Source organism: Staphylococcus sp. MSU001 (assembly GCF_052976705.1).
Genome location: NZ_JBRIKK010000004.1, coordinates 1 through 57,671, shown reverse-complemented (window position 1 = coordinate 57,671; position 57,671 = coordinate 1). Strand labels below are relative to the sequence as shown.

Here is a 57,671-nt window from a genome sequence, read left to right as displayed (position 1 = left end):
TAACATATCTTATCTCCTAATAACTTAAATTAAAAGCGCCCGTACATACACTCATGTACAGGCGCTTAATTCATGTGCTAAAGTATACTATGTTTTATTTTAAATTAATTAATGGTCACGTCATTGATTATCTTTTCATAAAACAAATTAATTTTTGAAGTATGGCTTTTTATAACTTACGCAACACATTAAGTTAAATAAGCATTTTTTAAAATACCATAAACACCTGTTTCATGTTCAGGTATATCTCTATTACTTCGTTTAAACGTCACTTCTTTATCCTCATTGATATGATAGATTAACATATCATTTTCCGTAATTTTTTCATAATCTTCTGCCGGTACTTCAACAATATTATGTTGTGTAATAAATTGATTAAACCAACGTGGGGTATGATTTTCATCAAATAATATATGATTTCTAATTGGACCATTTAAATTGTTTCGTGCTTGCTCATCATTAAAAGATACTGGCATCATATCTACATTATTCAAGCCAAATTCAGGTACCAATTCATTAAATGCTAAACTGTTAAAGATAAACGATTGTGTCATCAAAATACATTTATTATAGCGTAATAAATCAGAATAAATTCTATCATTACTAGATAAAAGATTACCTTTAAATACTTCGAACCCCGCTTCGTGGGCTTTTTCTGATGTGTTTTCAAATAAGTTGAACATCATGACGGGTATACCATGATCCCTTAGATTAATGCCGAGATGGAATGAAAATTCACTTTCTCCGACGATGATTACGCCAGGTGGCTCTGTACTTGCTACACCGAACAGTTTACTTAAAGGTGTAAAACCAAATCCATAAATGACTACAGTGATAAATACAAGACCAAAGGTTACTGGTGTAATATATTGAGCCATAGGAATTTTATCGTCCATAAATAAACTTGAGAAGAATTGTGCCACTGTTAAAACCACAATACCTCTAGGCGCCATTAGTGCTACTACTGCACGTTCCTTTTTAGTTATTTCAGTACCTAATGTTGAAAGAAGCACTGAAATTGGTCTTACTAATACAATCATAACCAAACTAAAGAGTATGAGCTGCCAAGATAACACATTGAGCAACACATCTTTAGTTAAAGAGGACGTAATTAAAATAAATACAGTACTCACAAGTATAGAAGATGCATTATCTATAAAGTGGTCTGATTCTTTAAAGATGAGATCATGACGTTTTTTACGCGCCATCATTAAGCCGAAAATTGTTACAGCTAGTAAGCCTGATTCTGATAATATCTCATCGCAGATACTAAATGTTAAAAGAATAAATACAAACTGAATGGGTGGCATTAAACTTTGAGGAATTTTATCTTGACCTATAAGCCAATTAAATAGAAAGGCTGCACCAAAACCTATTAAAATTGCAGCTAAGAGTTTCAAGATAAAGAGAATAATAACAACAAAGCCTATCCCTTCCTCAAAAATCTGGAATACATAAAATGCTGTGAGTGCAATAATAGGTCCAATAGGATCCAATATAATACTTTCCCATCTTAATACTGAATCGACATTTCTTTTTACTTTCGCTTGCTTTAATAAAGGTTGAATCACAGTTGGACCAGTGATTAAAAATAGACCCCCAATCACAAACGAAATGGATAAAGGGAAACTCATTGTTATATGTAAAGCAATCGCTCCTAAAATCCACGCAATCCCTGCACCTATAGTTATAATTCTTATAACAGCTTTAGAAATGCCTTTTAATTCTCTAAAATCTAGATTACTACTACCTTCAAATAAAATAATTGCTACAGCAAGAGATACAATTGAACTAAATGCCTCAGGTCCAAGTGCCTCTTTTGGATTTGCTAATCCAAAAATAGGTCCTACGAGTAAACCTACGATGGCCATGACAACAATCGACGGCCATTTTATTCTACTCGCTAACCATTGACTAAAAATGCCTAGTGCTAAGAACAATACAATCGTTAGCATCACGGGCAATTCCAATGACATATTAAACACCTTCTTTATTTCCAATTCGATTTATATACTTAATATTGACCTATACTACCAAAAATGATTTGCAATTGCATTATGATTTGCTTAAAGATAATGTAAACATTTAAATGAAATATATGGATTTAGGTTAGATGGTACTTGACTATACGCACTTATCTGCCATCTTATTTAATCATACCACACTTAAACGTACACCCTATTTATACAATAGTACATATGTGGCGAACTTTACTGTTTATTTTTTCGGTAAAATCATCTAAAATAGATTAATGTAATTTTTAAAATTTTTGTAAGAAAAATTAATCTAACTTGGATAGCACCTGAAGGGATTTGTTTATTAAATGAGCAATGTTAAAGAATCCATCATTGTTGCCTTCGCCTTTGTAGGCGTTGTAGTTGGAGCAGGATTTGCGACAGGTCAGGAAATTTTTCAATTCTTCACTAGTCATGGTATTTACAGTATTAGCGGTATTTTTATTACTGGACTTATCATAACTCTTGGAGGAATATTCGTATTAAATACTGGCTTTCGTCTTAGATCTCAAAACCACTCCGAATCTATTCGCTATTATCTACATCCAACAATAGCTAAATTATTTGATATTATACTTACAGTATTTTTATTTTCTCTAGCAATTATTATGACAGCCGGCGGTGCATCTACCATAAATGAAAGTTTTGGCTTACCTTTTTGGTTAAGTTCTTTCATTTTAGTGATACTTATTTTGTTAACATTATTTCTAAAGTTCGATCGTCTCATCGCTGTTTTAGGAGGGGTAACACCATTTCTTGTGGCAGTCGTAGTAATGATTGCAGTATATTACTTTATTACCGGTGATTTAAACTTTAATAACGCCAGTCAATATTCAAATCAAAATAAGTCGATTTCTCCTGGCTGGTGGTTTGACGCAATTAATTATGCTAGCTTACAAATTGCTGCTGCATTTAGCTTTTTAACTGTAATGGGCGGTAAGCTACGATATCAATCGTCCACAATTTATGGTGGACTTATCGGTGGTATTATTGTGACTTTACTATTACTTTTAATTAATTTTGGTCTTGTTACAGAATTTAATCAAATTAAAGAGGTAGCATTACCATCATTGCTACTTGCTAAGCAGATTTCTCCATCCATTGGTATTATCATGTCTGTCATTATGGTTTTAGTCATATACAATACAGTAGTAGGTTTAATGTACGCCTTTGCATCGCGCTTTAGTCGACCGTTTACGAAACGCTATTATATTCTTATAGTTATGATGGTGATAATAACATTTGCTTGTACTTTTGTGGGATTCATTTCTCTCATTGGTAAAGTATTCCCTATCATGGGACTTTTTGGTTTTATCTTATTAATTCCTGTGATATACAAAGGAATTTTACGAAAATAATAATCTTAGCCTAGGACAAATTGTCTTAGGCTTTTATATTGTCAATAAGGTAAAGAGTTAAACACATACTAACAACTTTTAATTCTATTAACACTTCCTGTGTAAATTAACGAATCTATTTAAACACTATTCACCTTCTTAATGGTTGCTCATTTTCTTGAAGTTCAGGAGAATTTTAATATAAAATAATGCAATTTAAATTTAAAACTGATTTTTCAGGGAATACTTCTAATGGAGGTGTTTAACATGACAAATCAATTATTTATTAACAATGAATTTATAGAAAGTCAGTCTAAAGAGACAATGGATGTCATTAATCCAGCTACTGGCGAGGCATTTGATACTATCACTCTTGCAACTGAAGAGGAAGTAAACGACGCAATTGAAAAATCGCAACAAGCACAACTTGAATGGGAGCGCGTACCTCAACCTACACGTGCAGAACATGTTAAATTACTTATACCTTTATTAGAAAAAAATCGCGATGAAATAGCTCAATTATACGTAAAAGAACAAGGTAAAACTTTATCGCAAGCTTATGGAGAAATTGACAAATCAATCTCATTTATCGATTATATGACAAGTCTGAGTATGTCAGATAAAGGACGTGTTCTACAAAATAGTATTGCAAATGAAACGATTCAAATTATCAACAAACCTATCGGAGTTACTGCTGGTATTGTGCCATGGAACGCACCGATACTTGTCCTTATGCGAAAAGTCATTCCAGCTATTGTAACTGGTTGTTCAGTAGTGATTAAACCTAGTGAAGAGACAACGTTACTCACTCTTCGATTAGCTGAATTATTCAGAGCATCAACTATACCAGCAGGTTTGATTCAAATTGTTCCTGGCACTGGAGAAACAGTAGGTACACAATTAGCTTCGCATAAAGACATTCAACTTATTTCTTTAACTGGAAGTATGAGAGCTGGTAAATCTGTTTACGAAAATGCTGCTCAAACTGTAAAGAAAGTAAATTTAGAATTAGGTGGAAATGCTCCAGTCATTGTCACATCAAATGCCGATTTAGATAAAGCAGTTGACTATATTGTGACAGCCCGTATAAATAATGCAGGTCAAGTTTGTACGTGCCCTGAACGTATCTTTGTGCATGAAGATGTTCACGATGACTTTTTAAATAAAGTAACTTCCAAAATGAAAAGCTTAAGTGTTGGAAATCCATTTGATGAAAACACCGATTATGGCGCAATTATTAACCAAAAACAACTTGATAGTATTCATGACAAGGTCCAAGATGCTATTAAAAATGGTGCAACATTGATGACTGGTGGACATCAATTAAAACGCCATGGTTTCTTCTACGCACCAACGGTATTAGATAACGTTAGAAAAGACGATAGCGTCTTTAAAGATGAAATTTTTGGTCCTGTTCTTGCGATAACAACATACCGTAATTTTGAACAAGTGATTGAAGACGCTAATGATACAAACGCTGGCTTATCTTCTTATATCTTCTCTGAAAATTTAACAGAAGTAATGACAGCAACCGAACGTCTAAAATTTGGTGAAGTATATGCAAATTGTGAGGCTGAAGAAGTCGTTAATGGCTATCACGCAGGTTGGCGTGAATCAGGCTTAGGTGGCGCTGACGGTATTCACGGTTTTGAAGAATACTATAATACCACAGTAAGTTATATCAGATACTAATATAATCATTATCATATAACTAACGGGATGGGTTTAACGTTTTATTTAGAACGTTAAACCCACCCCGTTTTTAATTATTGAGTGCGCGATTTAATACGTGAATGTTCTTTTTCATTAATGATTGGTATGAAATTGAATCATCATTTTGCTCCTCTTTAGTCAATACAGCTAAATTATGAAAACTTAATGGTTTCGTATCTGTTTCTTTCTTAATAACATCTGTAATTTTGGAGGTAATATTTTGTTCATATAAAACATAAGGCGCGTGTGAATGCTGTATATCTTTAACGATATTCAAAATCTCTTTTTGACTAGGTTCTTCATCATTCATACCTTTAACACCTTGTTGTTTAAAACCATAACGATGCGCTAAATATCCTAGCGAATCGTGTGATATCACAACTTGATCTCTTTTAGAATGCTTCGTTATTGATTGTAGCTGTTGATCAATATGCACAATATCTTTATTTACTATTTTATAATTTTTATTGTAATAAGCTTGATGTTTAGGGTCTTTCTCTATTAATTTCTCTTTAATCATGAAAGCGAATTTTTGATTTAGAACAGGATCTAACCAAACATGAGGATCTTGATTCGATTCTTCATGATGTGAATGATGCTCATGATCTTCATCATGGTCTTTAGAGTGAATAAAATCACTTTGTTTGAGTCCTTCGGCAAGCGCTAATTTCATGCTATTATTGGTCATCGAATTCGTAATCTTTGCAGCGACAGGATCTAATTGATGACTTGAATAGACAAACAGGTCACTTTTGGCAATATCAATCATATCTTTTTGTGTTGGTTCATATGAGTGTAAATCAGCACCAGCAGGATAGATTGATTGCGCGTCAACATATTTTCCACCAATCTGTTGTGTCAAACTTTGAAATGCGTATACAGTCGTGTATACTTTCATTTTATTCTTGTCATTAATACTTTCGCGTTTACGATGATCAAAGCTACTGCATCCGCTTAACATTAAAATGATGATTGACACTATAATTAATTTCTTCAATATAAGTGCTCCCTACTATGACCAATTTATACGCTTATCACTATATCCGTTACATTATAAAAAAGCAATAGTTATCAATATAAATGTAAACTGTAAACCAATTATGTTTGAAAACGTCAAAGCGTGATAAATATAACTATATACTATTTTAAAGGAGTGAACGTCGATGGCTGCAGAAATTAAACAAGGCGATCATAAATTCTATGTAGGTGATGACGAAAATAACCCAAAAGCTGTTATTACATTTAAAGAGGTTGATAACAATGAGATAGACATAGATCATACTGGAGTTTCTGATGAACTCGGTGGACAAGGTCTAGGTAAAAAATTAGTTAATCGTGTTGTTGAACATGCACGAGAAAACAATCTAAAAATTATCGCTTCTTGTCCATTCGCAAAAAACGTATTAGAAAAAGATGATCATGCACAAGATGTTTATTTAGGATAGTTTATGTGAATGTACTCATATCAATTTGAGATATACGTCGTTCGCTTATTTCACCGAAAATTTATAGCAGTTGACTAAATATGCAATACGTTTATCAAATGGGCACACATATAGTTAACTATGTAAGGGTAGGACTAATTTCAAAATAATTTAGTTCTACTCTTTTATTTAGATTTTATATTAGTTCAATATATTAGCTATTTTAGTATCTTTTAAGTATATTAATTATACTTATTTTAAAATTGAAAGGAACACGAAACGATGACAAATTTTCATTCTATAGATGCTACACAAGTAACAAACGTCACTTTAAATGTTAAAGATTTAAATAAATTAACTGATTTCTATTCTAATGTATTAGGTTTTTCTATTGAAAAACAAACGAATCAACAGACCGTATTCAACATCGGAAATCTTGGTTATACTTTAACTTTAAATGAACTCAACAGTGGTCGACAACCGGAATTTAGAGAAGCAGGTTTATTCCATGTTGCTTATCTTTTACCGACTCGTAGCGATTTAGCAGACTTCCTTTATCATGCTAACAATCACAACATCGCAATGGGTGGCGGAGATCACCTTGTCAGTGAAGCGCTATATTTCGCTGATCCTGAAGGTAATGGTATTGAAGTCTATCATGATCGTCCTTCAGAAGACTGGGTATGGCGAGACGGTTTTGTCAAAATGGATACATTGGAAGTTGGTGTCAATGATTTAATGGCTCAACGCTCAAACGAAGGTTGGCAAGGTTGGCCGGAAGAAGGAAAAATCGGCCATTTACATCTCAAAACCCACAATTTAGAATCAGCTTATGAATTTTATGTTGAAAAGCTAGGGTTCGAACATATATCTAATTTCCCACAAGCACTATTTATGTCTACTCAAAAGTATCATCATCATATAGCTACAAATACTTGGCAGTCAAATAAGATTAGAACTCAAAATGAACAAACTTATGGTTTATGTCACTTTGACATATATCAACCTAATGCAAATAGTAGTCATGTTACTTCACCTGAAGGCTTTGACATTACAATTCATGGTAACAAAACAAAATAACGATGATAACTTACCGTAGTTGATACACACCTTATTTTGAATAAGTTATCCAAGTTACCGACAACTTGCTTTGCCCTGGGAATTTTTCGGTGAAATTCTCTTTGTTGGAGCCTCGAACCTCAACTTTTCTAATCCATTGAATTCCAACATATACTTCGTCTTTATGGGGTTTGTTGAAAGTGTTTGATATAAGGTAGATGTAATTTCTAGTGTTTTGTCTATATATTAAGAAAACCTGAGACAAGATTGATGTGTACTATACCTCACAATGTTAGAATTTAGTCTAACTTTACGTTGCACTCAATGTCTCAGGTTTTTATAATTTTATTTATTTTTCATTAATTTTACTTCGCTTAATGCTTGCTGACGTATTCTTTCTTCATCTTCTCTAACCCAGTTTGGAATTAAAAAAGCATCAATAATAGCCCAAATTAATGTAGGAATTCCAAAAGTAAACCAAACAGTTAATAATGTTAAGACTAATAATCCAACTCCACTTCCTACTTTACCATGATAAAATCTATGTGCTCCAAATCCTCCTAAAAAGAACCAAAGTACATAAGATACAGCAGTAGATTTTCCACGATTCGTTACTTGTTGTTCAATATAACTCTTTTCTTCTAAATTCATAAAATCCCTCACAACATTTTCATATTTAAAATTATTGTACCATACAAAATATAAAAACAAATATTAATTTATTATTTTTCACCAGATAAATAAATTTTTGTGTAATACTCAAAAATATTTTCTGCTTTTAATTGAAGTAAAATTTCAACAAAAAACAGGATGCACGCATACGCATGCATCCTGTAAAGTGCCTCTTTTTATTAATATAAACCTTTAGTTTGGTTGCTTGTATCAATAAAGATATTTTTAACTTGTTGATAGTTTTTGATAGCATCTTTATATACTTCGCGCCCAATACCTGATTTTTTATATCCTCCGAATGGCGCACCTGCAGGAATTTGATTATAAGTGTTAATCCAAATACGACCTGTTCTCATAGCTTTAGCTACATTTAATGCACGATTTAAATTTGTAGTAAAGATACCTCCAGCTAAACCATACTCAGAATCATTTGCAATTTCGATAGCTTCTTGCTCATCATCGAATTTTTCAACTACTACAACTGGACCAAAGATTTCTTCTTGAGCAAGTTGATGTTTATTATCGTTAATCTCAATAATTGTAGGCTCAAAGAAGTAACCTTTGTCTAAGCCGTTGTCTGTGATTCGATGACCACCAGTTAAGATGTTAGCTTTGTCATCTTCTTCAGCAATTTTTATATAACTTTCAATTTTATCTAATTGTTCTGGTCCAGTTTGCGCACTCATTTTAGTATCTTCATCAAATGGATCGCCAACTTTAATATTTTCAAATACTTCTTTCAATTTTGGCAATAATTCATCGTAAATAGATGATTGTACTAATAATCTTGAACCTGCACTACATACTTCACCTTGGTTAAATAATATACCAAGTTGAACACCTTCAATCACTTGCTCTAAATTAGCGTCATCAAAGATAATATTAGCACTTTTACCACCTAATTCTAATGTTGTAGGAACGATACGTTCAGCACCTGCTTGTGCTACACCGTAACCCACGTCAGTAGAACCTGTAAATGATAATTTGTCTACACCTTCATGATGGAAAATAGCGTCTCCTGATTCAGACCCTTTACCAGTTAAGACATTAACTACTCCTTTAGGAAGAACTTCTTGGAAAATTTTAGCAAGTTCAATTAATGATAAAGGCGTAGATGATGATGGTTGAATTACTACTGTATTACCTGCTGCTAAAGCTGGTCCTAATTTCCATGATGCTAATAAAATTGGGAAGTTCCATGCTACTACTGCACCAACAACTCCAACAGGTTCATTAACAACTAAACTCATTGTATTTTGATCAATTTCATTAACTGAACCTTCGTCAGTTGTTAAAACGCTAGCAAAATACTTAAATTGATTGGCTGCTTGTGGTACATCAATTGTTGATGTTTCACGATAGGGTTTACCATTTTGCAGTGATTCAACTGTCGCTAAATGTTCAGTTTTCTCATGAATACGTCGACTAATTTCTAATAGATAATCTGCACGTTCTTCTTTAGAAATCTTACTCCAACTATCAAATGCATCATGAGCTGCCTGAACAGCTTTATCCACATCTTTTTTACCAGAGCGTGCAACTTTAGCTAAATCTTCACCATTAGCTGGATTAGAAACAGTTAATGTTTCCCCACTATCACTAGCTTGGAATTCATTGTTAATAAACAAGCCGTAACTTTCATCTATATAATTTCTTACGTTAATATTTGTCATTAAAACCCATCCTTTTTTAGTGATATTTGAAGTAATCGCTTATCCCTAATAAAATGTAAGCGTTTACTCAATGTAACACTTATTTTAACCTCTTTTGTAAATAATGCAAAATTATCTGTTTGCATCATCAATAAAAGTGACTATGTTTGTGTTGTACCCGCTTCGAGTTTTATTATTCAACGTATAAAAATTTTATTATATTCAACAAAAAAATCTGAGGCTTCAAGTAGAAATCTCAGGTTGTTTATATATTAATTATTGATAACTCACTCAATTTTAAATTCATATAATCGTACTTGATTAAAGTTCTCACTATCAGGAGTAAACTATAGTATTTAACATAAACCTATGCTATACCTTGTGGTTTCATAAAATTTCTTTATTCAATCCAACTAATGATGTCGTCTTCATTTTGTCTAACTTTGCCATGTTTAGGCTCTTGTGCTCTGTAACCAAAGCCTACCATAACTGAAATACCAAATTGTTCTGTATCTAAAACACCCTCATCAGAAAGAATTTCAGTCACTTTGTCTAAATCAAATCCTTCAATTGGACATGAGTCGATACCTAGTAATGCAGCACTTGTCATCATGTTTGCTAACGCAATATATGTTTGTTTACTCGCCCAATCATACAATGTTCGTTCATTATCGGCGATATGGAAACTTTCTTGGAAATCATCAAATTTATTTTCAACAGCTGGAATTGTACTTTCTTCATATTTTTTAACACCACGAAGTAAATGTTGCACGTATTCTGTATGAGCCGTCACATTCTTACGGGCAAAAATTAATACAAAGTGACTTGCTGTATCAAGTTGCTTTTGTGCTCCCCAACTATAGGCTTTCAATTTTTCTCTCAATTCTTTATTTTGAACCACTACAAAGTGCCAAGGTTCTAAACCTAGTGAACTTGGAGATAATCTACCTGTTTCTAAAATCGTATTAAAATCTTCATCACTAATTTTTTTCGCAGGGTCAAATTCTTTTGTCGCATGTCTAAAATGGAATGCATCAACAATCGTTTGATTCATTTGATTCACAATCATACCTTCCTCTCTTTACTTCTGTTGATACAAATTATATACGACTTCAAAGTGTAACTAAAGTAATTGATTTCTAATCTCTTCAGCTCACTTATATAGTTAGTATAATTTAGAAATTTAAAAGACCTATGAAATAACTTGTTTAGTGAATTAAATCACATATAATAAAAAAATCATAAGTACTGACTTGTGAATGTTTTTACTATTCATTAATTCTAAATTTTAGAAATGAGGTAATTTTAATGACAAAAATTATGTTTTTCGGTACAAGAGCATATGAAAAGGACATGGCATTACGTTGGGGAAAGGAAAATAATATCGATGTTACTACATCAACAGAACTTTTAAGTGTAGATACAGTCGATCAATTAAAAGATTATGACGGTGTGACAACAATGCAGTTCGGTAAATTAGAACCTGAAGTTTACCCTAAATTAGAGTCTTATGGTATTAAACAAATTGCACAACGTACGGCTGGATTTGATATGTATGACTTAGAACTTGCAAAAAAACATGGAATTATTATCTCGAATATACCTAGTTATTCACCTGAAACAATTGCTGAATATTCGGTATCTATCGCTCTGCAGCTCGTACGAAAATTCCCAACAATTGAAAAACGTGTGCAAGCACATAATTTCACGTGGGCGTCCCCTATTATGTCTCGTCCAGTAAAAAACATGACCGTAGCAATCATCGGTACAGGACGTATTGGTGCTGCAACAGGTAAAATCTATGCTGGTTTTGGTGCGAAAGTAGTTGGTTATGATGCATACCCTAATCATTCTTTATCTTTCTTAGAATATAAAGAAACAATAGAGGATGCAATTAAAGATGCTGATATTATCTCTTTACATGTACCCGCTAATAAAGATAGTTTTCATTTATTTGATAACAATATGTTTAAAAAAGTTAAAAAAGGTGCCGTTTTAGTTAATGCTGCAAGAGGAGCTGTGATTAACACGCCTGATTTAATTGAAGCAGTAAATAATGGTACATTATCAGGTGCTGCCATTGACACATATGAAAATGAAGCTAATTATTTCACCTTTGATTGGTCAAATCAAACGATTGATGACCCAATATTATTAGACCTAATTAGAAATGAAAATATTTTAGTTACACCTCATATTGCCTTTTTCTCTGATGAAGCAGTACAAAATTTAGTCGAGGGTGGTTTGAATGCTGCATTATCAGTAATTAATACTGGCACATGTGATACGCGATTAAACTAATACGAATAAATTCAGTAATCACTGTAATCAAGATATTATTTATCATTATTTCGATTTACTTACCCTATATCATTACATTATCACTTGGTATTAATGTGAATAAAATAAAAAACATTTTACTTTTCTAATAAAAAAATGGTTAAGCGTCTGTACATGTTAATGTTTCAGACATTTAACCATTTTATTATTTATTAGAATAACCGAGAACAACATTTTCGATTGTTGATAGTACGCCTTGTTCATCATTGGAAGGTGCCACATGACTCGCTATATTAAATAATGATTGATCTTCACTATTAGCCATGACATAACTATGTTCGGCGAGTTCCAACATATCTTTATCGTTATTTGCATCTCCAAATGCCATTAAATGTGAAGCAGACATTTGCCATTCTTTTAATAATCTAGACAAAGCTTGACCCTTAGTCATATTTGGCATAATAACATCTATACTATCTCTTCCACTTGATACTAGTTTAATATCATCTTTAAACTTAAGAGCTAATTTCTCATCTAAGTCTGGATGAGTTTGACGATTAATATTGAAAGCAATTTTTACATAATCATCGTCAGGTAATGTTTGTAAGGAGTCAATCTCTATGAGTTGGTGATAATATGTACGTGCATCTTGCTTAAATGCTTCGCTTGTCTCTTTTAAAATATATGCACTTTTTACGCCACAAATAATCAAATTGTTTATCTTTTGATTCAAATTTAAATAATTTACAACTTTTTGAAAAATATACTGATCAAAACTTCGATAATTATAAAGTTGATTCCCTTTATAGATGACTGCTCCATTTTCAGATATAAAGAACATTTCCCTATCTCCAAAAATTGATTTTAGCTTTGCAAATTGATTCCCACTCGCAGCTATAAATTTGATATTTTTATCTATTAATTCTTTAAAAATAGTTTCAAAACGATTTCTATCAAACTGTTTATTTGAGTCAAGAAATGTTCCATCCATATCTACCGCAATGGCTTTAATCATCGTTAAGCCCCCTATCTATAGATTAAAATTCATAATCATTATATAGCTGTTGGATTTGGGATTGAAGCAATATCAAATATAGTGAAAACATATTCATATATTGAAATTGTTTTCAACATAAAAAATAATTACCTTTGTCATTCACACTATCGCTTAATATATAAGATAAATCTCTTATTTTCATTTATATAACTTGAATCGACATATTAAAAAGAGCCAAGGACAATCACTTTGTCCTTAACTCTCTAATCAATAAGTTATTAAAATTCATTTTAACAAAGCTTCTTCTCGAAGCAGAACATAATTCATACAGTTTATTACGTATCTTTCACTTATAAGAATATTAGTTAATTTGTGTAGCTATGAATATTTTCCTTGTTTCCCAAACACCCGTTTCTTCATTATAGTCATCACAAGTAATTAATGTTAATTGATTTTTCTTATTAGGATGTTCGTCTAATACCTTAACCTCTGTAGGTTTAACATCACGTATTTTAGTTATTTTATACTTTCTAGTTTGATTTCCAGTTTTAAAATACACTTTACTACCGATTTTTGCTGATTTTAAATTTGTAAATTGATAGTGCGGACGATCAGTAAACGTATGACCAGCAATTGAAATGTTCTGTTGATTAAGAGATTCGTCACCTTCTGCAAAACTTACACCTCTATTGAGTTGTTCTGGCGTTGCTGGACCAGGGTATACAGGTTCTTTTATTTGCGCATCTGGAACTTCTATATAACCAGCCATTTTAGATTTATCGGAAGGTATCTTTGGCGTCGATTTAGATGTCTTTGTCTGTTCTTTTTCCTTTTTATCATAATTTTCAATTTTATGATCGTTATCTTTTTCATGAAGATAATTATCGATATATGGCTTTGAGAATAAATAAATAGCTAAAATGATTAACAATACGCCTATTAAGGTGATTAATCTATTCATCCACTGCTTCATTTATGTTACTCCTTTATATTTATTTCGCAAATTATATAATTTTAGTTTAGTATAGCATTAAATTAAAAATTCAACATTACATGATGTGATATCTGAACTAGATGAGAATGCCTGAAGATGATGCATTGTCTATTGAATAAAAATAATAATTTTAAAGATTTGAGGGATTGAGATGATTAGATTTGCACGACTAGAGGATCTTCAAGATATTTTGACAATTTATAATGATGCTATCCTTAATACAACAGCTGTTTATACGTATAAGCCACAACAATTAGATGAACGTCTTCAATGGTATCAATCTAAAGCAAAAATAAACGAACCTATATGGGTTTATGAAAAAGAAGGGAAAGTGGTTGGTTTTGCCACTTATGGTTCCTTTAGACAATGGCCGGCCTATTTATATACTATTGAACATTCAATATATGTTCATCAACAGTACAGAGGACTAGGTATCGCTTCTCAATTATTAGAGAATTTAATTCATTACGCTAAAGAACAAGGTTATCGCACCATTGTTGCCGGGATTGATGCATCGAACATGGACAGTATCGCATTACATAAGAAGTTTGACTTCTCACATGCAGGTACAATTAAAAATGTAGGTTATAAGTTTAATCGATGGCTCGATTTATCATTTTATCAATATGATTTATCCGATTCATAAGAAAGTGTGGAGTTATTATTAAATAAGTTAATCCAAAAAGATACGCTTTATTTTTTATTTCTTCAGTCTTCTTTTTTATCTTCAATAACAAAACGAATGTAATAGAATATAAAAACAATTATCATGCTCAATGATAATGATTTAAATAGCAAGTTGGGCCATGTTCCCTCGATGGTCCATAAATAAGTTATCGTCGTGTTAATGATGAATGCGATGAAGATCAAAAATAATCTCAGCATTTCATCAACCCCTTTTTAGCTATTTTATGTTGTTGTCAGAAAATTTGCAATATATAAAACGCCTATAATCATATGATTAAAGGCGTTCTTAATATAAGAACTTTATCTTTTATAATTTTTTCTTTATTTTTAACATCTTTTACTACTAAAAATGCTCAAGCTTTATAATTTATAAAGCCTGAGCATTTAAATATTAATTATTTATTTTTAACCATGTTGTCTGCTTCGCCGAATATTTTACGTTTGATTTCTTCGCCAGTAGGTGTACCTGCTAAACCACCTAAACCTGTTTCTCTTAATGATGCAGGTAAATTACGACCCACTCTATCCATAGCACCTATGACTTCATCTACTGGAATTTGACTTTCAACTCCAGCTAGTGCAAGGTCTGCAGATATTAATGCATTTCCTGAACCAATAGCATTACGCATTACACATGGAATTTCAACTAAACCAGCAACTGGATCGCAAACTAAGCCTAATAAGTTACTAATTGCCAATGCCATGGCATGTCCTGATTGTTCAGGTGACCCGTTAAAAATTGATACTGCAGCAGCTGCAGCCATTGCAGATGCCGAACCCACTTCGGCTTGACAACCACCAGTTGCACCGGCAACGCTCGCATTGTTTGCAACTACTCGCCCGAATAAAGCTGATGTGAATAGAAAATCTATCATTTGATCTTCAGTGATATTATGAGTTTTTTCTAATTTCAATATTACGCCGGGAATCGTTCCCGAGGAACCAGCTGTCGGAGTAGCACAAATAATACCCATTGCTGCATTAACTTCGTTCGTTGCAACTGCACCTTTGACTGCATCAATCATTTCATGACCTGATAATGCATGATTATTCTCGTTGTAATCTCGAAGTTTAGCAGCGTCATGTCCTGTATAACCTGTCACACTTTCTACACCGTCGCCAGTCGTACCTTTTTCAACCGCCTCACGCATAACGTTTAAGTTTTGTCTCATTAAATCACGCACTTCTTCGCGAGATTTACCTTCTCTTTCCATTTCATCATTAATCATCATATCAGCAAAACTGATGTTATTTTCAACTGAATAATCTATTGTCTCTCTAATTGAATCAAACATGTTAATCCCCCTCTATTTGATATAGGAAACGTTTAAATCACTATGTTTATCTTTAATAATATTTAATGCTGATTCTGAGATTGCTTTATTTAAAGGAAATACAACTAAACCTTCATTATCATTTGTTTTTATTAATTCTTCACCTAGGTCTAAGTTCATATCTGATAAATCATTAATAAGATGATTTATTTTAGCTTTATTCATATTTCCATCTATAACTAACATTGGAAGCCCATGATTCAGTTCCACATCTAAACCATTTACATTGATACCTTTTAGTTTGATTGTACCGCCACCAATAGAAATACCTATCACTTCTATATAACGTCCGTCTTTCGTATTTGCTTTGATATAAGCACAGTTAGGATGTTGACCAATACTTTCTCCTTCATCTTCAATAATATCAATTGTAATATTTTCATCTTTTGCTATGTCTAAGGATGATTTAATTCTACTATCGAAAGTGCTGTAGCCCATAGCACCTCCGACAATAGCAACGTCTGTACCATGCCCTTGATGCGTTTTAGCAAAAGATTCATAATAACGAATTTCTATATGCTTAGGCATATCTCCTAACACAGCTCTCGCTGAATTACCAATTTTTACTGCACCTGCTGTATGAGAACTTGAAGGTCCCATCATTACTGGTCCAATAATATCGAAAGCACTTTGATAATCATAGCTTTTAGCCATCATTAAACACTCTCCTTAACTTGGTTTTTTCTACGTGGTAACTTGAATCCGACATTCATCAAGTTAAATTTATTAATAATAGCACTAATAACGTACGCTAATATCACACTTGCAATTGCTACTGCGATAATTGTAATTGTAGATCTTACAGCATCGTTAAAGCCATAAAGTACAATAGCACCTGCTATAGGTGTTGCCATACCTTTAATATCAATAACTAGTCCACTGTATGTGACAATACAAGCATTTACAACACCAATAATGGCATTCGCACCAAACAGTTGTAGCGGATATTTGGCAATTAAGTCAATTTGAGTTAACGGCTCTACAAATACCGCGAAGGCATTACCTTTATTACCAATTTTTAATTTGCTAAATAAGATTCCATTAACAAAAGATGCTCCTGTACATGTTAACGCACCAATTGCCATTGGAATACCAGTTAAACCTAATAAGCTTGTAAGTACCATTGAGCTTAATGGCGTCATACCAGTTACAGGAATAACAAGTCCTAAAATGACTGCTAATGCATATGGGTTGTTATCACCTACTGAAGTGATTGCACTACCAATTTGTTTAAGTACTGCAATAACCCCTGGAGAAATTAAGTTTGCAAGACCAAATGTAACTGCTGGAGCCAATAAAATAACAACAATTAAATCTAGTCCCTCTGGAACTTTTTTCTCAACAAACTTGATTCCAAATGCAACAACATACGCTGCGATAAACGCAGGTAATAATTTTGAGTCATGTAATATTAAACCTACAATGACTGCAAATACTGGAGACACTTCTAACTTTAGACAAGTTAATATACCAACAGCTATACCACTTAAACTCCCTGCTAAATCACCAATTTCTTGGAAAAATTTAACATGGAATACGCCACCAATTGCGTAACTTAAGAACGCCTGTGGTAAAAACGTGGCACAAGCAGCCCCTGATAAAGCTTGTAAACCTTGTTTACCATATGGCGCAAAATTTAAGAAAAGCGTCATGATAATAAGAACGAGTACTAAAGTCCCTACTCCTAAAATAATATCCATTTCCCCAAAACCTTCTTTCTTTATTTTTAGGCCATAGTTATCGTACACCCTAAAGAAAGCGATTTCAACAATTTATTGAACACAATTAAGTCTATATTGTGAATTAATTCACAAAACCGTTTTAATAGTCTTTCTAAAACATTTATATACACGAATTTTATATTTTAAGATGGTTTCAAATTACTTTTTTTAGTTAATTGGTTTTATTTATCTACTTTAAATACTGTAAAAGTAAAATGTTAATCACAATAATTCAATATTTTGTCAATGCATAACTAAGATGACTCCATGTATTCTAACGCTAAAAGTCATATTTGTAAAAAATTAGTCACAATTAAAAAAGGAGCGGAACTGAATTCATCTAAGAATTTTATGTCCCGCTCTATCGCTCTTATTGACTGAGTTTATAAAAAACTTAATGAACCAAAAATTTCATTTCAATCAATGATTGCGAAAAGATTGAGAATCTACACGTAATTTTATGGTATAGATTCTAAGCAATATGAATGTTTATGTTAAATAATGTGTTTTAATGACTTAATATCAAATAAATGAAACGAATTTTATCATACTTTAACCTTCTTATAACTTACCTTTCGTACCTTTTATGGTGGTGCTCGACATCTCACTATCAAATGTTTTAAGTGTCCATTTAATCTTTTGTATGGCATTGCGAGTAAAAATAATATTGACTCAATGAATATTCTTGTCTCGCGAGATGTTCAGGTAATTGAAATATAAGTAAAAAAAGCTTTTGTATATGGAAAATAAGATCATTCAAAGACGGTATCATGAAGGTATTTGAGATTTCGAGATATTGGAAATCTCTATGCCATGCGTGGATGCTATATTGTAATGGATATAAATGGTCTTGCTGTTCGTGATAGTTTAAATCGACCTTTATGATATAGTTTGGTAGTTTTATTTCGAAAGAATTATTCTTTAGAGAAACAGGAACTTGGCATTTGGTAATTTCGTTGATTAATTTTTGTAATAGACAAATTAAAATATCATTGTCTTTGTCAGAGCTTTGAGGTGGTGTAATTTCTTTACGAATAGAATGCTGATCTAAGGGGAATTTGAGTTTTAAACAATGTAATTGAGGCCGTAACTTTAGACTTTTCATTCTAGAATAAGCACTCAAAATTAAATGTATTTGCTGACGTGAATAAAAATGCAGGAAACTTAATTGTTCATTATTAATTGGGGTCGGAATTTCATCCTTTAAATGAATATAACAATTGTCTACGCGATTCTTAGGCTTCATAATTTTACTTCCTCGCAATGTTTTTCGAAGTTGATGAATCGGTGGAATAGATATTTGATGCTCTTCAATTATCATTAATAAGTTATAATAATCTATTTCATTCAAGTAGGCAAACGTTCTTGGCGTAACATATTGTAACTTTTCATATAATTCTTGTTTTGAAATAAACATAGTATCATCCTCTCGATGCTTATATAGTCTTGAGTGCTCAAATCTTAAAAATGATATCTATATTAAACGTATAATTTAAATCAATGTCAATATTCATTTTAATAATTAAATTTTTACTTATCATTTTTAGTTGACAGTTTTTCAATTTTTGAACTTTTCTACGACGAAATTGTATGTACTGTTGATAAATATAATTATTTTTTCATTTTCTTATAATTGACTATAATAAAAAGACTCATCGCCATTAAAAGTGAGCGATAAGTCTTTAATATTTTAATTCGTTATCGTTAACAAATCAGCAGTAAGCTGTTTCGTTTGTTTATATATAGCTTCATAAACTGAATAGTATTGTTCATAAAGGTCATGATTTTCATTATTCGGCTCAAACACCTCGTCTACTTTAATAAATGCCTCTACACAAGACTCAATTGTTTTAAACCATCCTAGACCGTATGCCGCTAAAATTGCCGCTCCCATGCTTGGTCCTTCTTCATGCTTCAACCTTTTTATTTGTACATTAAAAATATCAGCTTGAAGTTGTAACCAAAATCTACTCTTAGCACCACCACCGATTGAAGTGATAGAGTTCATTTCATGACCAGCTCGTCTCATAATCTTTATAGAATCATATAAAGAATACGTTATGCCTTCGATTACTGATCTCGCAAAGTCAGCTTTAGTATGTTGCCCACTGATACCTATAAAACTTCCACGTATTTGAGCATCACCATGTGGCGTACGTTCTCCAGCTAAGTAAGGTGTAAATAGTAGTCCATTGGCACCTATCTTTGAAGATGCAGCTAAATTTAAAATCCCTTCAAAAGAATCATTTTCAAAAAAAGTTTGTTTTAACCAGTTTAAACTATAGCCTGCTGCCAACGTTACTCCCATTGCGTAATAAGTGTCTGGAACACTATGATTAAATAAGTGTAAATTACTATCATATGAAGTCACACGTTGGTATTCAACATTTAATACAACACCTGAAGTACCTATGCTACATAATGCACTTTTATCATGGATGACACCAGCACCAATTGCACCACATGCATTATCGCCACCCCCAGCATATACAGCAACATCACTAGATAATCCTAATTCATTAGCCAGTGATTCAGTCACATTTCCAACATATGAATGTGATTGTACTAAGGGTGGGTAGATATCACCAATGTTAAATGTATCTCCAACATCTCTTGTCCATTCACAATTCTCAGGATTGAATAATAATGTACTACATGCATCACTATATTCCATATGAATTGTCTGAGTTAAGCAATAACGTAAATAATCTTTAGGCAACATAAAAACATCAACTCGACTCCAAATTTCAGGTTCATGTTGTTGTACCCATAACATTTTGGGAAGTGTAAATCCTTCTAATATCGGATTATAATTCAATCTTTCACCATATATATTTTCAATTTGTCTGCATTGTATTGAATTTCTAGTATCATTCCATAAAATCGCTTTTCTCAAAGGAATGCCGTTATCATCAACTATGACCAACCCATGCATTTGACCAGAAAAAGAAATCCCCTTTACTATCTTATCTGACATTTCTGTTGATTGAATTAATTCTTTTATCCCTTTCTTAGTAGCCTCAAACCATTCATTAGGGTCTTGTTCGCTATAACCAGGATGCTCTTGGTATAATTTTAATGTTTCACTTACTGATTCAATGACATTTCCTAATTGATCAACAGCAATAATTTTTATTGCGCTTGTGCCTAAATCAATTCCTAGAACTACTTCTTTCACCATCGTTCACCCTTTGTTTAAAATGTTAATTAATTATAAATATATTATAAATAGTTAGACTGAGAATTAAAACTTAAAATTAAAAAGTATCCATTACACAAAATAAGGGCGTGGAGAAGAATTCGTGTTAAATTTCGTCCTCGTCGTGCAACTGGCTTAATCTGTTCGATCTTTCTATAATTCCTTTTAATTGAGCCTTTGATATTATTTAAAAAGTTATAAAATTTAAAGATTCCCTCTTTATAAGTGAAGAAAGTCTGCGACATTATTTCATGTCACAGACTCTCATTTCATTAATTATATTCTCCCTCTACTTCTTTCCGTGTTGGTATAGAAGCTTGTGCTCCTTTTCGTTGTACTGTTAGAGACGACGCTTGATTTGCAAGTCGAATAGCCGATTCTAAATTGCTCAAATCTTTATTTAACTCACTTAAAAAAGCACCTATAAATGTATCTCCTGCTGCTGTCGTATCTACTGCTTTTACATTACAAGCAGGAATCATTTTGTATTGTTCTTGATATGCACAATACGTGCCTTGCTCCCCTAAAGTAATTAATACTGCAGATATACCTAAATCGAGAAAATATGTTGCTGTTTCTTTCATATCACTTTCATTATTGATTGAAATACCTGTTAATAATTCTGCTTCTGTTTCGTTTGGAATAATTATATCAGTTAACTCTAAAAGTGACTTAGGCAATTCAATTGCTGGTGCAGGATTTAATACAGTAGTGATATTTTGCTTACGAGCAATTTTAAATGCTTGTTCTATCGCCTCAAATGGAACTTCAAGCTGCGCTACAACAAAGTCTGCACCAATAAACGCTTCTGCACTCATCTCAACATCAGTTGCACTTAATGTCATATTCGCACCACCGTAAACAAGAATCGTATTTTGTCCTGCTTCATCAACAGTGATAAATGCTTGCCCAGTTTCTTCACTTTCTGACGTTAAAATATATTGTGTATGAATACCTGCTTTTTTGAAATCTTCCAATATAAAGTTGGCATTGCCATCTTTACCAATTTTACTGATAAATGTTGTATCTGCTGCTAATCTACTAGCTGCTATGGCTTGATTGGCTCCCTTGCCCCCACCAAACTCCTTTTGAGCTTGATTAATATGTAACGTCTCACCAGGTTTTGGAAACCTTTTAACATTAAGAAATTTATCTACATTTGTTGATCCAATTACAATCACTTTATTTTTATTCATTTCAACTTCACCTACTTTATCTTTTTAAAAGCACAATCACATGACTATTAAACTTAAAAAGTCACATTAGATTCTAGGATAATGTTAGAAAAAGGGGTGATTTCACCAGTTCGTATATTCCCTTTATTTAAAGGGGATTTTAACATTTCTTTCATCTCAGAATGCGCAATAAATTTAATTTCTACGTCATCATTGATTAATTTCTTAATTGCTTTTAATTGCTGTGCATTCGTAGTTTTAATTTCTTCTGCTAAATATACTTTTTGTATTTCCATTTCAGTTAACACTGTCTCCAACATATCAATAAAACGTGGCAATGACTTAGTCACTGCTAAATCTATACGTCTGTCATCATTAGGTATAGGCATACCTGCGTCATTAATCGTTAATAACTCATAGTGACCTAGTGTGGAGATTGCGCTTGAAATGTGACTATTTAATACTGCTGTTTTCTTCATCTTATTCTTCCCTTCTTAATATTATTTAATAAACACTGTGATTGATGCTGCAACTAAAATAAGAACTAATCCCACAATTGTAATCATTAATTCTTTTGATGTTTTTTTCTGATTTAAGAAAAAAATGCCTGTTAGCGTTGCTAATACTACAGATGTTTGAGATAGAACAAATCCTGTTGCTAAACCATTCATATTAGGTTGTGCTGAAATTAAATAAGTTAAAGCAGCAAATGCAAAGAAAAATCCGGATATTATTTGTTGCCAACTTACTTTCTCTTTAAAAGCATTACCTTTAGACATATTCATCAACGCATAGATAACAGCCACAATGACCATCCCTATAGCTTGAGGTAAAAATGCTTTAAAACCACCAATATCCGTTGCTTGAGGTGCAGCAGAATATATCCAATAGCCAATTTCACCTACAAGTAATAAGAGCACTGCACTTCTTAGATTTTTACTATATTCTTGTTGTTTTGTTTCAGTCCATACAGTCATACGTGCACCTATAAGAATTACGAGTAAAGCTAGAAATCCAATGATTTTGTTTGTTATACCTGGCCAGTTGCCAAGCGCAAAAACGCCCCATAATGATGCACCAAGTAATTGAAATGCAGTAGTAATTGGCATCGCTCTTGATGAACCTACTAATTCGAACGCTTTAAAAGTAATAATTTGACCAAATGCCCATCCTGCACCTGATATGAGCGAAAATACTAATGCCATACCTCCTGGTAAACCGATACCTTTAAATAGTGCTAGAACAATTGCGAAAATCAAAGTACCAACAGTAGCGCCAAAGATTTGATTGACTGGACGTCCACCAAACTTAGAAGCAATCGTTGGAAATAATCCCCAACCTAATAGTGGCCCTAATCCGATTAAAATAGCTATAAAGTCCATAAGACACCTCTATATATTTCATTTTTTTATGTAAATCTTCCACTCAATCATCATACTACTTCTTTTATTTATTGTATACGCTTACACTCTTTGTCAAAAAATTGTCTTAAATTATATTCATATTTGAGTTATTTTTGTCGTTAAACTTGAAAGCAAATAAATATATATAGTTTGTAATTTAATACACACAAAAAAGCACCTTAAATGTTTTCGTTACTCATTTAAGGTGCTTTTTAAATTAAATATTTATTTTAACGGTTACCTACATCATGACCGACATCTACAGTATTTTTATCTTTATCATAAACAGCACCTTGGACACTGCCAAAGTTTGGATCATTATGCTTTTCTTCAACACCATAACCAAGACTTTTAAAGATATTTATATCTTCATCAGTCATAGCATTTTCGTAAAATATCGTGCCGCCGTCATTATAAAATCTTGGTTTATTAATAGATTCTTGTAATGAACCATCACTGTTTAAATAATCGACAATCACTTCATTAAGAATTGTTGGAATTTTGTTCCCACCTGGTGTACCAATGCCCATATAGAAATTAGGGCCAACAATTACTGACGGAGAAATAAATGATCTAGGCGCCTTGTGAGGTTCACCGTGGTTTGGGCTTAATTTATCCTTACTAAAGTCGCCTAAAGAGTTATTCATATAGAAGCCCTCTTTCATATAGTCTCCTGTCCCGAAGTAACTAGATAGTGTATTAGTCGTACTTGCTAATTTACCATTCTTATCAATAATTACAAAATGGGTTGTACTTGTATTATCCGTTCTAATTTGATTAAAATCACTGCCATTATCTGTGTTTTCACCAATATTAACTTTGTTAAGTTCACCAAGTAAATAATCATCAGTCAGATGTTGTTCATTACTAGGCTCATTGCCATTAACTATGTCCCTATTCTTATACATGACATCACGTGATTTAATCATTGCTGTGATAAAATTATTGCGATCCATATTGTCTACGTTTTCTTTTTCATCAATTTTCAATCCTTGAAGCATTAATGTGCCACCTAAAGGATTAGGTGCTGAATACACTTGATTATTCTTATAATCAGTACTTACCGCTTCTTTTTCTTCTGTTTTAAATTCTTTGAAATCTCTTTCAGTTAATTTATTATCTAATTGTTTTGAGACACTCTTACCAATATCTTCATAGAAGTAATCAGGACCTTTATCTTTGATTTTAGTTAATGTATTAGCGAGTTTATCTTGTTTTACAATATCTCCTTCGCGAACACTTTTATTTCCTTTATAGAATGGTGAGTTGTGATCAATATCACGACCGTATAATTTTAAACTTCTTTCTAGTTCTGAATCTACCTCAAAACCATCTTTAGCAAGCGGAATGACGTAATCTAAAATCTTTTTCTCATCCATTTTTCCTTCTTTCACGTGCATATCATGTAATCCTCTCACTAAGCCAGGAACTCCAATTTTGTCTCCTTCTTTATATTCATATGAGGACATCGTTTTATATTCATAAGCTTTAGGTGTTTCATTCTCTTTACCATTATATGTAAGTGTCGCACCACCACCTCCTAGTCCTGATGAATGAGGTTCTGTCACTGCAAGTGCATAAGAAACACCTATTGCCGCATCAACCGCATTTCCACCATCTTCAATAATCTTATTTCCGACTTTCGTAGCTATTTTATTATTAGATGCGACACCATAATTCTTAGGTTTACCTGCTTGTTTATGATTTGTAATTTTGTTTTCATACAATTTATCTTTGTCCACTTTTTTCTCTGTTGTATAAAAATAGAAGAGGAACGAAATGATAATTGTTATAACTAAAATGACAGATAATGTCACTTTATTATATATATTCATAATTAGCTTGCCCCTTTTGAAAGATATTGCTGTTCACCATTATTTAATTCATGTTGCTCATAATTATCTAAACCTTCATTTGCTCTAGCGAAAGTAACTAATAAAAAGATAACAACGACAAGAATGACTACAACAATTGGTAACCAATGCTTTTTAATATTCAAAAGTATAACCTCCATTTTGATCAGACTTTAAATCAATTGATTTATCTTTAATGTTATTTTTGAATCGAATATGATCCATTTTGTTCATATTATCTTTAGAGATTTTTCCATCTTTTGATTGTATTGGTGTGATATGGAACTGATTATGCGAACCTTTCCAGTCTTGTTGTACAATCATTCCTTTCTGATTTTTTGATAAGAAGTTATCAGACGTTGTGTTACCTAAACTATAAAAAATAGGCGTTCGCTTATAATTTTCAACTTTTTGAATTACTGTATTATGACCAATAATGACATCTGCACCAGCATTCGCTAACGCATGCGCATATTCTTTTTGACGTGTAGTCACATTTCGTTCATTAGGTATCCCCCAATCTACATTGACTACGACGTAATCATTATTTTCCTTTAATTTTTTTATTAAAGGATAAAATATATCTGGATCTAAACTGATTGACGTTGTGTTTTTTAAAGAGTTAGTATAGTTAGATTCGATATCGGTAAATGAAACATTAGCTATTTTTTTACCTTTAATGTCTTGTTGTACAGTTTTACTATTAATTGGATTTGAACCATTACCTGTTAAAAAATTATAACCTGCTTGGGAATCTATTTTTCTCATCATTGCTGTCGCTTGAATATTATCCATAGATTCATTGATTAAGTTAACACTTTTTACATTATGCTTGCGTAGAAACATGATATTTTCAATATTTTTATTTATGTTATCTTTTTGCTTTTTTGAAAAATCATTTACTATTAATGAACCTGTTGAAAAATCACTATGATCTAGAGTATCTTGAATACCTTTAAAAACATCATTCAAGTTAGTTTGTCGAATATGTTTGTTTAAAGTGACGTTACCTAAATATGTGAGACGAATGCTATCTTTGTCTCTAGTATCACTTTTTACAGGTTCTACTTTTATTGAATTAACAGCAAATATGAGTAGAACTAACGCTACTAAAAGTACAATTGCCGTGTAAAGTGTATTTTTCCTTTTATGTCTTTTAGATTGTTTAAGCAACCACTCACTAGGCGATAAACGTTTTTTCTTTGTCATTAATACGCGCTCCTTGTTCGTGATTAATTAATAAAACTATATAAAAATAAGATGATATATGTAATACATGTTAATAACATTGTTGTTGAAAGTGTAATGACTACACCTTGTTTTTGAATTGTATTCGCAATAATACCAGGAATGACAACACCTATACCTGAAACTTCAACCATTTCAAATGGGGTCAATGGGTACAAGAGATCAAATATAAATTTAATCACCATTCCTGTCAGTATCATGGCAGCGAATTTTCTTCTACCATATAAAATAACCCACTTACTAATACCGTTGCTTACGATAAAATAAGTTAAGCAACTAATGATTAATACTGATAACAACATAATCGGTTGATCAAAAATCAAAGCTAAATAACCTGGAACGACTAACCCTGCTGGATTAATCCCAAATTTCTCAGCAAATATCAAACTGAGTACGACACCTACGAATAAGGAGAAATATAATTCTGAACCTATCATTTTATTCTATCCCTTCTATGAATTCCGCTATTCTACCACCCGGGCCGTGGATGTTTCCTACACAAAAAACAAGTGCATTCTCAGCTTCATGTAGAATACCTTTTTCAATCTCTACAAAGTCTCGTCCTTCATAATTGATATAAGTTTTTTCTGGCATTGTTTCCATGAACTGTGTCACCATTTGTGTACTTTTTCCTGTACAAATGAGAACATCGTAATCGACTTCACCTAAAAAGTTATCAACAAAGAGTTGTGTTCTATCAACCCTGTCTGAACGACAATTGAGAATGATTATTTTCTTATCGTATGGATATTTATATGATTCCACTTTATTCAAAATCGCTTTTGTAGACTGCGGTTCATTAGCAGCGAATGCATTAACAAATACATTTTTTGTGCGATTTGCATGGAAATATTTAATTCTAACAGCACCTGGATCGGCTGGTGCATTTAACATGCCTTGTAATGCAGTTTCTTCGTCTACACCAACTGCTTGCGCTATTCCTAACACAATAGCTACATTATCAGGAAATACTAAATAATCGAACTTCCGCAAATATGATTCTGGTATGACATCTTTATTTACAACAATGAGTTCTGAATTACGTTTTTTAGCTTCCTTTGCAAAGAAACTAGTATAGTCATCTTTCATTACAACTAATTTCCCGTTATATGGAATTGTTGCAGTAAATGCTTGCGCTACATCTTTAAGTGTCGGTCCTAAGACATCCATATGGTCTTCCATCACATTAACAATTACACCGATATTTGCTTTTACTAAATCATTTTGAAAGGTAATTTGATAATCTGGATTTACAGCCATACACTCATTAACTAGGGCATTTGCTTTTTGTTTAACCACCTTACGAATAATATCTCGTTGTTCTCCAATGTTGGCGCCTTGTGGTTTTCTGATTACTGGATATTCCTTTTCCGTAAACCAATAAAGCATTCGTGCATCTGTTCCTGTTGTCTTTCCAATCACTTTATAGTTGTCCTCACGTAGAACACTGTAGGCCATCCGAGTAATCGTAGATTTCCCACGAATTCCATTAATATTGATACGTAATGGAATTTTATTAAGTCGATTTGCATGACGCTTCTTCTCTTTAATTCCTAGCCAGAGAATAAGCGCAACACACGCTATAATGAGTAACAATCTGCTTTACCTCTCTTTTCTTATGTATGTAAATCATGATACCTATAAATCTTTTTAATATTAAATTGTAAATTTTAAAGATAGTTAAATAACCTTAAATCATCAAATATAAATAAACTAACCATTTGTTAATTTAATATTCTACATATTTAAGACTTATACTATAAGTGGCTTAATCTTTTGCTAGTAGTAGACTATCACTTCGATATTGATTCAGTTTTAAAAAGTTTAAATCAATGTTATGTTAACGTAAATTTATGTAAATTCATACCATAATAACAATTTGTTTGTGAATATAAATTAAATTTCAAAGAATTAAATTACGCTAATCACAATAATTATAGCTTATCATAGTTGGGTCATAATAAATTTACTTATAATTTACATTAGATTAAAACAACGATGTTACATTATATATGAAAGATATTACGACTTTAGGAGGAGAGGTATGGAGAAGTCAGTTAAACTTGCTGTTGGCATCTATCTAGCAATTATTTTAATTATTTGTAGTATTTACCTCGCATTTATACTTATTGGAAGCTTAAATGGTAAAGACATGAGTAATTCTGTTCTAGATACTGATCACTCTCGTATCAACAATACTTCAAGAAACAGTAACGAAGATGTTACGTCATCAAATAATGAGTCAAACGATACAAAAGCACACTCATTTTCAAACTCTGAATATAAAGCTGTAAACATAAACGAAGCATATAAAAATAATAAACATATTAAAAAAGCGAATTCGAGTTATCAATACTATTGATAACAAGATTTCGCTTTATTTTTGGGAATACATAATTATAACTTTTCATTAAGTATCCGCATCTCATTTGATTATAACTCTTTTGTGACAATGATTTTTTTAAGTTGTTCTAAAAAGCGTTGGCGTTCTGGGATAGGGAATAAAGGATAAATATGAAATAAATTGTATCCTGGTATAAACTGATGCTTAATGTTTTGCTCATTCAGCATATGAGAGAACTTAACTGCATCAGGATATAATGTTTCTTTGGTTCCTACAGTAAGTGTAATATGTCCTAGGCCTTCTAAATCACCATTCATTGGAGACATCTTATAGTCATCTAATGGTGTATCACCAGCCCATAACTCTACAAGATATTTACTGCCGTCAATACCAAGCATTGGATCTTCTTTTTCATATTTTCTTGCTTCTGGATTCTTAAATGTCGCATCAAGCACCGGTGAAATAAGAACAATATGGCCAGGTTGACTGAGTTGCTCTTTTTTTAACATTTGTGCGAAAGCTAATGCAATTTGTCCCCCGGCTGAATCTCCAATAATGACTAAGTTTTCAGGTTTATCAATTTTAGTCAATAATCGCTTATATATTTTTGTTAATAATTCAAATGTCGTACGATAATCTCTGTGTGGTATTTTAGGATATACGGGCATAATTACCCTAGCATCGAGCGCATCAACGAGTAAGTCTAAATATTCAAAATGACTCTCCAAAGGATCTTGGAACCATGCGCCGCCATGTACATATAAGACCGTGCGTTGATCTGGAAGACCATGATCATTAACAACATAGACTAAAGAACCATAGTAATCTCTAATTTGAACTTTATGCTTAAATTCATATGTGGTTCCACTATATTTACCTGCAGTTTGATATTTCGTTTCATTCAATGCCTTTTTGGCATCATCTACACTTTCAAATGTCTTTTTCATTCCTGACATTCTAATCATTTTCTCTTGTAAAAAACTTTTATAACTACGCTTTTCTTTCACTTTTGCGAATAAAACTGTACCAAATAATGTCGAACCTATTATAGTAGCAATCTTTTTAAACATGAATGTGCTAACCTCCTCAATCTATAATCATTTTAAACCATCAGCGTCTAAACGTTGAGTAATTGGCTCGATTTATTAAATCTTATTTAATATTAATAAAACCATTACCTAAGACATCACGCACATCATGAATCACTAAAAAGGCATTTTCATCATTGGCATTAACAATCTTTTTTATTGCTCCAACTTGATTTTGGGATACCACGGCATAGAGAACCTCTGTATCACTTTTTTGGTAAGCACCTTTACCACTTAATAAGGTTGCCCCTCTTCCAGTCATTTCATATATATCAGCACTGATTTCTTTATTATATTTTGAAATAACTGTCACAGCTTTTTTAGGATTAAATCCTTCAACAACAAAAGACATAGACTTCTCAACAATAAATAGCATCACAATGGTATATAATACATTCGTTATAGGTAATACAACGATAAATGATAACACGATAATTGCATCTAAAATGAGTAACGCTTGTGACGTTTTTATCTCACTATACTTTGAAATAATACGTGCAATGACAGATGTCCCACCTAATGTACTATGAGCTGTGATGACTAAGCCAGAACCGATTCCCAACATTAAACCTGCAAAAATTGAGTTAATAAAATTATCATGAATACCTAATCCGAATGTGTGCGTTAAATCAAGAAAGATTGAACTTGCGGTGATTGTTATAGCAGTGTAAATCGCTGTCGTTCTACTAAGAAATTTCCAACCTACAATTATTAATATTGCGTTAATGATGAAGGAACTGAGTGCGGGTGAAATACCTAGAGTATAATTCAGAATTAATGAAAGGCCTATAGAACCACCCTCACCTAAATTGCCCGGTATAACAAAACTATTTACTGCGATTGCAATAAGTAATGTTCCTATAAGGCATAAAGATATATTAATCATATGGACTTTATTCTGTTGCTTCTTCATTTTGGCCTCCTTCATCTATTGACTGTTTAATTTAAAACATACGAGATTAATCATAACACGAATGAAGATACAGCCCAATGATTAAAAATACAAAAAAAGAAATGCCTGAAAATCAATAATTATTTTCCAAAGCATTTCTTTACAAATTCGTTATTTGATTTTGATTTATTTTACCCCGGTATCTTAATCAATGGCATTTTGCATCATATACAATTGTTTTTCAAACGATTGCATATCGATAAAACGTGCTTGTCTATGCATTTCTTTCCCATTAAAAAAAATTAAATCAACAGGTACTGTAAAAATAGAAAGTTCTCCGGCAATCTCTTCAACATTAGATTGATTAATCACACCTAATTGTGCTTTCGGATAGTCCTTTAGTAAATCTTGAATTTGGGGTAATACTGCATGACATACTGTACAATTATCTCTCATAATATGAACAACAGCTAAATCATGTACATTTATAAATCGATAAAAATCTTCAATATTTTGTAAATTCTCATACATGATATACACCTACTATCTTTCAAAGATTTAACTCAATCATAAATGATTTAAGTGTAAATGAACAATGTATCGCACTTCACTAATTTAAATACTCTATTTTAATTTCAGAAAGAACTGAACACACTGATTAAAATGTATTTTTTCACGAAAGTTATATATATCCATTCAAAAAACGTGGTATAATTATTGTGAAAAAATTCACATAGTAAATGGAGGTATTGATATGAAAGCTTATGAATACTTAAAACCTGGTCACGCACAACTTACGGATAAAGAGAAGCCAACAATTACGAGCAGTACTGACGCTATTATTCGCATAGTTAAGACGACAATTTGTGGTACAGATCTTCATATCATAAAAGGAGATACACCTGAAGTTCAATCACATACGACACTAGGTCACGAAGGTATTGGAATCATTGAAGAAATTGGTGACAACGTTAACAACTTCAAAGTTGGAGATAAAGTGATTATCTCTTGCATTTCATCATGTGGCAAATGCTACTATTGCAAAAAAGGTATCTATGCACATTGTGAAAACGGAGGAGGATGGATATTAGGACATTTAGTGAATGGTACTCAAGCAGAATATGTTAAAGTTCCTTTCGCAGATAATTCTTTATATCACGCCCCTTCAAATTTAAAAGACGACGCCCTTGTAATGTTATCAGATATACTTCCAACCGGTTATGAAATTGGTGTTTTAAAAGGTAAAGTTAAACCTGGCTGTACAGTAGCCATTGTAGGTGCTGGTCCTGTAGGTTTAGCAGCATTACTTACAGCACAATTCTATTCACCTTCAAAAATTATTATGATTGATTTAGATGATAATAGATTAGAAACCGCTAAAGAACTAGGTGCTACACATTTAATTAACTCTAAAGAAACTGAAACTGCAATAAAAAAGGTAAAATCGTTAAATCCACGTGGTGTTGATGTTGCTATTGAAGCTGTCGGAATTCCACAAACCTTTGATCTATGTCAAAATTTAATTGGTGTTGATGGTACGATTGCTAATGTTGGTGTGCATGGGTTACCTGTACAACTTGATATAGATAAATTATGGATTAAAAATATTAACGTAACTACTGGATTAGTTTCTGGAAATACAACTGAAGAATTACTTGAAGCGTTAAAAAGCAAAATAATACAACCAGAACAACTCGTGACACATTATAGTAAACTGAGTGAAATCGAAAGTGCCTATGATTTATTTAGAAATGCAACAGATCACAAAGCTATTAAATTAATCATAGAAAATGATATCACAATTTAACATGTAAAATAGACCTGATCAAAAGATACATCTACTTTTAATCAGGTCTCTATTCTTATGTTTACTATCTAAAATATAGCCATAAATAACCAACAAATACCGGTAATGTTGAAACAGAATTATTCAGCATGTGAACCATCATACTATCTTTAATATTACGTCTTCTGTTATAGGCAAGGTATAATACACAACCCATTAGAAAATAAATTGCATATGAAAATATATTTGTTGATAAATGTTGTGAACTAAAAATAATAGAAGATATAATGAATGGTAGCCAAAATCGATATTTCATAAATAATGTTTCTTTAAAAATTCCTCGAAAGAGTAATTCCTCTAAATACGGACCTATAATACATATCATTAAAACAACAGTTGCAACAATTGAAATATGTGGTAAATGGTCTTTTTGTAAAAGTAGATCTAAACTTTCATTGATTTCTTTCTCATTAGCTGTAGTATCGTTACCAGTAAATATGACCATTAATAGACTACTTAGAATACTAAAAACCATTGCTAATATCAGAAAGCCAATATTAATAAAGATATCTTTTCCCCTCATTGATTGATATTGTCTTTCATATGTATGACTCAAATAATAATTCCTAACTAACCATATGATTAATAGTGCTATACCAGTTATTAGCATACTTAATGCGATGGAAGTTAACTGACTGAATTTCACTGAAAATGGTAAAGCTATTAGTGACACGCCAATAGGTATTTGAATTAATAAAATCATTCCGATGAATATCAAAATATTAACTATTTTATTACCTTTAGGTTTTTCGCTAGCAGATTGATTTTGCTTCAAGTCATCCATGATTATCAACTTTCCTTTCACTTTAAAATGATATGTCCAATATCAACATTGCCTATAATTATCACGCTTGTCAACTTTGTAAAATTTCCCCTATTAAAACGAGCGCCAAATTAGGATAGAAATCATAGTCCCCTGTCTTCTACCCAACCCCAACCTGCTTTGTCCGTGGAATTTCTTCGGAAATTCTCTCTGTTGGGGCCCCAACCCCAACCTGCTTTGTCCGTGGAATTTCTTCGGAAATTCTCTCTGTTGGGGCCCCAACCCCAACCTGCTTTGTCCATGGTATTTCTTCGGAAATTCTCTCTGTGGGGGCCCCAACCCCAACTTGCTTTGTCCATGGTATTTCTTCGGAAATTCTCTCTGTTGGGCTCATCTCATAAGAATTTGTATATACATAAAGAAAGTCTGGGACATAAAATATCATTGTCCCAGACTTGTTTGTTTTAGCCATCAAGTTATTCTTATAGACTTTATTTAATTGTCATAATCGCTTTACCAGGATCGACTTGTTTTACATCTTCAATTGTTAATGTTTTGTCTTCTTGGTTTGTTATGATTACTGGTGTAATAATACTTGGAGCATGTTCTTTTAAGTATTCTAAATCAATCTTCATTAATGGTTGACCTTGTGTTACTGGTTCATCAGTATTTACTAAACTTTCAAAACCTTCACCATTTAATTTAACTGTATCGATACCAATGTGAATTAACACTTCAACGCCACTATCAGATTCCAATCCTATCGCATGTTTTGTAGGGAAAATTGTTTTAACCGTACCATCGAATGGTGCTACAATTTCTCCTGAATCTGGTACAAATCCGATACCATCACCCATCATCTTTTCAGAGAAAACTTTATCAGGTACTTCAGATAACGGAATTATCTCGCCATGTCCAGGTGCGTAAATTTCTGTTTCTACAATATCTTCCACATGTACAGGCTCATCTGACACTTCTTCATCAATTGTTGTTTCACTTGGTTTTGTAATTTCTCCACTTATTATCTTAGCCATATCGTGTTTGATTTGGTCAGATTTAGGACCGAAAATGGCTTGCATATTGTTACCGACTTCAAGTACTCCTGAAGCGCCTAATGATTTAAGACCGGCAACATCAACTTTTGATTTTTCATTTACTTCTACTCTTAGTCGAGTAATACAAGCATCTAGATGTTTAATATTTTCTTTACCACCCATTGCTTTCAAAACATTGAATGGCAGTTGACTAGCTGATGTTGTTGTTACTGTTGATTTTTTATCTTCACGACCTGGTGTTTTATAGTTAAATTTAACAATAAGGAATCTAAATACAAAGTAGTAAATCACTGCATAAATAATACCTACTGGAATGACAAGCCACCATGCCGTTTTATTAGGTAGAATGCCTAATAAGACATAATCTATAAATCCTCCAGAGAAAGTATATCCCAAATGTACATTTAACAAGTACAGTGTCAAGAATGATAAACCATCTAATACAGCGTGAATTACGAATAAGAATGGTGCTACAAATAAGAATGAGAATTCTAATGGTTCAGTAATACCAGTTAAAAATGATGTTAATGCAGCAGAAATCATTAAACCTGCAACTACTTTCTTATTCTCAGGTTTTGCTGTTTGATAAATAGCCAATGCTGCAGCCGGTAATCCAAACATCATGACTGGGAATTCCCCTTGCATGAATTTACCAGAAGTTAAGTGAGCACCTTCACGGATTTGTTCAATAAAAATACGTTGGTCTCCTCTAATTATCTCGCCGGCAGCATTTTTCCAAGAACCAAATTCAAACCAGAATGGTGCATGGAAAATGTGATGTAAACCAAATGGTATTAATAGTCGCTTAATAAATCCAAATAAAAATACAGCTAAACCTGTATTAGAATCTAATAACCCCTCACTAAACGCATTTAAACCGTTTTGAATCGTTGGCCAAATAATTGCCATCGGAAAAGCTAAAATAAAAGATGTTGTTGCCATCATAATTGGTACAAAACGTTTACCTGCAAAGAATCCTAAATATGATGGTAAGGTAATATTATAGAATTTGTTATAACACCAAGCCGCTAGTGCACCTATAATAATACCTCCGAACACACCTGTTTGAAGTGTAGGAATCCCTAATACATTTGCGTATCCATTAGTTGGATCTGATAATTTATCTGGGGTTACATGCAAGAATGCACCCATTGTTTTATTTAAAATGATAAAACCAACAAATGCAGCAATAGCAGCTACACCATCTCCACCTGCAAGACCAATTGCTACACCTAAAGCAAAGATAATAGGTAGATTATCAAATATGATACCACCAGCACCTGTAAGCATATTAGCGATTTGTTGAACAATATCATTTTTTATAAATGGAAGATAATGTTGTAACGCTTCGCCTTGAAATGCAGTCCCAATTGCTAATAGCAACCCTGCAGCTGGTAAAATAGCAACTGGTAACATTAAAGCTTTACCGATACGTTGCATTTGACCAAATAGCTTTTTAAACATAATCAATTCATTCCTCTCTATCTTCTTATTCACGTGCCACAAAAAAAGCATGAACAAATAAGACTATCAATTTCATATCACGAAAGATAGACACTCTTATTTGCTCATGCCTGCATAACCAGTAACACGCAATGATTTTATTTACCTCTAGTATACACATTCAATAAAGCGTTTACAATACTTTTTGGAAATTTTACATAAAAAAACTCGACTACTTAGAGTCGAGTTTCTACAAATTTATTATTATAAGAAACGTTTAGCTGCTACAGAGATTGGTGGGATTTGATCAAAGTCTAAGTTTTTATCTTCAGTAATTGATCTATAAGCCCACTTACTGTAACCAAATGCTTCTTCGTTTACAATTTTACCTGGTAATGGTGCAGCATTAGGATCAACATGAACGTCAACGATTGTTGGAACATCTTGAGCCATTGCCTCTTCAACGATGTCGTCAAGACGACTTACATCTCTCACAACATAGCCTTTACCACCAGCAGCTTCAGCAAATTTAGCATGATCCATATCAGAGAAATCAATGGCATACTCTAATTCACCAGCAGCTTGTTGTTCATATTTAATGAATGACAATTGTTTGTTATTTAATACAAAGATTGTCATTGGTAAGTTATATTGAACAGCTGTAGCAAAGTCTTGCATTACCATTTGGAACGCACCGTCGCCTGTGATAGCTACTGCTTGACGGTTTGGATAAGCAATTTTAGCTGCCATAGCACCTGGTAAACCACAGCCCATAGTACCTAACCAACTAGAAATAATGAATTTATTATTTACAGATAAGTTTAAGTAACGCGTAGACCATACTGTAGATGTACCAACATCTGCTGAGATAATTGCATCATCTTTTAAGTTAGCATTGATTGCTTTCATTAAACGTTCTGGACGTAATGGTGAATTGTCATTATTCAAATCTTGTTTCATCCATTTATCCCAAACTGCTTTACGTTCTAATGTCTTATCTAAGAATGGACGTTTTGCAACATGCTTAATGTTTTCAGTTAGTTGATGGAAAGCAACTTTACTATCGCCTAAAATACCTACATTAATTTTAAAGCGTGCACCAATATTTTCTTCGTTCGTATCAATTTGAATAGCTTTAATGTTTTTCTTAGGTAAATAGTTAACATACGGATAGTTTGTACCAGCCATAATTAGTAAGTCTGCATCTTGAATTGTTTGATAAGATGTTTTAGTACCAATTTTACCTAAGTTACCAATACTATAAGGATGATCATCAGGTAAAATTGTTTTTGCAGGTAATGTGTGAATAACTGGAATTTTTGCAGCTTCAATAAATTCACGTAATTCATCTTTAGCGTGTTGTGTACCTAAACCAATAAGCATTACTGGTTTTTTAGCTTTATCAATTAATTTAGCTGCTTTTTTAATACTTTTGAATTTTGGTGAAAATGGTTTTGGTTTAGTTGTATCAACTGCACGATTTGTAGTGTCTTTAATTTTTTGAGTTAATAAGTCATTCGGACAAATGATAACAGAGACACCTTTTTTCTCGTATGCCGTACGAATTGCTTCATTTGTAATTTCAAATACGTTATCACCTTTTTGAATTTGGTGGTGATATACAGCAACATCATCAACCATTTTAGAAATGTTTGTCTCTTGGAAGAATTTTGTACCTAATAATGTACTATTTGTTTGTCCAGCAATAATAAGTTGAGGTACATTATCCATTTTAGCATCGTACATACCATTTAATAAGTGTACAATACCAGGTCCCCCGATACTTAAAGCTACACCAATTTTACCTGTCATTTTTGTGTAACTTGCAGCAGCTAAACTCGCTACCTCTTCATGACGTACGTGATAGAATTTAAATTGATCTCTGACCGTACGTAAGCTATCAACAACAGCATCTACTGAGTCGCCAGGAATACCATATAAATGATCAATATTCCAAGTTTGTAATGCTTTAACTAATGCTTCATTTGCTTTAATTTGTGCCATTTTTACAAATAGCCTCCCTTTCTATTAATATGAGTAAATCTTTTTCCCTTTAGTAAAACAATAAAATCAGTACTGGTATAAGAACAGAACTAATGACTGCTGTTAAAATCATACCAATTGAACTGAACGCTCCTGATTCAATATCAAGCTCTAATGCTTTTGCGGTACCAAATGCGTGAGAAGCATTTCCATAAGTTAGTCCTCGCGCAATGGAAGATTTAAAACCTCCCATACGTAAAAGCATTGAACCTAAAATACTGCCGATTAAACCTGTAGTTATAATAAAGAGCACAGTAATTGTATCTGTTCCTCCCAACTCTTGAGAAACCTCTATACCTACTGCTGCTGTAATTGATCTAGGTAATAGGGTAACAATTGTGTCTTTAGAATAACCAAAGATTTTCAACGTTGTAAATACTAACACAAAATTGAGAACTACACCAGTCAACACGCTTGTGAAAATAATTGTTAAATATTTTTTTATTTTCTTTTTATTTTGATAAAGTGGGTATGCAAGACATACAACTGTAGCGTTTAAAACATGGTTAATCCAGGTACCACCTTTCATATACCCCTTATAACTTACTCCGCAAACCAATAAAACAATAATTATTGCAATTGATGCAATAAGAGCTGGATTTAATAGTGGATTTTTATATTTATCTTGAATCTTTTTGGAAATATAATATAAAACGATGGTTAATAAAATCATTAGAACTGCTTGTAAGTATTCATTCATGAGTGATCAGTTCCTTTACGTCTATTGTTTTTTTCTAGCATTTTTTCAGCGATATAACCTGATGAAAGTGCTACAAGGCATGTACCAAATATAATAACAATAAAGAATAATATATAATTCATCGTGATATTAGATGCAACATCCATAATTCCTACCACTGATGGGATAAAGAAGAAAACCATTGTTTTAAGTAAAAAGTCTGCTCCTACATTAATCCATGATTCAGGTATGATTTTAAATTGTAACAATAGGAAGAAAAGCATTAGCCCTACAATACTACCTGCTAGAGGTATATGAAGTAATTTTTGAACTTCAGTGCCTATAAAAGTAATAAGCATGATAAGGGCAAGTTGAAGTATTAACTTAATGACAAATTTTGCTTTTTCCATCAACAACACCCCTTTCTAAAAATGTGTCCAAATTGTTACTGTGTTTTTTAGTGACATTTTCCATTATAGTGTTTACTATTATATATTAAAAATATTTATTCATGATATTTTATATTCCTTAAATCTATGAAAACGCTAGCAAATTAATAGTGCTACAAAATTAATAATTGATAATAAAAAACGTAAGGCAGAATTAATCTATAATTCAAAACCCTACGTTTTCGTTGTAATATGACTTTGTGAAAATAAATAATTTCACATCTTTAACAACTTCGCTCTTTTATTAAATGCGTTGTTTATTATTATATTTATATTATTCTTCAGATAATCTTTCTTTCAAAAATTCTATCCATTTATTTGTCGCATGACTTAAACGTTTATCTTTTTTCCAAACGACACCAAGCTCCCAAGTTGTATGTGCATTTTCCAAACGTACAATTTTGACGTCATCATTAAGTAATTGTGCTATAGTGGCTGGCAATATGGAAATACCTAATTGATTAATGACAAGATTCTCAATCACATTCCATTGTGAGATTTGTGAGGCCATGTTCGGCACGAATCCTGCATTCTTCGCATTTTCAATAATTTTATCGTTGAGATAGAAATCTTCATTAAATAAAATGAAGTTCTCATCAGCTAATTCTTCCATTTTAATAGAAGATTTTTGTGCTAAAGGATGTTCTTTATTTAAAACTACAGTCAGTTCTTCTTTGTTTAAAGATATACATTCAAATTTGTGATGATCTACTGGCAATGTTGTCACACCAATATCCACTTCATCATTAAGTATAAGGTTTTCAGTCGTCTTACCACCACTTTCGATTAAGTTGTAGGTGATATTCGGATAAAGTTGATGAAAGTCTCCTAATACGCCAATAAATTTACGCATGCTCATCACTGCAGACATACTAATAGTGATGTGACCTGTTTCTAAACCATACAAACTATTAATTTCAGTGGGCAAATTATCATATAGTGCGATGATTTCTTGACATTTCTTGAAAAAAATTTTACCTGCATCAGTAAGTACTAAACTTCTTTTACTCCGGTCAAATAAAGGGACAGCCATCTCTGCTTCTATATCCTTAATTGCTTTACTGATAGTTGGTTGCGCAATATACAAAGATTTTGAAGCGTTTGTCATACCACCTTGTTTGACAACTTCAACAAAGTATTTCATGTGTTTTATATCCATGCATATCCCCCTAGTTTTTATATGATTCAATAGTAAGTTTAATTATACAATAAAATTGACCTTTCTTGCGATTAATAAATTTAAAAACTATAATTCAAAACATTTTATTTTGTTTTTCAAGTATTTTAAAAAACGAAAATATGTTACAATGAGAGTCGGCTCATATAATATATTATGAGGTGAGATATTGAGCTTTTACGAATTTATGCAAAATTTCCTTGGTGATGACACGCCATTAGGTGAATTGGTTGATTGGATTAATCAAGATATCAATTTCCCTAAAGACGTGAAGAGCCAAAACGAAATCTTGACATATTTTCGAAATCATCCATGTCCGGAAAACATACCAGTGGCGAGTATCAAACGGGCACTAGCTGTTTTCAACCAATTCACTAAAGTATAAATTGATGTTATGACATGACTTTAACATTAACGCATACTTATATACATGGAGTTAATCATCTCGTACCTGAGTGAGATTACATTTAATATAAATGTAGTCTCTCTCTTTTTTTACTCAAACCATTATTACGATAAAAATATGTATATTTCATTAATGTTACATTTACTTTGATAATTCGTTTCTTATATTGTATAGCGCATTTTCAAATATTATTATTATTACTGTCTTTAAATAAAAACATTTTTTGGGAGAAAGAAATGAAATTTAAAAAATTATTATCACGTATTATTATCGCTACCATGATTACGTTTACTGGAACACTCTCATATCAAGCTATTGAACAAACGCATATTTCACATGCTGCTTCACATAATTATTATGGTAAAAAACAATGCACTTGGTGGGCATTTAAACGTCGTGCTCAATTAGGCAAACCTGTATCAAATCGATGGGGTAATGCTAAGAATTGGTATAGCAATGCACGTCGATCTGGTTATGCAACTGGACATAAGCCTCGCAAATACGCTGTTATGCAATCAACAAGAGGCTATTATGGGCACGTAGCAGTAGTTGAAAAAGTATATAAGAACGGAAAAATCAAAATTTCTGAATATAATTATAATGTGCCATTAGGCTACGGCACACGCATTATTAGTAAATCGTCTGCACGAAACTATAATTATATTTATTAAACAAATCAAACAAACCGTCAAATAAGTATATCCTTAAAGCTATATATCAAGATATACCCGTTTGACGGCTTTTTAATTATGATTCTCTTATATTCATCAAGATTTCTTGAGCTTTAGCAGTATTAGCTTGTGATTCATATTTGAGCGCTTCAGCTACTTGCGCAATTTCTTCACCTTTTGCACCTACAACAATCGCTAATGATTTATATTGTAAACTCATATGTCCTTGTTGTATCCCCTCAGACACTAGCGCTCTACATGCGGAGAAATTTTGTGCTAATCCAACAGCAGCAACAACTTGCCCTAGTTCCTGTGCATTTTCAACATTGAGCAAATCTAAAGAGGCTTTAGCAATAGGTAAAACTTTCGTACCTCCACCTACTGTAGCTAAAGTCATAGGAACTTCAATAGTTCCAACCAATTTATTACGTGAGCGATCATATTCCCAAGTAGCTATCCCTCTATAATGACCATCTTTGCTTGCATATGCATGAGCACTTGCCTCAACGCCTCTTGTATCATTGCCTGTAGCCAATACTACAGCATGTATACCATTCATCACACCTTTGTTATGTGTTGCAGCACGATGTATATCTACTTGTGCAAGAACCGACGCTCGTTCCATACGTTGCGCTACCACTTCGCCACTTCTCTCTCCTCTATGTAAATCTTCAATATCTATTTCTCCTTGTACTTTTACTACTGATGCTGTCGCATGATTAGATAAAATGCTCATTAAAACATTTTGATTTGAAAATTTAACTTTAAGATGTGCAGTGATTGCTTCTAATATCGTATTTAACATATTGGCACCCATAGCATCTTTAGTATCAACAAAAACCTTTAAAGATAATAATTGTTGATCAGGAAATGTATCTATTTCAATACGTTGATATCCTCCACCTCTTGCTTTAATAGAAGGGTAAGCCTCATCAGCAATTTGATGAATTTGTGATTCAATTTGATATATTGAGTTAGCTAATGAGCCTGTGTCATCTACATCATCAAAGACAATTTGTCCAATCATTAGACGTTCACTTGAAATCGTCTTAAATCCTCCACTTTGATTAACGAGTTTTGCACCATAACTTGCTGCTGCTACGACTGACGGTTCCTCTACCATCATAGGTACTACATATTCTTTACCATCAACTATAATTTGAGGTAATAATCCTACTGGTAGTGCACCTTGACCAATGACATTTTCAATTAAACTGTTAGCGACTTCCTCATTAATTAACGGATAATTAAGTAATATTTCATAGTTTTCATCCTCTAGCCAACCGTATTCAACAAGTTCTTTTAATTTATCTTTTCGTGTTAAATGTCTAAATCCTTTATCTAAACTTTTCATTCATATACTCCTTTAAAATATCTTTATATTAATGTAGTGATGTAATCATTTATACTTCTCTTTAAATATCAACTGCCAACATTGTCTTGCACAAAAATAATTCTAAACTTTTTACAATTGTTGTAAAGCGCTTACAAATTTATTATATATTCCTGGTCATGTCTGTTATATTTCATTGTATAAAAAGAATTTTCTTTGGTATGATACTAGTGCTACTTCTAAAAAAAGAAAGGATGTCACACCTTATGAATATAGGTATAGATAAAATAAGTTTTTATGTACCCAAATATTATGTAGACATGGCTAAACTTGCAGAAGCGCGCCAAGTCGATCCTAATAAATTTTTAATTGGAATCGGTCAAACTGAAATGGCTGTGAGCCCAGTGAACCAAGATATCGTATCTATGGGAGCCAATGCTGCTAAAGATATTATAACAGAAGAAGATAGAAAGAATATTGGTATGGTTATAGTAGCAACTGAGTCTGCGATTGATAACGCTAAAGCAGCAGCCGTTCAAATTCACCATCTTTTAGGTATTCAACCCTTTGCAAGATGCTTTGAAATGAAAGAGGCTTGTTATGCAGCAACACCTGCAATCCAACTTGCCAAAGATTATCTAGCTCAACGCCCTAACGAAAAGGTTCTTGTCATTGCCAGTGATACAGCTCGTTATGGTATTCGTTCTGGTGGTGAGCCTACTCAAGGTGCCGGTGCAGTTGCAATGATGATTTCACATAACCCAAGTATTTTAAAACTTAATGATGATGCCGTAGCATATACTGAAGACGTTTATGATTTCTGGCGTCCAACGGGTCATCAATATCCCTTAGTTGCTGGTGCATTGTCGAAAGATGCCTATATCAAGTCATTCCAAGAAAGTTGGAATGAATATGCACGCCGCCATAATAAAACACTCGCTGATTTCGCTTCACTATGTTTCCATGTACCATTCACCAAAATGGGACAAAAAGCTTTAGATTCTATTATTAATCATGCCGATGAAACTACACAAGAACGCCTTAACTCTAGTTACCAAAATGCAGTTGATTATAATCGTTATGTCGGTAATATTTACACAGGGTCCTTATATTTAAGTCTCATCTCTTTATTAGAAACACGTGATTTAAAAGGCGGACAAACGATTGGTCTCTTTAGTTATGGTTCTGGTTCTGTAGGCGAGTTCTTTAGTGGAACATTAGTAGATGGGTTCAAGGAACAATTAGATGTTGAGCGCCACAAATCTTTATTAAATAATAGAATAGAGGTTTCTGTTGATGAATATGAACATTTCTTTGAGCGCTTCGATCACTTAGAATTGAATCATGAACTTGAAAAATCAAATGAAGATCGTGACATTTTCTATTTAAAATCTATTGATAACAATATTCGCGAATACCATATAGCAGAATAATCTAAACTCAATTCTTTTGCTCTTTTAATTTTTTAATATGAAATAATCAAACTTGCTGTTCATATTTACCCCTAAAAACAACGTCATATAGCTGTTTTTAGGGGCTTTTTTAATCCCACGATAATACAATTTCATCTAGTATAGACCTCTACTATTTATATACTCTTTATCTACTATTCATAGATAAAAAACGAACCCTATCCATAGATCAACATTAACAAATAACTAAAGCAATTCTATATAATGACGTATCTCAAGGTTTCGTTGTTTTTTTTAGGTCTATATAAATGTGTCATATCTATTTCTTCCAATTTTAATAATTTTATTTTGTTATCTAAAGTACCTCCATATCCTGTTAAATTTCCATCCTTACCAACCACTCGATGACATGGTATAAGTATAGAAATAGGATTACTCCCAACAGCACCTCCTACAGCCTGAGCTGACATTGCTGGTTTATTCATTGCTCGACCTATTGTTTTAGCAATCTCTCCATATGTTTTAAGTTCTCTATAACGAATTGTCTGAAGTTCATTCCATACCTTCTGTTGAAAATCAGTGCCTTTTGGTGCTAACGGTACTTTTATCTCAGGATAATTCCCTTTAAAATACTCTCTTAACCATGCTTTAGTATCTTTAAAAATATCTAAAGTATCCTTTGTTTTAATTCCTTTCAAATGTTGATTGGGATATAAGACATGTGACAACGAGATGCCATCGTTTGTAATTAATTGCAATAAGCCGACGGGCGAGTCATACATTGACTGATACATATTTCACCAACTCCTTAAGTGTGTATATCATTCTAGTCATATCCTTATAAACTAACGCATTCTATCCTGAACATCATTTTATAATATAGATAATTGCTATATTTATGAAATTGGATAAACACTTGAATAAAATATGATACACCAACAACGATAACTAAAATTGAAAAATGTCATTATCTTTATATTAAGTCAATTATTGACAGTCCATACTTTAAGAAAGTCTGGAACTTTGTTTTACGTTCCAGACTCGTCAAGATTTAGAATTTAAAGTCCAAATCAACCTTTTGATTAGATGTCATTGTATTTATTGAAAATTATAAAGTTCATACCCCTTATTTTTTGCATATTCTAATGCTAGAATTTCTAAAACATTAATGAACGCAGGTTCGTCTTTTACTTTTATATATTGGAAAGTGAAGCCGTAATTATCTGCAGTAATGTCTTTTAAATGGTTTTGATTTAAGTCTTTATTTTGAGCAAAAGCTTTTCTAAATTTAGTCGTACCTGTTTCTGAATGTGAATTGTATTGTCCTAATTTTGTATACAAATCACTATTAATAGGTTGATGTGTGGATGAGTATCCTCCAGTTTGACCTACAAACACTGGTTTTTCCTCATCGAAAATCACATAGACACCAAACTTATCCTTAACTTTTTCTCTATCCTCTGGTGTAAACGCCAATGCCTTTTTATGATCATACTTAAATAATTTTTTTAGTTTCTTATGATTATCTTCTAGTAATTCATTTAATTTTTTGCTACCCTTCATACATTTATTCCTCCCAATTAGTAATTGACTTATATACATACATTTTACATGTAGTATATCACTTTTTAAAACTTTTAATCATTATTGTACGGAGGTAACATGTCAAAATTTTATCAATACAAATAACCTCTTTCATTCGTAAATACATTTCCGAATGAAAGAGGTTTGTTATTGTAATTATCTATGACTTAATATGTGGAATATTTAATTTATTTTTATGAGGTGAAGGATTCGTATCGCATTTGCAATTAGATTTACACCCACCACAATCACCTTCTTTTGAACGTTTAAAGAATTTTACTAATGTCATTGCTGTATAACCAAAAATCGCTATGAACAATATTGTATTGACTAAAATAAACATGACGAATTCATCCTTTATATAAGTAATTGACTAACTTGATAAAATATGAACGTTAATATATATGCTGTTACTATTGGATAAACAACCGCTAATAATGTCCATTTCCAAGAACTTGTCTCTTTACGAATCGTTGCGACTGTTGAGATACAAGGAACGTAAAGTAAAATAAAAATCATGAATGCATAAGCTGAGAGTGGGGTGAATTGATGTTGAATGACTTGTGTTAAACCACTTTCGCTAGAGGAGTATAAAATAGCCATAGAACTGATAATCACTTCTTTAGCAAGAAAGCCGGGTATTAAAGTCGCTCCTGCCTGCCAAGAGCCAAATCCTAAAGGTGCAATTAAATTCGCAAACCCTTGACCAATCATGTGCATAAAACTTTGATTAATTGGCACATTAACACCGTGCGGACCGATGTATGTAAGTGTCCAAATAACGACTGAACCACCAAAAATAAAGGTACCTGCTTTTTTGACAAAACCTTTTGCTTTTTCCCAAGTACTGCGCCAAAGTGTTTTAAATGATGGAAAACGGTATGTCGGTAACTCCACAATAAAAACAGACTGATTATCTTTTAATATCAATTTATTCAATAACGTACTTACTAGTAAAGCGACAACTATACCTAAAATATATAAGCTTAATACAACTAGTGATTGATGTGCTGAAAAAAATGCTCCTACAAAAAGTGCATAAACCGGTAAACGTGCTGAACATGACATGAAGGGTGCAACCAATATTGTAATCAAACGTTCTTTCTCATTCTCTATACTTCTTGCTGCCATAATACTTGGTACATTGCATCCAAATCCAATAATCATAGGAATAAATGATTTTCCACTTAAACCTATAGATTCCATTGTTTTATCCATTAATACAGCTATTCTTGCCATATAACCTGAATCTTCTAATAAAGAAATAAAGAAAAATAACACAACAATTTGTGGTACAAATACCAATACAGAACCCACACCAGCGATAATTCCATCTGTAATAAGATCTTGAAGAAACGACGTAATATGTAATGTATTCATAACAGATTTAATCCATTCTGATAAAGGACCACTTATAAAAGCGTCTAATTGATCAGATAATGGTGTTCCTATCCATGTAAAGGTTGTTTGAAAAATAAGCCACATAATGCCTAAAAATATAGGTATACCTAGATATCTATTTAATAATAATCGATCCACTTTTGAAGTAAAGAATTGTTTATCCTCTTCGGGATATTCTACGATATCTTCCAATAGCTGATTAATGTAATCATTTCGCACAGCTTCAATTCTTTGTCGTGTTGATTGTTCTGTCGCGTTACTCAACCCTCGCTTAATGGGCTCTAACTGTTCTAAAGTCATGGCGTCGAGTTCTTGATAAATTTGAACATTGTCTATTAAATACTGTATGGCTATAAAACGTAAACGTTCAGTTGGATACATATTATCTTGTTTGATAATTGAACAAATTTGTTGAATTGCAGTTTCAATTTCAGTTCCATAATTAATCTTAAATGCACGACGTTGATGTGGTTCTAAATAATTAAGCTCTCCTAAAAGATTATGTGTCCCCTTTGCCTTTCTTGCAACAATTGGAAATACCGGTATTTTTAATTTTCTCATCAATGCCTGATAGTTAATTTTAATACCTCTTTGTGTTGCAACATCTATCATATTTAAACCAATAATCATAGGTTTGTTGAGTTCCATCAACTGTATAGTAAGATTAAGATTTCTTTTAAGCTGACATGCGTCAATAATGTTAATCATTCCTGTGAACGATGTTGACATTAAATAATCTGTGACAACCGTCTCATCTTTAGAAATAGGTGATAAATCATAAATGCCTGGTAAATCAACTAAATCACCTACATTATCTTTCAATTTTCCTACTTTCTTTTCAACGGTTACGCCACTCCAGTTACCTATATATTCATAAGAACCGGTTAACGCATTAAATAATGATGTTTTGCCTACATTAGGGTTTCCAAGAATACAGTAGCTTTGAGTCATTATAACTACTCCTCTAATGTTATGAGTCGCGCATCACGTTGTCGTAAACTTAAATATTGACCATTTACTTCAACAACGCTAGGACCGTTGAGTAAACATTTCTGTTTGATGCTAATTTCACTTCCAATATTTAAGCCTAATGCTCCTAAGCGATACAACATATTTTTATTTGAAATCCCTATATGTTTCACTCTATATTTTTTATTTTTTACCCCATTGTTTACACTAATCATATTGTTCACACTTTCTAATTAATAATCATTATCATTATCATTTAACAACAGAATATGCTTTAAACTACTTTTTTACAATAACCAATTAACAGAATGTGTGTCTTTTTTGTGAACAATACATTATTTTAAACGTTTATTCATATAGTTAGTATTGATGAAAATATTATTTTTAATATATGACTAAACATTCTTCTATCAATTGCAATAATTATTTCCTTTCTAAACTAAAAAGTCGTTGTAAAGTGGTTATAAGTCATCTTCCCTCATTCACGCACATTACAACGACATATTATATATATAAATTAAAACATTTCGGAAACAACTTTTTGTTCTAAGAAATTAAGCAAGTAATCTGGACTTCCTGTTTTAGCATCTGTACCAGACATCTTGAATCCTCCAAATGGATGATAACCCACTACTGCAGCTGTACAGCCTCTATTCAAGTAAAGGTTACCTACATCAAATTCATTCACAGCCTTAATCCAATGTTCACGACGATTAGTAATTACGGCGCCTGTCAAACCATAGTCAGTATCATTTGCTACTTCGATAGCCTCATCAAAATCCTTGACCTTAACAAATCCTACGACTGGTCCAAAAATTTCTTCTTGCATAATACGATCCGCAGATTGTAGTCCGGAGAAAATTGTTGGTTCAACGAAATAACCGGTAGAATCATCTGTTCCGCCGCCAGTCTCTAGTTTGCCTTCTTTTTTACCAATTTCAATATAATTTTTAATTTTATCAAATTGTTTTTGATTAATTACCGGCCCCATAAATGTGTTCTGTTCAGTATTACCTAAAGTTAATTTTTGAGTTAATTGAATTGCTTTTTCCAATATTTCATCATGCACGTCTTGATGGACTATGGCACGAGAACACGCAGAGCATTTTTGACCAGAGAAACCAAAAGCAGATGTAACAATTGCTTCAGCTGCTAAATCAGTATCTACATTATTATCTACAACTATCGCATCTTTGCCACCCATCTCTGCAATAACACGTTTTAAAAACTGTTGTCCTTCTTGCACTACAGCACTACGTTCATAAATACGTGTGCCTGTAGCCCGGGATCCTGTAAATGTGACAAAATGTGTCTCTTTATGGTCGACTAAATAATCTCCAATTTCTTTTGGATCACCAGGAACAAAATTTACAACACCTTGTGGTAAACCTGCTTCTTCTAATATCTCCATTAATTTATAAGCAGTCAAAACTGTATCCTCAGCAGGCTTTAATAATACAGTGTTACCTGCAACAACAGGAGCTAAAGTTGTCCCAGCCATAATTGCAAATGGAAAATTCCATGGTGGAATTGTCACTCCTGTACCAATAGGCTTATAAAAATAACGATTATGTTCACCCTCTCTGTCTAATACTGGTTTACCATCTGCAAGTTCCATCATTGATCTTGCATAATATTCTATAAAATCGATACCCTCAGCCGCATCTCCAACTGCTTCATCCCAAGGCTTGCCAGCTTCATAAACCATAATAGCGGAAATTTCTTCTTTTCGACGACGGATAATTGCTGCTACACGTAACAATAATTCTGCACGGTCCTTATGCGACCACTTCTTCCATGATTGATACGCATGATTTGCTGATTCGAAGGCTTTTTCAACATCATCTTGCGTTGCTTTAGACACTTTCGCAATGAGCTGTGATGTATTCGCAGGATTCACTGAATTAAAAGTATCGGTTTTAGTAAGTTTTTCACCGTTAATCACAAGTGGTATATCTTGTCCTAGTTGCGCTTTTACTTTCCTTAATTCTTCATTAAAACGCTCAACATTTGCCTGTACTGAAAAGTCAATACCAGGTTCATTTTTGAAAGGTACTACCATTATTAATTACCCCCTATGAATTTATCATTTCTACCATCCTTTGTGCATAAAGGTATGACTAGTCATCTTCTTTTATTTTAAAGACTTTTCTTCGCCATAACCTTTGTCTTATTTTACTATGTAAGCTCACATATTTGCAAACGCTTTCATTTTAAAATGAGTGACTTTTCAAACCGTAAAATTTTCGTTTTCTATAAATAAATTTACAGTTTTAAACATTACCTATGTTTAGACATCTCATTTAACTTATACTTTTCATGGAAGATTTTTTTAAAATTAATCGCTACATGGACTTATTCTTATGTTCACTTTCAATACACATAAACATTTATTCGATTATTGTATAGACATCTAATAGAATCAAGTCTATCAAAATGATATTCTTTTCACCCATCTCCTCGTCATATTACATCTATAAAGTCGTTTAATTTCAACTAATCTTCTCTTAAAGATTTAGCACTACTTAGAATGCCAAACATCAGTTCCAAGTAGTGCTATTAATTTTGTTAAGATGTGATAAAATCGCCACCATTGACATGAATGACTTGACCAGTAATATAGGAACTATCTGCATGTGTTGCTAAGAAGACATAAGAAGGTGCAAGTTCTGCTGGTTGTCCACGACGGCCCATCGGCGTTTCGCCACCTTGATGTTCTACTTTCTCTTCATCAAATGTCGCAGGAATTAAAGGTGAATAGATTGGGCCGGGCGCAACGGCGTTAACCCGAATTCCCTTTTCCATTAAAGTAGTAGCAAGAGAACGAGTAAACGATACTATGGCACCTTTTGTAGCTGAATAATCAATGAGATGTCCCGATCCTCTATATGCTGTAACACTTGTAGTGTTAATAATTGTATCTCCTTCAGATAGGTAAGGTACTGCTGCCTGGGATAAAAACATCATGCCAAAAATATTCGTCATAAAACTTTCTTTCACTTGTTGTGGAGTGATATCTTCAAAATGATCGCGTGGAAATTGTACGCCACCATTATTTACTAATATATTTGAACCACCGAAGTCATTTATGACGTCTTTGATTAACTTTTGAGATTGCTTTTCATCTTTTAAGTCATGGGCATAAGCTTTAGCTTTTACACCAATTTCTTGAAGTCGATTAACTATGTCTTCGGCATCTTGATGTTCGTCATAATAACCAATAGCAACATTTGCCCCTTCTTTAGCATATAGTATTGCTACCGCACGTCCAATACCTGAATCTCCACCTGTTATTAGAGCAACTTTATTCTCTAACTTTCCTGCTGCTTTATATTCTTCTAATTCTGCAATGGGTTTAGGTTCCATATCCGCTTCAATACCTGGTTGTCTATTTTGAGTATATCCTTTGATTTTGTTGTGAAATTTTAATAAATCCACTTCTCATCACCTCAATTTATGTTTTACATTTAAATTCCCATAAGGTTTTATCATCAAACACGTACAGCAATTATATTAGAAAATCTAATATGCTATTGCTTAATCAAACTAAGGAATGAGTCAATATCCATTCTATAGACGCATGTTTATCATCATAAAAAAATGTACACTCATATATAATTCAATAAAGGAGTTGTATCCTATGAGAAAAATACTTAAGGGAATTATATTATCATTAATAATCATCGGCTTAATCAAAACGTTCAATGAATACGATGTTATACATTGTGCAAATCATTATTTCGAACAAATCAAAAGTGGAAAAATGATTGAAGATATCAAAATTGACCATTTCAATAATTATCATAATATTAATTTTGAAAACCTAAATCCTTCTGACTTTTTCTAACACTTATGCAATACTAATTGAGAAAAAGATAAAAACATGATGTTATGCATTGTTTCCTATTAATAAATTAAACGATGTATTTTGTTATTTTTATCCATTAATTATTTATACCTATATAGATTTATTGATTAATTTTTCTTAAAGGTAACACATAATACTATCCCATAATATATAAGAGCTAAGCAGTTGACTTGTATACCTATAGGGGGTATATTAGATGTGAAATGGAGGCATTTAGATGGCGAATACAACGTTGACTTTGGATATTATTGGTATGACATGTGCTGCGTGCTCAAATCGCATTGAAAAGAAATTGAATCGTATGAATCATGTTCAAGCTAAAGTGAATCTGACTACTGAGAAAGCAACTATCGACTATGAGTCTGACGATTATCATCTCGAAGATTTTGTAGAGCAAATTCAAAGTCTCGGCTATGATGTTGCTGTTGAGCAAGTAGAATTAAATATAAATGGTATGACATGTGCTGCATGTTCTAATCGTATAGAAAAGGTTCTGAATCAAACGCAAGGTGTACAACAGGCAACAGTAAATTTAACTACTGAACAAGCACACATCAAATATTACCCTAGCGCTACGAACACGGAAGCATTAATTAAACGTATTCAAAATATTGGATACGATGCTGAAACTAAAACTTCATCAAAAGCGCAATCAAATCGTAAAAAACAAGAGTTAAAACATAAACGCAATAAATTAATCATTTCAGCTATTTTATCGTTGCCACTATTACTAGTAATGGTGGTGCATATCTCACCTATTTCCATTCCATCCATTTTGGTCAACCCTTGGGTACAATTAATTCTTTCGACACCTGTCCAATTTATTATTGGTTGGCAATTTTACGTTGGCGCGTATAAAAATTTGCGAAATGGTTCAGCTAACATGGATGTATTGGTTGCTGTTGGTACCAGTGCCGCATATTTTTATAGCATTTACGAAATGATAATGTGGCTCACACATCAAACACATCACCCACATTTGTATTTTGAAACAAGTGCTATTTTAATTACGTTAATTCTTCTTGGTAAATATTTAGAAGCACGTGCCAAATCACAGACTACCAATGCATTAAGCGAATTGTTAAATTTACAAGCAAAAGAAGCACGTGTAATTAAAGAAAATAAAGAAATTATGCTTCCACTTGATAAAGTTAAAGTCGGTGATATTTTACTAATTAAACCCGGCGAAAAGATACCTGTAGATGGCAAAGTCACTAAAGGAGATACTTCCATTGACGAATCCATGCTAACTGGTGAGTCTATACCTGTTGAAAAAAGTAGTGGCGATTCAGTGATTGGATCTACCATGAATAAAAATGGTTCAATCATGATTGAAGCAACTCAAGTAGGTGGTGATACTGCATTATCACATATAATTAAAGTGGTTGAGGATGCTCAAAGCTCTAAAGCACCGATTCAACGCTTAGCTGATATTATTTCTGGATATTTTGTTCCGATTGTGGTTAGCATTGCGGTTATTACTTTTATCATATGGATTATATTCGTTCACCCTGGACAATTTGAACCTGCACTTGTTTCAGCAATATCTGTTTTAGTTATTGCTTGTCCCTGTGCACTTGGTTTAGCAACACCTACATCTATTATGGTGGGTACGGGACGCGCTGCAGAAAATGGCATATTATTCAAAGGAGGCCAATTTGTAGAACGCACACATTATGTTGATACAATCGTGCTAGATAAAACAGGTACAATTACTAATGGGCAACCTGTAGTAACTGATTATGTTGGTGACAATGATACATTACAACTTTTAGCAAGTGCTGAAAATGCTTCAGAACACCCTCTTGCTGATGCCATTGTTACTTATGCTAAAAATAAAGGCCTTAATTTACTTGATAATGACACTTTTAAATCAGTTCCCGGACATGGCATTAAAGCTACGATTCATCAACAACAAATCCTTGTAGGCAATCGAAAATTAATGAATGATTACAATATATCTATTAGTAATAAATTAAATGATCAATTAAATCACTATGAATATTTAGGTCAAACGGCAATGATGATTGCCGTGGATCATCAAATTAATGGAATCATTGCTGTTGCTGATACAGTAAAAAATGATGCTAAACAAGCGATAAAAGAGCTTAGAAATATGAATATCGATGTGGTTATGCTGACTGGCGATAACAATCGAACAGCTCAAACCATCGCAAAACAAGTTGGCATTGAACATGTCATTGCAGAAGTGTTGCCCGAAGAAAAGGCACATCAAATCTCTTTATTACAAGACAAAGGTAAACAGGTTGCCATGGTCGGCGATGGAATTAATGATGCACCTGCACTTGTAAAAGCCGATATTGGAATGGCTATTGGCACTGGAGCTGAGGTAGCGATTGAAGCTGCAGATATTACGATTCTTGGTGGTGACTTGCTATTAGTTCCAAAAGCTATCAAAGCAAGTAAAGCTACGATTAAAAATATTCGACAAAATTTATTTTGGGCATTTGGATATAACGTAGCTGGCATCCCAATAGCTGCATGTGGTTTATTAGCACCTTGGATTGCTGGTGCTGCTATGGCATTAAGTTCTGTTAGCGTAGTTACGAATGCATTAAGACTGAAAAAAATGAAACTATAGCATATATATAATGATGATAAATATCTTACAAAATGATTTACTTTCTAAATAATTTATACAGAAAGCTTTAAAAATTTACATTTGAGCTTTATGATAGTATGTAATATGTGGAGTAAAAAGGAGTGATAATGATGACACAAAAAATCATAAAAGTTGAAGGTATGAGTTGCGAACATTGTAGAAACGCCGTAGAATCGGCACTAGCTAAACTAAATGGCGTATCAAGTGCTGAAGTAAATTTAGATGAAAATCATGTACGCGTTGAGTATAATGATTCAAAAGTTACATTTGACAATATGAAAGAAGCAATTGAAGAACAAGGTTATGATGTTAAATAATCTCTAATGTAAAAAAGCATAAAGGGAATGCTTCTCGCTCCCTTTATGCTTTTTAATTTACTCTTAACTGCGTCGTGCCAGTATTTAATACTTCCATTGTTGCATCTAAAGCATCAAAAATAAGATGTTGGATTGCCGCTTCAGTATAAAATGCTATGTGCGGTGTAACAATAATATCTTCTCTAGTAATTAATTCCTCTAAAAGTGGGTCATTCAAACCGTCTTCACTTCTATCTGTCGTATATACGCCAACCTCATATTCATAAGTATCAAGTGCCGCACCTTTAATTTGACCTTGATCTATTGCAGATAACAAAGCCTTGGTATCTACTAAGGATCCTCTAGCACAATTTACAAACACAGCACCCTTTTTAAACATTTGAAACATATTTTCATTAAACAGGTAGTTGTTATACTGTGTTGACGGCATATGTATTGTGACGATATCTGCATCTTGAATAGCCTCATTTATACTTTGTTTATAGGTAACGTAAGGTTTCACATGTTCACTTGGAAATGGATCATACGCTACAACGTCACATAGATATCCTTCTGAGAATATTTGTGCAACAATGCCACCAATATGTCCCGTGCCAATAACCGCTACCTTTAAATCTTTGATAGATTGAGATAAAATTGATGCCTCCCATCTAAAATCATGCAATCTCATTTTTCTTTGAACATGATTAAAGTGACGTACAATATTGATGGCTTGAGTCACGGTAAATTCAGCAATGCTTCGAGGTGAATAGGAAGGCACATTAGATATAATAAGACCATATTTAGATGCTAACTCTAAATCATAACCATCAAATCCAGCACTTCGTTGAGCAATCTGCCGAATTCCAAGTTGATTTAATTTATTATAAATTGTTTCTGATAATGGTAATGTTTGAGACAGTGATAGTCCATCAAATCCTTCAATAGATTGGACATTGTCTTCAGTTAACTGTTCTTTCGACATCTCCACCTCCACTTCATGTTGTTGTGACCACATTTCAATGTAAGGTTCATCTTCTTGTCTGACACCCATTAATTTAATTTTAGTCATTTTATAACTCCTTTATCTTTCATACAAATACCGTAACTGTGCTAAGCGATTCGCCGCTTCTTCTAATTGTTTATCATCGAGCGCCAATGAAACCCTCACATATTGATTACCATTTTCACCAAATGGTTTACCAGGTGCAACTAAAATTGACTTTTCTTTTAATAACAACTGTTCGAATGCTTCACTATCATAACCCGGAGGTGTATGTAACCAAATGTAAATACCTCCCTTAGAGTGAACAAACGGTAAATGTGCACGTTGTAGTTGTGATTCAAAATTATCACGTCTACGTCTAAATATTTCATTTTGCTTTTCTAAAAATTCATCATAATGATTGAGTGCGTATGTAGCAGCATCTTGAAGTGCTCCAAACATACCTGCATTTGTATGAGTTTGATACTTCTTTAACGCTTGAATCATTTTTTTATTACCAACAGCAAAACCAACACGAAAGCCTGACATATTATATCCTTTAGATAAAGAGAATATCTCGATAGCAACATCTTTTGCATTTTTAGAAGCTAATATGCTTGGATTTTTGGCGTCAAATCCAAAAGCACTATATGCAAAGTCATGAACTATCTTTGTTTGAGTACCTTTAAAGCGATGAACCACTTCATCAAAAACTTCTTGTGTGGCTGTCGAACCGGTAGGATTATTAGGATATGTTAAATAAATTAGCTTAGTCTTCTCAAGAACTTTAGCATTTATAGTATTCCAATTCGGCAAATAATTTGGTGGCGACAATTTTAAAGGGAGTGGCTTAGCATCAGCTAACATGACCCCCGCTAAATAATCTGTATATCCCGGATCTGGTAAAAGTACGATTTCACCAGGATTAACAACACAAGTAGGTAATGCAACAAGACCATTTTTAGTCCCATATAAAATACAAACTTCATTTTCTTTGTCTAATTCAACATCGTAATGTCTTTGATAGAAGTTAACAATCGCTTGTTTAAAGGCATCTTTGCCGTGGAATGGACCATACTTTTGATTTTCTGGAATACATAGCGCCTCTGAAAAATGATTGATAATACCTTTTGGCGTTTCTCCATCTGGAATTCCAACTGCCATATTTATAAGTGGTAAAGGACCATGTTCAACTTTTTGGCCCATTGTTTTGCCAAAGTAACTATCAGGAATTGAAGCTAGCCTTTCTGACATTTCCATGCTATGCCTCCTCATTAAAATAATCTAATTAGTAAGTACTTTATATTATAACAATAGTTAGAATTTTCTGAAATAAAAAAGAGTTATATCTCGTAAACTACTGAAGCATCCTGAAAAAGCACTAGTGAACCATATCAAAAAATGATTGGTTGTCCAAACAGCTTAATTTTGCGTTCCATTTTTTGGAAATTCCGTCATTCGGTACACAGCAATGTTAAAACTTTGTGATATTAAACTTATTAGAAATTAAAAAAGCATTAAACAACATCATACAATGTTAGTTTAATGCTTTAAATATCAGTATATGATTAATCATATATA

Annotated in this window: 55 protein-coding genes; 14 read left to right on the top strand and 41 right to left on the bottom strand. The window is 32.7% G+C overall.

The window, feature by feature from the left end; translation table 11 throughout:
- Positions 1-188: 188 nt before the first annotated feature.
- Positions 189-1,976, bottom strand: a complete 1,788-nt coding sequence (locus ACVBFA_RS02935) for a cation:proton antiporter (RefSeq protein WP_002490655.1) — start codon at positions 1,974-1,976, stop codon at positions 189-191.
- A gap of 347 nt (positions 1,977-2,323) precedes the next feature.
- Here ACVBFA_RS02935 and ACVBFA_RS02930 point away from each other — a divergent pair, with 347 nt between their 5' ends.
- Together ACVBFA_RS02930 and aldA are read left to right on the top strand one after the other, a co-directional pair.
- Complete coding sequence (locus tag ACVBFA_RS02930) at positions 2,324-3,373, top strand: YkvI family membrane protein (protein WP_447158776.1); 1,050 nt, start codon at positions 2,324-2,326, stop codon at positions 3,371-3,373.
- Positions 3,374-3,619: 246 nt separating this feature from the next.
- A complete protein-coding gene (gene aldA / locus ACVBFA_RS02925; protein WP_164539701.1) occupies positions 3,620-5,044 on the top strand; it encodes an aldehyde dehydrogenase in 1,425 nt (474 codons plus the stop codon).
- Between the two features lie 70 nt (positions 5,045-5,114).
- On the opposite strand, the gene ACVBFA_RS02920 is transcribed toward aldA, so the two are convergent.
- Positions 5,115-6,062 (bottom strand): metal ABC transporter solute-binding protein, Zn/Mn family, encoded by a 948-nt coding sequence (locus ACVBFA_RS02920; RefSeq protein WP_002490656.1) that lies wholly within the window; start codon positions 6,060-6,062, stop codon positions 5,115-5,117.
- A gap of 166 nt (positions 6,063-6,228) precedes the next feature.
- On the opposite strand from ACVBFA_RS02920, the gene ACVBFA_RS02915 reads away from it, so the two are divergent.
- Positions 6,229-6,510 carry a GNAT family N-acetyltransferase gene (locus ACVBFA_RS02915; RefSeq protein WP_002484947.1) on the top strand — a complete coding sequence of 94 codons (282 nt, stop codon included), beginning with the start codon at positions 6,229-6,231 and terminating at the stop codon, positions 6,508-6,510.
- 261 nt (positions 6,511-6,771) lie between these two features.
- Complete coding sequence (locus tag ACVBFA_RS02910) at positions 6,772-7,569, top strand: VOC family protein (RefSeq protein WP_126122258.1); 798 nt, start codon at positions 6,772-6,774, stop codon at positions 7,567-7,569.
- 324 nt (positions 7,570-7,893) lie between these two features.
- Here the strand turns inward: ACVBFA_RS02910 and ACVBFA_RS02905 are convergent, their stop codons facing one another.
- The 3 genes from ACVBFA_RS02905 to ACVBFA_RS02895 all read right to left on the bottom strand — a co-directional run bounded on the left by ACVBFA_RS02905 (position 7,894) and on the right by ACVBFA_RS02895 (position 10,935).
- A complete protein-coding gene (locus tag ACVBFA_RS02905; protein ID WP_002458205.1) occupies positions 7,894-8,199 on the bottom strand; it encodes a TM2 domain-containing protein in 306 nt (101 codons plus the stop codon).
- Positions 8,200-8,399: 200 nt separating this feature from the next.
- On the bottom strand, positions 8,400-9,893 hold the full coding sequence (locus tag ACVBFA_RS02900; RefSeq protein WP_126122259.1) for an aldehyde dehydrogenase family protein: 1,494 nt from the start codon (positions 9,891-9,893) through the stop codon (positions 8,400-8,402).
- Positions 9,894-10,272: 379 nt separating this feature from the next.
- Positions 10,273-10,935, bottom strand: coding sequence for an NAD(P)H-dependent oxidoreductase (locus ACVBFA_RS02895; RefSeq protein ID WP_002447111.1), 663 nt, complete (start codon positions 10,933-10,935; stop codon positions 10,273-10,275).
- A 245-nt stretch (positions 10,936-11,180) separates the two neighbouring features.
- Here ACVBFA_RS02895 and ACVBFA_RS02890 point away from each other — a divergent pair, with 245 nt between their 5' ends.
- A complete protein-coding gene (locus ACVBFA_RS02890; protein ID WP_002447110.1) occupies positions 11,181-12,173 on the top strand; it encodes a D-lactate dehydrogenase in 993 nt (330 codons plus the stop codon).
- Positions 12,174-12,357: 184 nt separating this feature from the next.
- Here the strand turns inward: ACVBFA_RS02890 and ACVBFA_RS02885 are convergent, their stop codons facing one another.
- Positions 12,358-13,167 carry a Cof-type HAD-IIB family hydrolase gene (locus ACVBFA_RS02885; protein ID WP_002447109.1) on the bottom strand — a complete coding sequence of 270 codons (810 nt, stop codon included), beginning with the start codon at positions 13,165-13,167 and terminating at the stop codon, positions 12,358-12,360.
- 343 nt (positions 13,168-13,510) lie between these two features.
- The gene (gene srtA / locus ACVBFA_RS02880; protein ID WP_002447108.1) at positions 13,511-14,122 is read right to left on the bottom strand and encodes a class A sortase SrtA; all 612 of its coding nucleotides are present in this window, start codon (positions 14,120-14,122) and stop codon (positions 13,511-13,513) included.
- A gap of 172 nt (positions 14,123-14,294) precedes the next feature.
- Here srtA and ACVBFA_RS02875 point away from each other — a divergent pair, with 172 nt between their 5' ends.
- Positions 14,295-14,789: a GNAT family N-acetyltransferase gene (locus ACVBFA_RS02875; RefSeq protein WP_002475106.1), complete on the top strand. Its 495-nt coding sequence runs from the start codon at positions 14,295-14,297 to the stop codon at positions 14,787-14,789.
- 62 nt (positions 14,790-14,851) lie between these two features.
- Here ACVBFA_RS02875 and ACVBFA_RS02870 read toward each other — a convergent pair whose 3' ends face one another.
- From ACVBFA_RS02870 to pgsB, 14 genes are all read right to left on the bottom strand, one after another.
- Complete coding sequence (locus ACVBFA_RS02870) at positions 14,852-15,028, bottom strand: hypothetical protein (RefSeq protein ID WP_002447106.1); 177 nt, start codon at positions 15,026-15,028, stop codon at positions 14,852-14,854.
- Positions 15,029-15,225: 197 nt separating this feature from the next.
- Complete coding sequence (gene sdaAA / locus ACVBFA_RS02865) at positions 15,226-16,125, bottom strand: L-serine ammonia-lyase, iron-sulfur-dependent, subunit alpha (RefSeq protein ID WP_126122260.1); 900 nt, start codon at positions 16,123-16,125, stop codon at positions 15,226-15,228.
- Positions 16,126-16,137: 12 nt separating this feature from the next.
- Positions 16,138-16,818 carry an L-serine ammonia-lyase, iron-sulfur-dependent subunit beta gene (gene sdaAB / locus ACVBFA_RS02860; protein WP_002458212.1) on the bottom strand — a complete coding sequence of 227 codons (681 nt, stop codon included), beginning with the start codon at positions 16,816-16,818 and terminating at the stop codon, positions 16,138-16,140.
- Between the two features lie 2 nt (positions 16,819-16,820).
- Positions 16,821-17,864, bottom strand: a complete 1,044-nt coding sequence (locus ACVBFA_RS02855) for a PTS sugar transporter subunit IIC (RefSeq protein WP_002490645.1) — start codon at positions 17,862-17,864, stop codon at positions 16,821-16,823.
- A gap of 652 nt (positions 17,865-18,516) precedes the next feature.
- Entirely contained in the window at positions 18,517-19,302 is a 786-nt protein-coding gene (locus ACVBFA_RS02850) for a hypothetical protein (protein WP_002490593.1), read from the bottom strand.
- Between the two features lie 273 nt (positions 19,303-19,575).
- On the bottom strand, positions 19,576-21,066 hold the full coding sequence (xylB, locus tag ACVBFA_RS02845) for a xylulokinase (RefSeq protein ID WP_083319962.1): 1,491 nt from the start codon (positions 21,064-21,066) through the stop codon (positions 19,576-19,578).
- Positions 21,067-21,356: 290 nt separating this feature from the next.
- Positions 21,357-22,280 carry a ribokinase gene (gene rbsK, locus ACVBFA_RS02840; RefSeq protein WP_070593125.1) on the bottom strand — a complete coding sequence of 308 codons (924 nt, stop codon included), beginning with the start codon at positions 22,278-22,280 and terminating at the stop codon, positions 21,357-21,359.
- Between the two features lie 53 nt (positions 22,281-22,333).
- Complete coding sequence (rbsD, locus tag ACVBFA_RS02835; RefSeq protein ID WP_070845734.1) at positions 22,334-22,738, bottom strand: D-ribose pyranase; 405 nt, start codon at positions 22,736-22,738, stop codon at positions 22,334-22,336.
- A gap of 21 nt (positions 22,739-22,759) precedes the next feature.
- Positions 22,760-23,641 carry a ribose/proton symporter RbsU gene (gene rbsU, locus ACVBFA_RS02830; protein WP_002447102.1) on the bottom strand — a complete coding sequence of 294 codons (882 nt, stop codon included), beginning with the start codon at positions 23,639-23,641 and terminating at the stop codon, positions 22,760-22,762.
- A 251-nt stretch (positions 23,642-23,892) separates the two neighbouring features.
- Positions 23,893-25,497: a gamma-glutamyltransferase gene (locus tag ACVBFA_RS02825; RefSeq protein ID WP_002447101.1), complete on the bottom strand. Its 1,605-nt coding sequence runs from the start codon at positions 25,495-25,497 to the stop codon at positions 23,893-23,895.
- Between the two features lie 2 nt (positions 25,498-25,499).
- Positions 25,500-25,661 carry a hypothetical protein gene (locus tag ACVBFA_RS02820; RefSeq protein ID WP_001832373.1) on the bottom strand — a complete coding sequence of 54 codons (162 nt, stop codon included), beginning with the start codon at positions 25,659-25,661 and terminating at the stop codon, positions 25,500-25,502.
- Positions 25,651-26,724 carry a CapA family protein gene (locus ACVBFA_RS02815; protein WP_002447099.1) on the bottom strand — a complete coding sequence of 358 codons (1,074 nt, stop codon included), beginning with the start codon at positions 26,722-26,724 and terminating at the stop codon, positions 25,651-25,653. The genes ACVBFA_RS02820 and ACVBFA_RS02815 overlap by 11 nt, the downstream gene beginning before the upstream one ends.
- A 23-nt stretch (positions 26,725-26,747) precedes the next feature.
- Positions 26,748-27,200 carry a poly-gamma-glutamate biosynthesis protein PgsC gene (gene pgsC / locus ACVBFA_RS02810; protein WP_001832320.1) on the bottom strand — a complete coding sequence of 151 codons (453 nt, stop codon included), beginning with the start codon at positions 27,198-27,200 and terminating at the stop codon, positions 26,748-26,750.
- A gap of 1 nt (position 27,201) precedes the next feature.
- Positions 27,202-28,359, bottom strand: coding sequence for a poly-gamma-glutamate synthase PgsB (pgsB, locus tag ACVBFA_RS02805; protein WP_070845736.1), 1,158 nt, complete (start codon positions 28,357-28,359; stop codon positions 27,202-27,204).
- 448 nt (positions 28,360-28,807) lie between these two features.
- Here pgsB and ACVBFA_RS02800 point away from each other — a divergent pair, with 448 nt between their 5' ends.
- Complete coding sequence (locus ACVBFA_RS02800) at positions 28,808-29,125, top strand: hypothetical protein (RefSeq protein ID WP_002458219.1); 318 nt, start codon at positions 28,808-28,810, stop codon at positions 29,123-29,125.
- A 71-nt stretch (positions 29,126-29,196) separates the two neighbouring features.
- Here the strand turns inward: ACVBFA_RS02800 and ACVBFA_RS02795 are convergent, their stop codons facing one another.
- From ACVBFA_RS02795 to ACVBFA_RS02785, 3 genes are all read right to left on the bottom strand, one after another.
- Positions 29,197-30,177, bottom strand: a complete 981-nt coding sequence (locus tag ACVBFA_RS02795; RefSeq protein WP_002491014.1) for an alpha/beta hydrolase fold domain-containing protein — start codon at positions 30,175-30,177, stop codon at positions 29,197-29,199.
- Positions 30,178-30,259: 82 nt separating this feature from the next.
- The gene (locus ACVBFA_RS02790) at positions 30,260-31,108 is read right to left on the bottom strand and encodes a YitT family protein (protein ID WP_002458221.1); all 849 of its coding nucleotides are present in this window, start codon (positions 31,106-31,108) and stop codon (positions 30,260-30,262) included.
- A gap of 183 nt (positions 31,109-31,291) precedes the next feature.
- Positions 31,292-31,618: a thioredoxin family protein gene (locus tag ACVBFA_RS02785; RefSeq protein ID WP_002447094.1), complete on the bottom strand. Its 327-nt coding sequence runs from the start codon at positions 31,616-31,618 to the stop codon at positions 31,292-31,294.
- A 223-nt stretch (positions 31,619-31,841) separates the two neighbouring features.
- On the opposite strand from ACVBFA_RS02785, the gene ACVBFA_RS02780 reads away from it, so the two are divergent.
- On the top strand, positions 31,842-32,894 hold the full coding sequence (locus ACVBFA_RS02780) for a zinc-dependent alcohol dehydrogenase family protein (protein ID WP_002458223.1): 1,053 nt from the start codon (positions 31,842-31,844) through the stop codon (positions 32,892-32,894).
- Between the two features lie 64 nt (positions 32,895-32,958).
- Here the strand turns inward: ACVBFA_RS02780 and ACVBFA_RS02775 are convergent, their stop codons facing one another.
- The 7 genes from ACVBFA_RS02775 to cidR form a co-directional block, all read right to left on the bottom strand.
- On the bottom strand, positions 32,959-33,726 hold the full coding sequence (locus ACVBFA_RS02775; RefSeq protein ID WP_083319963.1) for a CPBP family intramembrane glutamic endopeptidase: 768 nt from the start codon (positions 33,724-33,726) through the stop codon (positions 32,959-32,961).
- A gap of 130 nt (positions 33,727-33,856) precedes the next feature.
- The gene (locus tag ACVBFA_RS02770) at positions 33,857-34,168 is read right to left on the bottom strand and encodes a hypothetical protein (protein ID WP_447158775.1); all 312 of its coding nucleotides are present in this window, start codon (positions 34,166-34,168) and stop codon (positions 33,857-33,859) included.
- A gap of 19 nt (positions 34,169-34,187) precedes the next feature.
- Positions 34,188-36,215 (bottom strand): glucose-specific PTS transporter subunit IIBC, encoded by a 2,028-nt coding sequence (gene ptsG / locus ACVBFA_RS02765; RefSeq protein ID WP_070845741.1) that lies wholly within the window; start codon positions 36,213-36,215, stop codon positions 34,188-34,190.
- 243 nt (positions 36,216-36,458) lie between these two features.
- The gene (locus tag ACVBFA_RS02760; protein WP_126122579.1) at positions 36,459-38,198 is read right to left on the bottom strand and encodes a pyruvate oxidase; all 1,740 of its coding nucleotides are present in this window, start codon (positions 38,196-38,198) and stop codon (positions 36,459-36,461) included.
- 49 nt (positions 38,199-38,247) lie between these two features.
- On the bottom strand, positions 38,248-38,937 hold the full coding sequence (locus tag ACVBFA_RS02755) for an LrgB family protein (protein WP_002447088.1): 690 nt from the start codon (positions 38,935-38,937) through the stop codon (positions 38,248-38,250).
- Positions 38,934-39,326 (bottom strand): CidA/LrgA family protein, encoded by a 393-nt coding sequence (locus ACVBFA_RS02750; RefSeq protein ID WP_070845743.1) that lies wholly within the window; start codon positions 39,324-39,326, stop codon positions 38,934-38,936. The genes ACVBFA_RS02755 and ACVBFA_RS02750 overlap by 4 nt, the downstream gene beginning before the upstream one ends.
- 313 nt (positions 39,327-39,639) lie before the next feature.
- Positions 39,640-40,524, bottom strand: coding sequence for a cidABC operon transcriptional activator CidR (cidR, locus tag ACVBFA_RS02745; protein WP_002458227.1), 885 nt, complete (start codon positions 40,522-40,524; stop codon positions 39,640-39,642).
- A gap of 187 nt (positions 40,525-40,711) precedes the next feature.
- Between cidR and ACVBFA_RS02740 the strand changes: the two genes are divergently transcribed.
- Together ACVBFA_RS02740 and ACVBFA_RS02735 are read left to right on the top strand one after the other, a co-directional pair.
- A complete protein-coding gene (locus ACVBFA_RS02740; RefSeq protein ID WP_002447085.1) occupies positions 40,712-40,927 on the top strand; it encodes a sterile alpha motif-like domain-containing protein in 216 nt (71 codons plus the stop codon).
- Positions 40,928-41,184: 257 nt separating this feature from the next.
- Positions 41,185-41,619: a CHAP domain-containing protein gene (locus tag ACVBFA_RS02735; RefSeq protein WP_001832340.1), complete on the top strand. Its 435-nt coding sequence runs from the start codon at positions 41,185-41,187 to the stop codon at positions 41,617-41,619.
- A 76-nt stretch (positions 41,620-41,695) separates the two neighbouring features.
- On the opposite strand, the gene ACVBFA_RS02730 is transcribed toward ACVBFA_RS02735, so the two are convergent.
- Positions 41,696-42,973: a hydroxymethylglutaryl-CoA reductase, degradative gene (locus ACVBFA_RS02730; protein ID WP_001832354.1), complete on the bottom strand. Its 1,278-nt coding sequence runs from the start codon at positions 42,971-42,973 to the stop codon at positions 41,696-41,698.
- A gap of 245 nt (positions 42,974-43,218) precedes the next feature.
- Between ACVBFA_RS02730 and ACVBFA_RS02725 the strand changes: the two genes are divergently transcribed.
- Positions 43,219-44,385, top strand: a complete 1,167-nt coding sequence (locus ACVBFA_RS02725; protein WP_001832323.1) for a hydroxymethylglutaryl-CoA synthase — start codon at positions 43,219-43,221, stop codon at positions 44,383-44,385.
- Between the two features lie 236 nt (positions 44,386-44,621).
- Here ACVBFA_RS02725 and ACVBFA_RS02720 read toward each other — a convergent pair whose 3' ends face one another.
- The 7 genes from ACVBFA_RS02720 to ACVBFA_RS02690 form a co-directional block, all read right to left on the bottom strand.
- Positions 44,622-45,158, bottom strand: a complete 537-nt coding sequence (locus tag ACVBFA_RS02720; RefSeq protein WP_070845745.1) for a methylated-DNA--[protein]-cysteine S-methyltransferase — start codon at positions 45,156-45,158, stop codon at positions 44,622-44,624.
- A gap of 304 nt (positions 45,159-45,462) precedes the next feature.
- On the bottom strand, positions 45,463-45,927 hold the full coding sequence (locus ACVBFA_RS02715; protein WP_002475791.1) for a hypothetical protein: 465 nt from the start codon (positions 45,925-45,927) through the stop codon (positions 45,463-45,465).
- A gap of 181 nt (positions 45,928-46,108) precedes the next feature.
- Positions 46,109-46,291, bottom strand: coding sequence for a FeoB-associated Cys-rich membrane protein (locus ACVBFA_RS02710; protein ID WP_002447079.1), 183 nt, complete (start codon positions 46,289-46,291; stop codon positions 46,109-46,111).
- Positions 46,292-46,305: 14 nt separating this feature from the next.
- On the bottom strand, positions 46,306-48,300 hold the full coding sequence (gene feoB / locus ACVBFA_RS02705; protein ID WP_002475792.1) for a ferrous iron transport protein B: 1,995 nt from the start codon (positions 48,298-48,300) through the stop codon (positions 46,306-46,308).
- 5 nt (positions 48,301-48,305) lie between these two features.
- Positions 48,306-48,533, bottom strand: a complete 228-nt coding sequence (locus tag ACVBFA_RS02700) for a FeoA family protein (RefSeq protein ID WP_002447077.1) — start codon at positions 48,531-48,533, stop codon at positions 48,306-48,308.
- 302 nt (positions 48,534-48,835) lie between these two features.
- On the bottom strand, positions 48,836-50,380 hold the full coding sequence (gene pruA / locus ACVBFA_RS02695; RefSeq protein ID WP_002475786.1) for an L-glutamate gamma-semialdehyde dehydrogenase: 1,545 nt from the start codon (positions 50,378-50,380) through the stop codon (positions 48,836-48,838).
- A 506-nt stretch (positions 50,381-50,886) separates the two neighbouring features.
- Positions 50,887-51,756 (bottom strand): SDR family oxidoreductase, encoded by an 870-nt coding sequence (locus tag ACVBFA_RS02690; RefSeq protein WP_126122580.1) that lies wholly within the window; start codon positions 51,754-51,756, stop codon positions 50,887-50,889.
- A 202-nt stretch (positions 51,757-51,958) separates the two neighbouring features.
- Between ACVBFA_RS02690 and ACVBFA_RS02685 the strand changes: the two genes are divergently transcribed.
- The 3 genes from ACVBFA_RS02685 to copZ all read left to right on the top strand — a co-directional run bounded on the left by ACVBFA_RS02685 (position 51,959) and on the right by copZ (position 55,126).
- Positions 51,959-52,165, top strand: coding sequence for a hypothetical protein (locus tag ACVBFA_RS02685; RefSeq protein ID WP_002447074.1), 207 nt, complete (start codon positions 51,959-51,961; stop codon positions 52,163-52,165).
- A 238-nt stretch (positions 52,166-52,403) separates the two neighbouring features.
- Positions 52,404-54,788 (top strand): heavy metal translocating P-type ATPase, encoded by a 2,385-nt coding sequence (locus ACVBFA_RS02680; protein WP_020363914.1) that lies wholly within the window; start codon positions 52,404-52,406, stop codon positions 54,786-54,788.
- Positions 54,789-54,919: 131 nt separating this feature from the next.
- Positions 54,920-55,126, top strand: a complete 207-nt coding sequence (gene copZ / locus ACVBFA_RS02675) for a copper chaperone CopZ (protein WP_002476992.1) — start codon at positions 54,920-54,922, stop codon at positions 55,124-55,126.
- Positions 55,127-55,178: 52 nt separating this feature from the next.
- On the opposite strand, the gene ACVBFA_RS02670 is transcribed toward copZ, so the two are convergent.
- Positions 55,179-56,177, bottom strand: a complete 999-nt coding sequence (locus ACVBFA_RS02670) for a D-lactate dehydrogenase (protein WP_002501408.1) — start codon at positions 56,175-56,177, stop codon at positions 55,179-55,181.
- Between the two features lie 12 nt (positions 56,178-56,189).
- Positions 56,190-57,350, bottom strand: a complete 1,161-nt coding sequence (locus ACVBFA_RS02665) for an aminotransferase class I/II-fold pyridoxal phosphate-dependent enzyme (RefSeq protein WP_447158774.1) — start codon at positions 57,348-57,350, stop codon at positions 56,190-56,192.
- Positions 57,351-57,671: the final 321 nt, after the last annotated feature.

Coding starts and splice junctions, on each gene's coding strand:
- ACVBFA_RS02900 (WP_126122259.1), bottom strand. CDS start 9,893: ATGACAAATATTAACGTAAGAAATTATATAGATGAAAGTTACGGCTTG.
- ACVBFA_RS02870 (WP_002447106.1), bottom strand. CDS start 15,028: ATGCTGAGATTATTTTTGATCTTCATCGCATTCATCATTAACACGACG.
- ACVBFA_RS02700 (WP_002447077.1), bottom strand. CDS start 48,533: ATGATTAGTGTAAACAATGGGGTAAAAAATAAAAAATATAGAGTGAAA.
- ACVBFA_RS02665 (WP_447158774.1), bottom strand. CDS start 57,350: ATGGAAATGTCAGAAAGGCTAGCTTCAATTCCTGATAGTTACTTTGGC.
- ptsG (WP_070845741.1), bottom strand. CDS start 36,215: ATGTTTAAAAAGCTATTTGGTCAAATGCAACGTATCGGTAAAGCTTTA.
- ACVBFA_RS02905 (WP_002458205.1), bottom strand. CDS start 8,199: ATGAATTTAGAAGAAAAGAGTTATATTGAACAACAAGTAACGAATCGT.
- ACVBFA_RS02670 (WP_002501408.1), bottom strand. CDS start 56,177: ATGACTAAAATTAAATTAATGGGTGTCAGACAAGAAGATGAACCTTAC.
- ACVBFA_RS02770 (WP_447158775.1), bottom strand. CDS start 34,168: ATGGCTAAAACAAACAAGTCTGGGACAATGATATTTTATGTCCCAGAC.
- feoB (WP_002475792.1), bottom strand. CDS start 48,300: ATGACTCAAAGCTACTGTATTCTTGGAAACCCTAATGTAGGCAAAACA.
- ACVBFA_RS02780 (WP_002458223.1), top strand. CDS start 31,842: ATGAAAGCTTATGAATACTTAAAACCTGGTCACGCACAACTTACGGAT.
- ACVBFA_RS02915 (WP_002484947.1), top strand. CDS start 6,229: ATGGCTGCAGAAATTAAACAAGGCGATCATAAATTCTATGTAGGTGAT.
- ACVBFA_RS02750 (WP_070845743.1), bottom strand. CDS start 39,326: ATGGAAAAAGCAAAATTTGTCATTAAGTTAATACTTCAACTTGCCCTT.
- ACVBFA_RS02760 (WP_126122579.1), bottom strand. CDS start 38,198: ATGGCACAAATTAAAGCAAATGAAGCATTAGTTAAAGCATTACAAACT.
- xylB (WP_083319962.1), bottom strand. CDS start 21,066: ATGGTGAAAGAAGTAGTTCTAGGAATTGATTTAGGCACAAGCGCAATA.
- ACVBFA_RS02795 (WP_002491014.1), bottom strand. CDS start 30,177: ATGTTTAAAAAGATTGCTACTATAATAGGTTCGACATTATTTGGTACA.
- ACVBFA_RS02875 (WP_002475106.1), top strand. CDS start 14,295: ATGATTAGATTTGCACGACTAGAGGATCTTCAAGATATTTTGACAATT.
- sdaAB (WP_002458212.1), bottom strand. CDS start 16,818: ATGGCTAAAAGCTATGATTATCAAAGTGCTTTCGATATTATTGGACCA.
- ACVBFA_RS02785 (WP_002447094.1), bottom strand. CDS start 31,618: ATGTATGAGAATTTACAAAATATTGAAGATTTTTATCGATTTATAAAT.
- rbsD (WP_070845734.1), bottom strand. CDS start 22,738: ATGAAGAAAACAGCAGTATTAAATAGTCACATTTCAAGCGCAATCTCC.
- ACVBFA_RS02715 (WP_002475791.1), bottom strand. CDS start 45,927: ATGAAGGGTAGCAAAAAATTAAATGAATTACTAGAAGATAATCATAAG.
- rbsU (WP_002447102.1), bottom strand. CDS start 23,641: ATGGACTTTATAGCTATTTTAATCGGATTAGGGCCACTATTAGGTTGG.
- ACVBFA_RS02710 (WP_002447079.1), bottom strand. CDS start 46,291: ATGTTTATTTTAGTCAATACAATATTGTTCATAGCGATTTTTGGTTAT.
- ACVBFA_RS02930 (WP_447158776.1), top strand. CDS start 2,324: ATGAGCAATGTTAAAGAATCCATCATTGTTGCCTTCGCCTTTGTAGGC.
- pgsC (WP_001832320.1), bottom strand. CDS start 27,200: ATGATAGGTTCAGAATTATATTTCTCCTTATTCGTAGGTGTCGTACTC.
- ACVBFA_RS02680 (WP_020363914.1), top strand. CDS start 52,404: ATGGCGAATACAACGTTGACTTTGGATATTATTGGTATGACATGTGCT.
- ACVBFA_RS02855 (WP_002490645.1), bottom strand. CDS start 17,864: ATGGATATTATTTTAGGAGTAGGGACTTTAGTACTCGTTCTTATTATC.
- ACVBFA_RS02735 (WP_001832340.1), top strand. CDS start 41,185: ATGAAATTTAAAAAATTATTATCACGTATTATTATCGCTACCATGATT.
- ACVBFA_RS02825 (WP_002447101.1), bottom strand. CDS start 25,497: ATGAATATATATAATAAAGTGACATTATCTGTCATTTTAGTTATAACA.
- ACVBFA_RS02720 (WP_070845745.1), bottom strand. CDS start 45,158: ATGTATCAGTCAATGTATGACTCGCCCGTCGGCTTATTGCAATTAATT.
- ACVBFA_RS02910 (WP_126122258.1), top strand. CDS start 6,772: ATGACAAATTTTCATTCTATAGATGCTACACAAGTAACAAACGTCACT.
- ACVBFA_RS02850 (WP_002490593.1), bottom strand. CDS start 19,302: ATGTTTATTTCAAAACAAGAATTATATGAAAAGTTACAATATGTTACG.
- ACVBFA_RS02790 (WP_002458221.1), bottom strand. CDS start 31,108: ATGAAGAAGCAACAGAATAAAGTCCATATGATTAATATATCTTTATGC.
- pruA (WP_002475786.1), bottom strand. CDS start 50,380: ATGGTAGTACCTTTCAAAAATGAACCTGGTATTGACTTTTCAGTACAG.
- ACVBFA_RS02815 (WP_002447099.1), bottom strand. CDS start 26,724: ATGACAAAGAAAAAACGTTTATCGCCTAGTGAGTGGTTGCTTAAACAA.
- ACVBFA_RS02755 (WP_002447088.1), bottom strand. CDS start 38,937: ATGAATGAATACTTACAAGCAGTTCTAATGATTTTATTAACCATCGTT.
- ACVBFA_RS02800 (WP_002458219.1), top strand. CDS start 28,808: ATGGAGAAGTCAGTTAAACTTGCTGTTGGCATCTATCTAGCAATTATT.
- ACVBFA_RS02685 (WP_002447074.1), top strand. CDS start 51,959: ATGAGAAAAATACTTAAGGGAATTATATTATCATTAATAATCATCGGC.
- ACVBFA_RS02725 (WP_001832323.1), top strand. CDS start 43,219: ATGAATATAGGTATAGATAAAATAAGTTTTTATGTACCCAAATATTAT.
- ACVBFA_RS02730 (WP_001832354.1), bottom strand. CDS start 42,973: ATGAAAAGTTTAGATAAAGGATTTAGACATTTAACACGAAAAGATAAA.
- ACVBFA_RS02935 (WP_002490655.1), bottom strand. CDS start 1,976: ATGTCATTGGAATTGCCCGTGATGCTAACGATTGTATTGTTCTTAGCA.
- sdaAA (WP_126122260.1), bottom strand. CDS start 16,125: ATGTTTGATTCAATTAGAGAGACAATAGATTATTCAGTTGAAAATAAC.
- ACVBFA_RS02890 (WP_002447110.1), top strand. CDS start 11,181: ATGACAAAAATTATGTTTTTCGGTACAAGAGCATATGAAAAGGACATG.
- rbsK (WP_070593125.1), bottom strand. CDS start 22,280: ATGAATAAAAATAAAGTGATTGTAATTGGATCAACAAATGTAGATAAA.
- copZ (WP_002476992.1), top strand. CDS start 54,920: ATGACACAAAAAATCATAAAAGTTGAAGGTATGAGTTGCGAACATTGT.
- cidR (WP_002458227.1), bottom strand. CDS start 40,524: ATGGATATAAAACACATGAAATACTTTGTTGAAGTTGTCAAACAAGGT.
- srtA (WP_002447108.1), bottom strand. CDS start 14,122: ATGAAGCAGTGGATGAATAGATTAATCACCTTAATAGGCGTATTGTTA.
- aldA (WP_164539701.1), top strand. CDS start 3,620: ATGACAAATCAATTATTTATTAACAATGAATTTATAGAAAGTCAGTCT.
- ACVBFA_RS02885 (WP_002447109.1), bottom strand. CDS start 13,167: ATGATTAAAGCCATTGCGGTAGATATGGATGGAACATTTCTTGACTCA.